This is a genomic window from Caulobacter sp. DWP3-1-3b2 (genome assembly GCF_049896325.1).
Classification (GTDB): domain Bacteria; phylum Pseudomonadota; class Alphaproteobacteria; order Caulobacterales; family Caulobacteraceae; genus Caulobacter.
On sequence record NZ_JAFCUB010000029.1, the window covers coordinates 1 to 52,329 of the forward strand.

The following is a 52,329-nucleotide window of genomic DNA, read 5'->3' on the forward strand; positions in this document are numbered from 1 at the left end:
CCAGGCGGCGGTCGCCAAACCGCCCCAGCAGCAGATCCATCGCCATCTCCCGTCAGATGAACCCAATGAATCAGAGCTCGTCCACTCGCTCAATCGAGATGTGTGAACCTGCTAGCCCACAGGGGGAGGACTTGAAACCCCCAGCAGCGCCGTGTCGCTCTCGTCCTTCAGCGCCACGCCCGTGAGGCCCAGGCGCAGCGCCTCACGGGCGTGCCAGGCCAGCTTGAACGCCGCCGCCTCGTAGCTCAGCCCCTCGCCCCGGATGTTGGAGACGCAGTTGCGCTCGGCGTCGGTGCGGCCAACGCGGGGTTCGAAGGTGATATAGGCCCCCAGGCTGTCGGGCGACGACAGGCCGGGCCGCTCGCCGACCAGCAGGATCACCAACCGCGCGCCCAGTAGCGCCCCGACCTCGTCGCCGAGCGCCACGCGGGCCTGGCGCGCAATCACCACGGGTCCGAGCCGCCAACCGGCCGCGCGTACGGCGGGCAGTAGGGTCTCGACCAGCGGCGCGGCATGGGCGTGGACGGCGGCGCAGGACAGGCCGTCGGCGACGACGATGGCCAGGTCGCAGGCGCCGCGCGCAGAGGCGACCAGGGCCGCCCGGCCGGCGTCCGACAGGGCCCGCCCCAGGTCCGGGCGGCGCAGATAGGTGGCGCGGTCCGGCGCGGCGCTATCGACGATCGTCGCGGGCATGCCCAGCGCCTCGATGGCCGCCGCCACGCCCTCGGCGTCGAACGCCGCGTGCACCGCGTCGCGAGCCTGGGCGTGGGCCAGGGCGAAGGCCAGCACCTCGGAGGTCGGCAGGCTGGAGCCTGAGCGGCCCAGGGCGATCCGCGCCGGGGTGTGACGACGCAGGGCCGTCCAGGGATCGGGAGTGACCGGCGTGCTCAAGTCCCCGCCCCCGCCGTCAGCAGAGGATGGCCCGCCGCACGCGGCGCCAGGCGGCCATCGCTCCCGACGATCCGCGACCGCTGTAGCCAGGCCTCGAACTCCGGCGCGCGGGTCTTGCCCAACAGCTCGCGGACATAGAGCGCGTCGTGGAAGGAGGTGGACTGATAGTTCAACATCACGTCGTCGGCGCCGGGCACCCCCATCACGAAGGTGACGCCCGCCGTGGCCAGCAGGGTCAGGAGGCTGTCCATGTCGTCCTGGTCGGCCTCGGCATGGTTGGTGTAGCAGACGTCCACCCCCAGCGGCGCGCCCAGCAGCTTGCCGCAGAAATGGTCTTCCAGCCCGGCCCGGATGATCTGCTTGCCGTCATAGAGATATTCGGGGCCGATGAAGCCGACCACGCTATTGACCAGCAGTGGCTCGAACGCCCGGGCCACGCCATAGGCGCGGGCCTCCAGGGTCTGCTGGTCCACCCCGTGATGCGCGCCGGCCGACAGGGCCGAGCCCTGGCCGGTCTCGAAATACATGACATTGTCGCCCACCGTCCCCCGGTTCAGCGACCGGCCGGCGTCCAGCCCCTCCTGCAGCAAGGCCAGCGTCACCCCGAAACTGGCGTTGGCGGCTTGGGTGCCCGCGATGGATTGGAACACAAGGTCGACCGGCGCGCCGCGCTCGATCAGTTGGAGCGCCGTGGTCACGTGGGTCAGCACGCAGGACTGGGTGGGGATCTCAAACCGCTGGATCAGGTCGTCCATCAGCCGGGTCAGGTCGCCCAGCACATTGAGGCTGTCGCTGGCCGGATTGACGCCGATCACCGCGTCGCCGCAGCCGTACAACAATCCATCCAGGATCGAGGCGGTGATCCCGGCCGGGTCGTCGGTCGGGTGGTTGGGCTGCAGGCGCACGGCCATGGTCCCGGGCAAGCCGATGGTGTTGCGGAACCTGGTGGTCACGCGGCACTTGGAGGCGGCCAGGATCAGGTCCTGGTTGCGCATCAGCTTGGACACCGCCGCCACCATCTCCGGCGTCAGGCCGGGCGCCAGTCTGGTCAGGGCGGCGGGGGTGGCGATCTCCGACAGTAGCCAGTCGCGAAATTCGCCCACCGTCAGAGACGCCACGGGCGCGAAGGCCGCCACGTCGTGAGTGTCGAGGATTAGCCGGGTGACCTCGTCGGTTTCATAGGGAACCACCGCCTCGTTCAGTAAGGTCTTCAGCGACACGTCGGCCAGGGCCATCTTGGCGGCGACCGTGTGCTGGGCGCTGGTGGCGGCGATCCCGGCCAAGGCGTCGCCCGAACGCGGCGGCGAGGCCTTGGCCAGCAGGTCGGCCAGGCTGTCGAAGGTCCAGGTCGTCGATCCGAGCGTTGCGCGGTAGGCCATGGTGCGAGGGTGGCGCAGATGGGGCCGGCTGGGAAGCGGCGCGCGGCGCGGTCGCGCTTTCAGGGCAGGCTTGCCCCTTCGGTGTGCACCGTAGGGGACAGGCCCATGGGCCTGTCCCCAATCGCATCAAGCCAGCGCCTTCGCCCGCGCCGTGGCCGCCTTCACCGCGTCGACGAAGGCGTCATGCACCGCGGTCGGCAGGTCATGACCCATGCCCTCAATGATCCGCAGCTCTGCGCCGGGGATCGTGGCCGCGGTGTCTCTGCCGCCTTCCACATTCACCAACGGGTCGGCGGCGCCGTGCAGCACCACGGTCGGGGCGGTGATGGTCTTCAGGGCTTCGCGGCGGTCGCCCGAGGCGATGACGGCGATCATCTGACGCAGAACCCCGGCCGGGTGGTTGGCGCGCTGTATGGCGGCTCGCAGCAGGGGTCGCTCGGTCTCAGGATCAACCGGCCAGGCCGGGCTCTGGATAGCGATCTGGGCCTTCAGCGCATGTTCGGTCAGGCTGTCCAGGTCGGTCGCCGTCGGGCGGGCGAACAGCGCCGTCTGCGCCTCGGGCGTGGCGGGCGGCACGGCCGGATTGCCGGTGGTCGACATCACCGAGACCAGCGACAGCACCTTGGACGGATGCCGCGCCGCCAGCATCTGACCGATCATCCCGCCCATCGACACGCCGGCCACGTGGGCGCGGGCGACGCCCAGGGCGTCGAGCAGGCCGGCCGCGTCGTCGGCCATGTCGCTCAGGAGATAGGGCGCGCCAGGATCCTGGCCCTGCATCAGGGCGGCGAACACCGCCGGCAGGTCGGGCGTCGGGGCGTGGTCGAACCCGCTCGACAGGCCGATGTCGCGATTGTCGTAGCGAATGACGCGGTAGCCCTCGGCCACCAGCTGATCGACCAGCGACATCGACCAGCGGGTCAGTTGCTGGCCCAGGCCCATGATCAACAGCAGCGCAGCTCCGCCTTCGGGTCCGAAAACCTCGTATTCGATCTCGATGCCGTTCGCGCGGACCTTGGGCATGGGGCTTCCTCTTTGTGATTTCGAAGAATTCTAACGCTTGTTTGAGTTCCGCCAAGCCCCGTCGAAAGGCTTGAACCGACAACGCTGTCAGTTAGGGTGCGCGTGACCCGGAAAAGGGCCGCGGAGGAAACATGCTCAAGACCCTGGCCGTCGCCCCCATCCTGGCAATGGCGCTCGTCGCCACCACCCCCGACCTCGCCCTCGCCCTCGCCCGGCCGCCCCTGAAGCTCGTCGAGGTTCCCAAGGCTGCTGGTCCCGCAGTGTCGCTGTTCAACGGCAAGGACCTGACCGACTGGAACGCCTGGCTCGGCTATCGCGACCCGGGCCTGACCTACAAGGATCCGCCTGTCGCTCCGATCGGCGCCACCGCCGAGAGCGCGGAAATCTTCAAGGTGGTTCAGGAGGACGGCCGGCCCGCCCTCTATGTCAATGGCAAGACCTGGGGCAGCCTGGTCCATAAGGGCGACTTCCGCGACTATCACCTGCGCCTGCAGTACAAATGGGGCAAGGGCCGCTGGGCGCCGCGCGAGACCCAGGCCCCCAACAACGGCCTGCTCTACCATTCGCACGGCGCGCCCGGCGCGGTGTTTGGCACCTGGAGCCGGTCGATGGAGTTCGAGATCATGCTCGGGTCAGTCGGCATGGTCGTGCGGGTCGGCGACCCGGTCAGCGCCACGGTCAAGGCGGTGGACGACCCCAGCCTGATCGAGCCCAAGCTGCGGTTCTCGCCCACCGGCCGCGACGTGGCCGTCGTTACGCCAAATTGGAACGTCGAGGCCGCCAGCGACGCCGAGAAGCCGCTCGGCCAGTGGAACACCCTGGACCTCTATGTGCTGGGCGACCGCGCCATCCACGTGGTCAATGGCGTCCCGGTGATGGAAGTCCGTGACATCCGCGCCGAGGGCCAGCCCCTGACCCACGGCGCGATCCAGCTACAGTCCGAAGGCGCCGAAACCTTCTTCCGCGACATCGCGCTGGAGCCGATCACGGCGCTGCCGAAGATCGTTGGGAACTAAGCAGGTCTTGAAAAGCAGGTGGTAGGCCTGGAGGGACTCGAACCCCCAACCAGACCGTTATGAGCGGTCGGCTCTAACCATTGAGCTACAGGCCCCCATAGGCAGGAGGACGGGTCGATTAGCATGAGCCGAACGGCGATTAAAGGTCCGGTTCAGGTTCAGACTGTCATCCGTTGCGCGCCGCCCTTCTCTGGCCACGCTTGTCGTGATCGTGGGATAGGACGTTAACGGTCGCGGCGCCCCGGCGTGCCCGCATGGAGAGAACCAAAATGACGACCCTGATGTCCCGCGCCGCGAGCCTCGCACCCGCCAGCGTCTTGGCCAGCGCCCTGGCCGGCGCCCTGCTCACCGCCGTCGCCCTGCCGGCCCATGCCGAGGACGCGGCGTTCCGCGCCACCACCTTCAGCCTGTCGGCCTTCGGCGAGACAAAGGTCGCGCCCGACATGGCGACCATTTCGCTGGGCGTCCAGACCGACGCGCCCACCGCCGCAGGGGCGCTCAGCGCCAACGCGACCCAGATGACCAAGGTGATCGCCGCCCTGAAGAAGGCCGGCATCGCCGAGCGCGACATCCAGACCTCGGGCCTCAACGTCAATCCGCAATATGTATACGAGCAGAATCTGCCGCCCAAGCTGACCGGCTACCAGGCCAGCAACCAAGTGACCGTGCAGGTGCGCGACCTGGCCAAGCTGGGATCGACGGTGGACGCCACGGTCGGCGCCGGGGCCACCACGGTGGGCGGCATCGGCTTTGGGCTGCAGAACCCCCAGGCCGCCGAGGACGCGGCGCGGGTCGACGCGGTCAAGGCCCTGCAGGCCAAGGCCGACCTCTATGCCCGGGCCACGGGCTACAAGATCATGCGCCTGGTCACACTGGGCGAAGGCGGCGGCTATACGCCCGCCCCGCCAATGCCGATATACGCCATGGCCAAGCGCGAAATGGCCGACAGCACCCCGGTCGCGGCCGGCGAGTTGAAGGTGCGGGTGGACGTGTCGGCGACGTATGAGCTGGCGAAGTAAGAGGTGATCCCTCTCCCCTTGCGGGAGAGGGTGGCCTCGCGGAGCGAGGTCGGGTGAGAGGTCGAAAGACCGTGCCGCCGCGATCAGCCGAAAGGCCGGTCGCGGCGGTTCTCGTTTGAGAGACCTCTCATCCGTCAGCTTCGCTGACACCTTCTCCCGCAAGGGGAGAAGGAAAAAGACTACAGCCCCGCCTTCTTGAAGGCGTGCTCCACACGGTCCTGGATCTCGACGCCCGGCAGGGCGCGGTCGCCTTCCATCATCGCTACATAGGTGAGGTGACGGTCCGGCTGGCCGGCGCCGGTCGGGACCGGGCCCATGGCCCAGCCGACGGTGGCGCCAGGGACGTCGCTGCCGCTCGGGCAGCTGGCGAAGTGGGCGGGCTTGCCCACGGCCGCCTTGAGGGCGGCGTCGGCCGTGGTGGTGGTTCCGTCACAGGCCGGCAGCGGACGTGCGCAGCCGATATAGCCGCCGCCGCGCCAGACCCGCTGGCCCTTGTCGTTCGCGATCTCGACGCAGGTGTTGGGTCCACCGATCGCTCGCCCCACGGCGAGGGTCAGATTGGCGTCATCGACGCCCTTCGGCAGCTTCGGCGCGCAGGCAGCCAAGGACAGGCTGCAGAGCGTCAGGCCCGCCAGGGCGACGGCGACGACGCCCCGCACGCTCAGGCGGCCTGCTTGATGTGGTTGCCGGCTTCCAGCAGCACGACGGTGGGGGCGTAGTTTCGGGCCTCTTCCGCCGGCATCTGGCAGTAGGTCACCACGATCACCGTGTCATTCTTCTGCACCAACCGGGCGGCGGCGCCATTGACGCCGATCACCTTGGAGCCGCGCGGCGCGGCGATAGCGTAAGTGGTGAAGCGGGCGCCGGTGGTGATGTTGAGCACATCGACCTGTTCGTTGGGCAGGATGCCGGCGGCCTCCAGCAGGTCGGTGTCGATGGCGATCGAGCCTTCGTAATCGAGGTCGGCCTGGGTGACGGTGGCGCGGTGAAGCTTGGCCTTCATCATCGTCAACAGCATGGCGAAATCACCCTATGGGTTTGAAACAGCTTTGGATTTTCCGGATCGCCACACACATGACCCGTGATCAGTCAGCCATATAGACACGAAGCCCGGCCCATTCAATCGCGGCCCGATATCGTCTCGCCTTCGCTTGGGCGGCGAACACAGGTTAACAGCCGCGCTTCGGCGCCCTATGGTTGGAAGAACGACGTGATGCGAGGGGGCTCTCATGCGACTTGTAACCGGTTTGGCGCTGGGAGCGATCCTGGCGGCGGGCGCGCTGAGCGGCGCGCTGAGCGGCGCGCTGTCTCAGACACGCGACGCTGCGGGCAGGCCGATCCCCGGCGCCGCCCCGACCACGGCGCCCACCGCGGCTGGAGCGGCCGCTCCAACCCGGGGGGCCACCCCCGAACAGATCGCCGCGCGCCGCGCGGCCGCCCTCGCCGCCCGTCAACAGCGCGGCGGTCAGGTGGACTGGCAGGCGGCGGTCGGCGGCCTGCGCCAGAGCACCGGCATCGCCGAGAAGCTGGCTCCCAACCTCAACCAGGCGGCCGTGGACGCCACCCGCGTGCCCATCCTGCTGCCTACCGACACCGACCTGACGGCCGGGGCGCGGATCTATTCGTTCGGCGACTACTACACCATCACCGCCGACGCGCCGGGCGTCGGGATATCGCTCAGCGGCACGACCACGGTGGTTCCGCTGCCGGCCGGCACGCCGCTGAAGATCACGCCGATGGGTCCCGAGGGCGCGACGGTGCAGCGCACGGTCGACGGCCAGTTGGTCAGCTTCGTGCGCTACGGCGTGCTCTACACCGTCGAGGTGCGCTGCGACGCCCCCACCGATCCGCGCTGCGCCGACGACAACTACGTGATGGGCCTGGCGGCCAAGACCACCGCCGTGGTGATGGGCGCCGCCGCCCGCGCCGCCGCCGGCCTGGGGGGTTAGGACCATGCCCAAGTCTTCCTTGTTGGCGCTCGCGCCCCTGGCCTTGATGGCCGCCCTGGCGCTGAGCGCTTGCGACGACAAGACCAAGCCCCCCGCGCCGTTGGCCGGCGAGGTCAAGACCCCGGCCTCGCCCGAGCCCAGCGCCCCGAAGCCCGAGGACGCGCCCAGCGACGGCGGCGCCGAGCAGACGCCCAGCGAGCCTATCCCGCCCGCGCCCGGTCCGCCAGTTCAGCCCGACACCCCCCCGTCCCCCTCGCCCGCCACCTTCGACCATGGCGCGCCGGGCGCGATCCCGGCTGGACAGGGCCACGGCTATCTGGACCGCACGGTCTGGGCGCCGGCCATGTGCTGGCCGCTGAAGGACGCAGCCTTCGCCAATTCCCAGGTCTACGGCCACGGCGGCGGCATGGGTCCGGGCGGCACCGCCCAATGCGACACGGTCAATTACAGCCTGCCGTGGCGCGACACCTTCTGCGAGGCCCGCTCGCGCGACAATCCGTTGTGCGCTGGCGGCGGCACGGGGCACCAGGGCCAGGACATCCGTCCGGGCTCCTGCAAGAAGAACCTGCACTGGGCCGTGGCCGCCGAGAAGGGCGTGGTCACCGATATCGGCAGCTACAGCGTCACATTGGTCTCCTCGGCCGCGCCGCACCGCACCTATCGCTACCTGCACATGCAGATGGCGGCCCTGGCGGTGAAGGAAGGCGACACCGTGGTGGCTGGCCAGAAGTTGGGCAGGGTGGCCAACGATTTTGGCGGCACGCCCACGACGATCCACCTGCATTTCGAGATGCGGGCGGGGGTGTCGGGCGTGACGACGGACGGCAAGGCCGTGGTGCTGCACACCTTCCTGCCGCCGTATATGAGCCTGGCCGAGGCCTATCAGCGGAAGCTGAATGGGGGGAGCTGTTCTTAAAATCTCCGCTCAACCCGGCGAAGGCCGGGATGAGCGGAATTAGAATCGAACCTGGAGTATCGCGCTCCAACGGTGAATCGCGGGGGATCCCCCGGGGGCGCGATGCTCTAGTTTTGGACGTCAGCCTTGGCCGGGCACACCGCGCCGGCTGGATCGGTCGTCAGCTTGACGCTCTGCAACGACACCGCCATGGCGCCCGCCGTCGACAGGGCGAACGGCGTGGTGACCTTGGTCACGTCGGTCCCCGCCGCCTGGAAGCACTTGAGCGAGATCTTCAGGCTCCTCCATTCGCCCAGCGGCGAAGCGGCCAGCACCGGCGTCACATCTAGCCTGCCCCCGCCGATCGACAGGCTGACCGGCGCGGTCGGCCTGGCGTCCAGGCGGTAATCCACCAGCAAGTCGATGTCGGCATTGGCCTGGAAGCTGAGGTCGAAGACTTGGTCGGCGGCCAGGGCTGCCGTGGCCGGCGCGCTGCCGGAGAAGGTCAGCTGGCGTCCGGCTTCCTGCACATTGCCGGCGTCGATCGGCCGGACTTGCACCGCCGTGGTCGGGGTCAGGCGGAACTCGAACGGGGCCGGCGTCTTGCCGCCAACGAAGTAGTTGCTGACGTTCTCGGTCGCGACGGTGAAGCCGGGCTTTTCCGACAAAGCGCCCAGTCGGACCTTGTCCTGGTAGGTCAGGCCATAGCCATAGGCGAACTGCGGATCATAGCCCTTGTCGCCACGGTTCAGCGTGAACTGGCCGGCGTTGCGCGGCCAGCTGAAGGCCAGCTTGCCGTGGAAGTCAGCGCGGGGCTTGCCGGCCTTGTCGCCGATCAGCACGTCAGCGATCCCGCCACCTTCAGAGCCCGGCAGCCAGGCCGCCACGAAAGCGTCCGATGCGTTGATCTCGGGATTGACCCACAGCGGGCGGCCGCTGAGGAACACCGCCACCACCGGCACGCCGGCGGCTTTCAGTTTCTTGAGCAGAGCCAGGTCAGTCTTGGCGCCCGGTTGATATTCCAGGGTCCTGATGTCGCCCACCCCCTCGGCATAGGGGGTCTCGCCGAACACCACGATGGCGACATCGGGTTTCTTGGCGAAGGCGCCATCGACGCTGAGGGTGGCCGAGCCGCCCGAGGCCTCGACCGTCTCCTTCAGACCAGCATAGATCGACTGAGCGTTGGGGAAGTCGGCCTTGGTGTTGCCCGTGCCCTGCCAGGACAGGGTCCAGCCGCCGGCCTGCTGACCGATATCGTCTGCGCCCGAGCCGGCCACCAGGATGTTGGCCGAGGCCTTGACCGGCAGCACGCCGTTGTTCTTCAGCAGCACCAGCGACTCGCGCACCGCCTGCCGGGCGATGGCCTTGTGCTCGGCCGAGGCCATCACAGCGTCCTTGCCCTCCAGCGGACGCGCCTGCTGGAACAGGCCCATCTTGGCCTTCACGCGCAGGATCCGACGCACGGCGTCGTCGATGCGCGCCATCGGGATCTCGCCCGACTTGGCCTGGGCGACGGTGTTGGCGAACAGCGCCTTCCAGCTATCGGGCGCCATGTACATGTCGAGCCCGGCATTGGCGGCCTGGGCACAGCTTTGGGGCGTGCAGCCGGCCACCTGGCCGTGGCCGTTCCAGTCGCCGACGATGAAGCCCTCGAAGCCCATCTTGCCTTTCAGCACGTCGGTCAGCAGGCTCTTGTTGCCGTGCATCTTCTCGCCGTTCCAGCTGTTGAACGACGCCATGATGGTTAGAGCCCCGGCGTTGATGGCCGGGATATAGCCCTGGGCGTGCAGGCGAATTAGCTCGGCTTCGGAGACCTGGGTGTCGCCCTGGTCCTTGCCGTTGTGGGTGCCGCCGTCGCCGAGGAAGTGCTTGGCGCTGGCCGCCACGTGGCCCTGTTGGATCACGCCGCCTTGAGAGACGGCGCCCTGAAGACCCAGGATCATCTGGCCGGCATAGGAGCGGACGATCTCGGGATCTTCCGAATAGCCCTCATAGGCCCGGCCCCAGCGATCGTCGCGCGGCACGGTCAGGGTTGGGCCGAACGCCCAGTCGAACCCGGCGGCGGCGGTTTCCCGCGCGGTGGCCGCGCCGATCTTGCGGATCAGCTCGGGGTCCCTGGTGGCGCCCAGCGCGCTGTTGTGCGGAAAAAGCGTTGCGCCGACCGCGTTGCCGTTGCCGTGCACAGAGTCGATGCCGAACATCAGCGGGATGTGCGTGCCGCCGTCACGGGCCTCGGCGGCGGCGCGGAAGGCTTTCACGGATTCGACCCACGGGCCGATCGGCGAGCGATCGGGCGCGCCCAGCGGCGGCGAGCTGCCGCCGGCCAGGATCGAGCCGAGAGGATAGGTCTTCAAGTCGTCCGGCTTTACCGAACCGATGTCGCCCTGGATCATCTGGCCGACCTTTTCCTCAAGGGTCAGCTTGGCCAACAGGGAATCAACGAAGGCCTCGGTCCGGGAATCGACCACGCCCTGGCTCTTGGCCGCCGGCCAAGACGCGGGGTGAGCGGTGCTCTTGGCCTCGGCGGCGGACGCGCCGTTCGCAAGGGGCGCCGTCAGAAGGGTGGTCGCCAGCAACGCAGCGCAGAAGGCCTTGGTGTTCATACACTCCCCACATTTTCTTATTGGATGCGACAACGTTGTCAGTCGCACGCCGAGGTCGGTCCGGCAATCTTGGTACCGGTATCTAATAGCTCGACGACGATGCATACACGGTCTAATTTGTGTGACAAATAAAATCCGGGGAGTGGAATAATGTGGGGTTTTCGGGCCTGGATTTTGGCCAGTGCGTGCAGACCTCGCCCGTCGTGCCGGGTCAGATCCATCCTCGCCCTGGCGGCGACCGCCGGTGTGCTGGCCCTCGCCCCGCCCGCCCTCTCCGCCTCGCCGGTCAGCACACCCTACGTCTGGCGCAGCGCGGAGATCCTTGGCGGCGGCTTCGTCAGTGGCGTCGTCTATCACCCCACCGAAAAGGGGCTGGTCTATGCTCGCACCGACATCGGCGGGGCCTATCGCTTTGACCGGGCGACCAACACCTGGGTCGCCCTGAATGACGCCCTCAAGCGAGCCGACAACCAGCTTGCCGGCGCGCTCAGCTTGGCGGTCGATCCACAAGACCCCAACCGCCTCTACATGGCGGCCGGCGAATATACCGGCCCCTATGCGCGGGCCGGCGCGGTGTTGGCCTCCGTCGATCGCGGCGCGACCTGGACCAAGGCCGAACTGCCGGTGAAGATCGGTGGCAACGAGGACGGCCGCAACACTGGCGAGCGGCTGATGGTCGATCCCCAGAACGGCGCGGTGCTGTTCCTGGGCGCCAAGGATGGCCTCTATCGCAGCGGGAACCACGGCGCGACCTGGGCGCGGGTCGAGGCCTTTCCCCGCTTGCATGTCACCCTGGTGGCCTTCGATCCGGCGTTGAAAACCAAGACCGGCGACACCGCGATCCTCTATGCCGGCGTGGCCAGCGAGCATGGCGGCGGCCTGCTGGTCAGCACCGACGGCGGCTCAACCTGGGGCCTCGTGACCGGCCAGCCCAAGGGCCTGGTCCCCCATCACCTGGCGATCGACACCAAGGGCGCGGCCTATGTGGCCTATGGCAATGGCCTGGGCCCCAACGGCGTGACCCACGGCGCGGTCTGGCGGCTGGACCCCGACACCGGCGCCTGGACCGACATCACCCCGCTCAAGCCCGAGGGCGGTGACGTCTTCGGCTATGGCGGCCTGAGTCTCGACCCGGCCCATCCTGGCGTGATCGTGGTCTCGACCCTCGACCGCTGGGCGGTCGGCGACGAGGTGTTCCGCAGCATCGACGACGGCAAGAGCTGGAAGGCCCTGCGCGCCAAGGCCCACCACGATGTCGGCCGCGCGACCTGGGTCGATCACCTGTCCAGCAAGCCGGGCCGGGAGTTTGGCCACTGGATCGGCGACATCGACATCGACCCGACCAACCCCGACGAGGCGATCTATGTCACCGGCTATGGCCTGTGGCGGACGAAGAACCTGACCGAGGCCGATCACAGTGGCCGCACCGACTGGCGGTTCGACGACGAGGGTCTGGAAGAGACCGTGCCGCTGGAGCTCGTCAGTCCGCCAGGTGGTGCGCCAGTGGTCAGCACGATCGGCGACATCGGCGGTTTCCGTCACGACGACCTGACCGCCGTTGCGGCCAGCCGCTATTTCGAGCCCAATGGCGGCACCAATCGCGGCCTCGACTACGCCGCCCTCTCGCCCGACGTGATGGTGCGAACCAGCGACCCGACCCCGACCGGCGGCTTCCGCTCGACCGACGGAGGCAAGAGCTGGAAGGCTTTCGCAAGCGCCCCGCCGCGCGACGCGAGCAAGGAGACCGGCCGCATCGCCCTGTCGGCCGACGGGACGCGGATGGTCTGGGCCATGCGCAAGGCCGGCCCCTACGTCTCCAGCGATCAGGGCAGGACCTGGCGGCCGGTCCAAGGCGTCACGGCCGGTGACCAGCCCAACTTCACCCCGGCCTCCGATCGCGTGAACCCTCTGCGGTTCTACGTCTATGACGCCGCCCAGGGCGCGGTGCTGGCCAGCACCGACGGCGGCGAGGCTTTCAAGGTCGTTTCCCGCGACCTGCCCGACGGCGCGCCGCTCAAGGCCGTTCCTGGCATCGAGGGCGAGGTCTGGTTGCCGACCCGCCAGGGCCTGATGCGCTCCACAAACGGCGGCGACAGCTTCAAGCGCCTCGCGGGCGTCGATGACGCCGGCCTGGTCGGCTTCGGCAAGGCCGCGCCGGGCCAGGCCCACCCGGCGGTGTTCATCTGGGGCAAGGTCGAGGGCGCCGAAGGGGTGTTCCGCTCCGATGACGTCGGAAAGACCTGGCTCAAGCTCAATGACGAGCGCTGGGGCTTCGCCGAGGTCCGGGCCCTGACCGGCGATCCGGCCCGGTTCGGCCGGGTCTATCTCGGCGTCCATGGCCGGGGCGTCGTCTATGGCGATCCGTCGCCGGCTTCACACTGAGGATCGCCATGACCGTCAACCGCCGCGACCTTTTGAACCTCGGCGCCGCCGGCCTGGCCGCCTCGGCCGGCCCCGCCCTCGCGGGCGCGAAGGGCGGCTTCCAACCCAGCTGGGAATCGCTGGCCGAGCGTTACGAGACCCCCGACTGGTTCCGCGACGCCAAGCTGGGCATCTGGTCGCACTGGGGTCCGCAATGCGTGCCGGAGTACGGCGACTGGTACGGCCGCCAGATGTATATCCAGGGCAATCCGTTCTACGAACACCACGTCAGGGCCTACGGTCACCCCACCAAATTCGGCTTCATGGAGTTGATCGGCCGCTGGAAGGCCGAGCGCTGGGATCCTGATGGCCTGATGAAGAAGTACCAGGCCGCCGGGGCCCGCTACTTCATGTCGATGGCCAACCATCACGACAATTTCGACATGTTCGCCAGCCGCCACCACGCCTGGAACGCCACCCGCGTGGGGCCGGGCCGCGACATCGTCGGGACCTGGGAGAAGGTCGCCCGCGCCCACGGCATGCGGTTCGGCGTCTCCAACCATTCGGCCCATGCCTGGCACTGGTGGCAGACCGCCTATGGCTATGACGCCGAGGGTCAGATGGAGGGCCAACGCTACGACGCCTTCCGCCTGACCAAGGCCGATGGCAAGGGCCAGTGGTGGCAGGGCCTCGACCCACAGGAGCTCTACACTGGCCGCAACATGCTGATCCCCGATGGGATGGACAGCATCAAGGCCGCCAACGCCTGGCATGACGCCCACGACGGCGAATGGATCGAGACCCCGCCGCCAAACAATCCCGGCTTTGTCCGGAACTGGCTGGCCCGGCAGAACGACCTGGTCGATCGCTATCGGCCCGACCTGGTCTATTTCGACAACTATACCCTGCCGCTGGGCTGGGCCGGGCTGTCGGCGACGGCCCATTATTACAATCAGGCTCGCGCCTGGCATGGTGCGAGCGACGTCGTGGTGACCGGCAAGAAGCTGAGCCCGCTGCAGCGCCGGGGCATCGTCGAGGACGTCGAGCGCGGCTTTTCCGACCGCCTTCGGCCCGAGCCATGGCAGACCGACACCTGTATCGGAAGTTGGCACTATGACCGCAGCCTCTACGATCGCGACGGCTACAAGAGCGCCCAGGACGTGATCCAGCGGCTGATCGACGTGGTCAGCAAGAACGGCTGCCTGATGGTCTCCATCCCCCAGCGCGGCGACGGCACGATCGACGACAAGGAAGAGAAGGTGCTGGAAGGCATGGCTAGCTGGATCGCCGTCAACGGCCCGGCCATCTACGCCTCGCGGCCCTGGCGAATCTTCGGCGAGGGCCCAACCAAGCTGGTCGAAGGCATGCAGAACGAAGGCGACGCCAAGCCGTTCGAGGCGGCCGACATCCGGTTCACGACCAGGGCCGGCGAGCTCTACGCGATGCCGATGGCCTGGCCGACGGGCGAGCTGGTGATCGAGAGCCTGGCGACGTCCGGTCCGACCAGCGCCGGCGAGGTGCGGCGGGTGGAGTTGCTGGGCGGCGGCGATCCGCTGCCGTTCGTGCGAGACGGCGAAGGTTTGTGGGTCACGCTGCCCAGCGCACGGCCGGCCTTCACGCCGGTGCTGAAGATCTCGGGGCCGGGATTGGCTTAACAGGTCCTCCCCCCGTGGGGGAGGACCTGTTAAGCCAGTGGCCATTGACGCCCTTTACGGCAGCCTTCCAGACTGCCGCAAAAAGGAAACGCCATGACCACCCTCGCCGGCCGCACGATCCTGATCACCGGCGCCTCGTCGGGCATCGGCGCCGACCTTGCCCGCGCCGCCGCCAGAGCCGGGGCCAGGGTCGCGGCCGCCGCCCGCCGCGTCGACAAGCTGGCCGAGCTGGTCGCCCAGATCACCGCCGACGGCGGGACCGCCCAGGCCTTCGCCATGGATGTCGAGGACGAGGCCGCAGTCATCGCCGGCTATGACGCGATAGAAGCCGCGTTCGGGCCGCCGGAATCGGTGATCGCCAACGCCGGCATCAGCCTCCATGGCTCGGCGCTCGACATCAGCATCGACGACTTCGACAGGGTCCAGGCCGTCAATACCCGCGGGGCCTTCCTGACCGCCCGCGAAGGCGCTCGGCGGATGATCAAGGCCGGCAGCCCCTCAAGCCAGCGCGGGCGCATCCTGCTGGTCGCCTCGATCGGCGCGCGCCATGTGCTGCCCGGCCTGACCGCCTATGTCACCTCCAAGGCGGCAGTCGCCCACATGGGCAAGAGCCTGGCCCGCGAGTGGGCTCGCAAGGGGATCAACGTCAATGTCCTATGTCCTGGCTACATCAGGACCGAGATCAACGCCGACTGGTTCGACAGCGAAGGCGGCCAGAAGCTGATGGCCGGGTTTCCGCGCCGGCGGTTGCTGGAGACCTCCGACCTGGAAGCCCTGGCGCTCTACCTTTGCTCCGACGCCGCGCGCGCGGTGACGGGATCGGAATTCACGGTGGACGACGGACAGTTCCTTTAGGCGTCCCAAGGCTGTAGACCAGCGCCTCATTCAAGGAGGCTTTCATGACCGACACGATCAAGCGCGGCGTCACCGTCGACCAAAAGCTGAAGGCCCACCGCTACCTGGCCAAGCTGACGCCCGCCCGCGCCGACGCCGTGGCCGAAGCCGCCAAGGACCGCCTGGCCAAGCATCCGACCAGTCGCGATGAAGCCATCGACGCCGCCTATGCCGACCTGAGCGCCCGTTAGGCTAGAGCGCGTGACCGACGTCGTCTTGAACCCCGGCGAGGTCGCCCTCGCCGAGTGGAAGGCCGTCTATCGCGGGGCCGCCGCGCGGCTGCATCCGGGCGCCGCGCCGGTGATCGCGCGGAGCGCCGCCGCCGTCGAGCGAATCCTGGCCAAGGGCGAGCCGGTCTACGGCGTCAATACCGGCTTTGGGAAGCTGGCCAGCGTGCGGATCGGCGACGCTGACCTCGAGACCCTGCAGCGCAACATCGTGCTGTCCCACGCCGCCGGCACGGGCGCGCCCTCTCCGGTTCCGGTGGTCCGCCTGATGATGGCCCTGAAGCTGGCTAATCTCGCGCAAGGCGCCTCGGGCGTGCGGCCCGCGACGACCGACCTGCTGGAAGCCATGCTGATCCAGGGCCTGACCCCCGTCGTGCCTTGCCAGGGTTCTGTCGGCGCCTCGGGTGACCTGGCGCCGCTGGCCCACATGGCCGCGGCCATGATCGGGGTCGGGGAGATCGTCGTGAGCGACCGCCGCCTGCCCGCCGCGCAGGCCCTGGCCCAAGCGGGGCTGACACCCCTGACCCTGGGTCCCAAGGAGGGCCTGGCCCTGCTGAACGGCACCCAGTTCTCGACCGCCAACGCCCTGGCCGCTCTTTTCGACGCCGAGCGTCTGTACCAATCCGCCCTGGTCACCGGCGCCCTGTCGACCGAAGCCGCCAAGGGTTCGGACACCCCCTTCGACCCGCGCATTCACGCCCTGCGCCGCCAACCCGGACAGATCGAGACCGCCGCCGCCCTGCGCGACCTAATGGCCGGCTCGGCGATCCGCGATTCGCACCGCGAGGGCGACACCCGCGTGCAGGACCCCTACTGCCTGCGCTGCCAGCCGCAAGTGATGGGGGCGGCTTTGGACATCCTTCGCCAGGCCGCCGTGACCCTGGCCACCGAGGCCAACGGCGTGTCAGACAATCCGCTGATCTTTCCCGACACCGACGAGGCGCTGTCGGGCGGCAATTTCCATGCCGAGCCCGTGGCCTTCGCCGCCGACATCATCGCCCTGGCCGTCTGCGAGATCGGCTCGATCGCCGAGCGGCGCATCGCCATGCTGGTCGACCCCGCCTGCTCGGGCCTGCCCGCCTTTCTGACGCCCAAACCGGGCCTCAACTCCGGCTTCATGATCCCGCAGGTCACGGCCGCCGCCCTGGTTTCGGAGAACAAGCAGAAGGCCTATCCGGCCAGCGTCGACTCGATCCCGACCTCGGCCAACCAGGAGGACCACGTCTCGATGGCCGCCCACGGCGCCCGGCGCGTGCTGGCCATGGTCGAGGCGGCCGAAGCCGTGATCGGCATCGAACTGCTGGCCGCCGTGCAGGGCTGCGACTTCCACGCGCCGCTGACCTCGAGCCCGGCGTTGGAAGCCGTCCGCGGTTTGTTGCGCGCCCAGGTGCCTTACCTGGACGACGATCGGCACTTCCACCCGGACATGGAGGCGGCCAACGCCCTGGTGCGGTCTGGAGCGCTGGTCGCGGCGGTGTCTGCGATCGGACTGCCGGGGGTAGGAGTCTAGAGCGCCAGATGTCTTCGGCGACTGGGTGTCATTCCCGACACTTCCGAAATCGAGACTGCAGTTTTTCTGAACCTGTCCGAGAATAACTCGCCCGCCCAATCGCGGATTGCCTAATATCCGGTAGGCTTACATAGCAAAGCTCGAGTAGATCGGACCAAGGACGCGACAAGCCGTCGCACTTGGTCGGCCACGTCTTCGCCTTATCTGGCCGTTAACCCCCGAGTGACCGACGCACCCCCGACTACACTGAGAGGCGATGAGATGCACGCAGCGACCGTGAAGACCCTTGCCCCCCTGGCGCGCGCCGCGTTGGGACTGGCCCTGGTCTTCGCGCCCATGGTCGTGGCGGCAATGGAAAATCCTCATGTCGCCCCGCGCGCTCAGGCTCCGGCGGTCGAGCGCCTGCTAGCCCAGTTGGCCGCCAAGCCCCCACTCCCTGTGCGCAAGGAACTGGTCTGGAGCGGGGCCGACATCGACGGTGACGGCGCGCCCGACTTCGCCAACCCGACCGGCGCGGCGCCCCGGGGGCACGACGAGTTCGGCGACGGCAATTTCGGAGCCCGCCGCGACGGCGGCTCGCGCGATCACGAGGGCGTCGACTATGTGGCGGTCGCGGGCCAGGCCGTGAAGGCGCCGATCTCGGGCTATGTCACCAAGATCGGCTATGCCTATGCCGGCTTCAGTGACCTGAAGTTCGTCGAGATCACTAATCCCGCCTTGGGCTATGTGGCCCGCGCCTTCTATGTGACGCCAGGCGTCGAGGTCGGCGAGACGGTGCGCCTGGGCCAGATCATCGGCCACGACCAGAGCCTGCAGAAGCATTATCCGGGGATCACCGACCATGTGCACCTGGAGGTCATGCAGCCGGGCGGCGAGCGGGTGAACGCCACGGCGCTGATCGTGCGCAAGCTGGTGACCGAGGCCTAAAGTCCTCCCCCCGTGGGGCCCCGTGGGGGAGGACTTGTTCTACTTCTTCCGAGTCACCATTACGGCCTGGCCGGCATAGGCGACCGTCGCGTCCACCGTGTCGAAGTCGACCGGCTTGGCGCCGCCGCCGCCGCCGATGAAGCGGACCTTGATCATGCGGTTGGCGAGCATGCCCTTGAACGTCCCCGCCCGCGCGCCGATCGTCAGGCGGCCCGACGCGTTGTCGTAGCGCATCGGGATGCGGCTAAAGGCCCCGCGCTCATAGCCGTTGCTGAGGCCGTCGTCCTCGTAGAGCTCATAGGTCCCGTCGGCGCCGGTATAGACCACCACGGTCAGCGGGGCGTCGGGCTGCTCGCCCACGTACTGTTGCACGACGGTGGTCGGCACGATCGAGCCGGCCTTCACGAACAGCGGCATGCGGTTGAGCGGCGCGTCGGCCTTGATCGTCTGGCCGCCCTTGAAGGCCTTGCCGGTCTCGAAGTCGAACCACGACGCGCCGGCCGGCAGGTAGACCTGGCGCGAACGGGCCTTGAACTCGGTGACCGGGGCGACCAGGAACGCCTTGCCGAACAGATACTCGTCATTGATGTCGCGCGCCGTCTTGTCGGCCGGGAAATCCATCACCAGGCCGCGCATCATGCTGCCATCGTGGTGGTAGGTGTCGGCCGCCAGGGTGTAGACATAGGGCATCAGCCGGTAGCGAAGCTCGTCGTACCAGGCCAGGCTCTTGTAGACGTCGGTGCCCTCGTCGGCGAGGTTGTAGATCTCGCGGAACGGGAATTCGCCGTGGCTGCGGAACAGCGGGCTGAAGGCCCCGAACTGGAACCAGCGCAGGTTCAGCTCCTGCCATTCGGCCCAGTGGGCGGGGTCCTTGTTGGTGTAGCGATCCTCGACCGAGAAGCCGCCGATGTCGGTGGTCCAGTTGGGGATGCCCGACATCGACAGGTTCACGCCCGCCGAAATCTGGTCTTTGAAGTCGTCCCAGCGGGCGACCACGTCGCCGCTCCACAGGGCCACGCCGTTGCGCTGGATGCCGCCGAAGCCCGAGCGCGACAGGATGAAGCTGCGCTTGTCGGGGTTCAGTTCATGCTCGCCCTCGAACACGCCGCTGGTGTGGATCAGCGGGAACGAGTTGAAGAACTCCGCCCCAGGACCCATGGCCGTCGGCCCCATGCGCAGGGTGCGCTCGGGAATGTCGAGATTGGAGTGCATGTCCGGCTCGTCGCTGTCCATCCACCAGGCGTCGACGCCATAGACCTTCAGGCTGTCCTTGACCTGACGCCAGTAGATGTCGCGCGCCTCCTTGGAATAGGGGTCGTAGAACGAGTTCAGATAGCCCGGTCCCACCCAGTCGAGCGCGCCTTGCTCGATGTTGCGCTTGTACATCAAGCCCTTGGCGTCGAACTCCTTATAGTGATCCGTGGTCGGATAGAATTTGGCCCAGATCGAGATCATGAAATGGGCGTTGAGGCCGTGGACCTCGTCGATCATCGCCTTGGGGTCGGGGAAGCGGGTCTCGTCGAACTTGTGGCTGCCCCAGCTGTCGTCCTTCCAGTAGCGCCAGTCCTCGACGATGTTGTCGAGCGGCAGCTTGCGGGCCCGGTACTCCTTGACCACGCCCAGCAGTTGGTCGGCGGTCTCGTAGCGCTGGCGGCTCTGCCACAGGCCATAGGCCCAGCGCGGCATCATCACCGCATCCCCGGTCAGGCCGCGATAGCCGCCGATCACCTGGTCCAGGTCGGTCCCGCCGACATAGTAGTAGTCGATGGCGTGGGCGACGTCAGAGGTGAAGGTCAGTGACTTCTGATCGGCGGCCGGGATCGGATTATTGTGCAGCAGGGCGATGTAGCCGTCGTTGGGCTCCCACTCGACGCGGATCTTGTGCTGGGTCCCGGGCGTCATGCTGGAGGTGAAGTTGTGGAACCAGGGGTTCCAGTTCTGGCGCCAGCGGTCGATCGTCAGCTTTCCGTCGACATAGACCTTGGCGTAGCTGCTGGAATAGAGCTTGAACTTCTGGACGCCAGCGACCGGGGCCTCGACCGAGCCTTCCCAGACCACCCGCGCTCCCTTCAGCGGCTTCTTGTCCGGACCGGTCAGTTCGGCCGGCCAGTTGGGCAGGTCCTTCAGATAGCGGTAGTTGATGTCGGCCTCCACGCGGGTGAACTTCAGCGCGTCGCCGACATAGTATTTGGCGGTGAAGCCGCCCGCCTTGCCGTCCGCGTCGAAGAGCTTCAAGTCGCGTGAGGCCAGGTCGTAGGGCGTCGGGTCGCCAAACCGGGTGATGCCGTTGTTTTCCCACAGCAGGCCGTAGTTGCGGGTCGACAGCACGAAGGGCACCGCGATGTCGCGGTTGTACTGGGCCAGTTCGACGTCCTGGCCGTTATAGTTCATCTGGCCGTTCTGGTGCTGGCCCAGGCCGTAGAAGGCCTCGTCCGTATCCGGATTGAACTGTTGGCTGACGCCGTAGAAGGTCTTGCCGTCGATGGTCTCGGACTTGAACGACCGGCGGCCGTTCTCGCTGAGCACCAGCTTGCCGGCCTCGTCGCGGAAGCTGACCGCCCCGTCGGCCAGCGACACCTCGGCGCTCGCCTTGCCGGCCTTGACAACGACCTTGCCGCCGGCCTCGCTGACCGTGAAAGCGCCGCCGGGCTTGGCGATGACCATCAGGCTGGCCGGCACATCCAGGCTGTCGGTGGGGGTGGCGGTGACGTGGATCACGCGCTCGCCCATCACCTGCAGCCGGACCTTCTTGGCGGGTCCCGAGGCGGGGGTGACGATCACGCCGTCAGCGGTCTTCTCGAAAGCCCCGTCCAGGGCGAAGGCGCTGGTCGAGGCCAGCAGGGCCAGGGTCAAGCCGGCGACGAGGCCGGTGGATCTCACATGCATGCGCATCGGGTTCTCTTCCCCATCATTGGGTGTTGTTATCGGCGCCAGCCCTATTTCCGTCTCCCCGGCGAAGGTCGGGGCCCAGGTGAAACCCGCAAGAGGCTTCGGATGAATCTGGGTCCCGGCTTTCGCCGGGAAAACGGGTTCGGGATGGATGAAGGTTCGATCTAGTACGTGGCCAGCTTAACCTTCAGCACCTGCGGCGTGGTGGTCAGGTTGAGGCCGTAGTCGGTCTGGTCGCCATTCCACAGGCGATCGAAGACCCACTGGCCGTCCTCGAAATGGCCTTCCTCGACCCGCGCCATCAGGAACCGTTCGCCCTTGACCGAACCGAAGCTGACGCGAGCGCGATAGCCGGTGATCAGAAATTCGTTGGGCGACAGCTGAGCGATCAGGGCGCCGCCGTCGGGCACCTCGCGACCGGGCTGCTTTTCGGCCTTGCCCATCCAAGGCTGGTCGATCGAGCCGAACTGCCATTCGCCGTAGGACAGCGTCGCCGTCCAGCGGTCACCCAGTTTCAGGGTCTCGGCCTTGCGGTCATCGGCCTCGCCAGCGCCCCAGACATTGCCCTCATAGGCCAGCCTGGCCCATTCGCGCGCCATAGGGGCCAACAGGCGGTAGTGGACCGCGAAATTCTCCAGCGCCTGGGCGTCCACCGTCTTGGCGCCCAGCGGGTAGTTGGAATAGCCGGTCTGATCCAGGCCAAATGGCGAGAAGCCGATCCCGTGGCGGCCCAGCACGTCATAGACGTGGCGCGCATAGCCCTTGTCGCTGCCGATCTCTGGGACGAACAGCGGATTGTCGGGGCGGTCGTACTGCTCCAGCGTTTTGCGAACATTGTCGCTCTCGCGCATGTAGATGTCCGGCGCAATGGCGTCGATCGACGGGGCCGCCGCCTTCCAGACCTCGAGCACATTCCAGGTCGGCCCGCCCGACGAGTAGGTGTAGGGGTCCTGATACTTGAATGGGTCGCGCAGGGCGGCGTTGACATACATCGGCAGCGGCAGCTCGCGCTTGCCGGCGGCGGCGATCTCATTGACGTAGCGGCCGATCGACCAGGCGTAGAAATATTCGTCGGCGTCCTTGCCGAACACCTGGCTCCAGGTTCCAGGCGTCTTGCCCATGGCCTTGACCAGCTGGGCCGGCACAGGACCCGCGAACAACTTTTGGGCGGTAGGGGAATAGTCGCGGACGGCGCTGTAGGCGCCGGTCTCGTTCTCTGGCTGGATCAGGATCACCGTGTGATCCGGATCGGCGGCCTTCAAATGGCGCATCAACTGCACGAAGGCCTTCTTGTCGGCCTCCAGCGTGGCGGGGAAGTGCGGCGACAGCGAGTTGCGGGTCTCGCCCTTGGCGGTGATCACCCGCGGAAAGCGGTTGTTGTCCAGCTTGACCCATTCGGGGGCGTAACTTGGACCATTATTCTTCCACGTCCCGAACCACAGCAGGACCAGCTTCACGTCGTTGTCGCGGGCCTGCCTGAGCAGCACGTCGACGAACGAGAAGTCGAACCGCCCCTCGACCGGCTCGATCTGCTCCCAGGCGATCGGCACTTCCAGGGTGTTGACATGCATCGCCTTGGCGGCCGGCCAGACCTTGGGCAACTGCGAAGGGTAGTTGCTGGAGTTGTTGACTTGCAGGCCCAGCATCAGGAACGGCGCGCCATCCACCAGCAGGGCGTGACGACCATCCTTGGCGACAAATTTGGGGATTGAGGCCTCGGCCGCAATCGCTGGAGCGGCGCTCGCGGCTGCCAGCGCGATAAGCGATACGAGGGCGTGCGAAAGGGCTCGACCGAACGGGATCTTGGCCTTGTTCGCGATGGTCCTGTGGGGTCGCATTCTGTCCCCTCCCCTATTGGCCGTCGTCGCACGAAGATCGCCGCGACAGCTCGTTACCGCTACCATATGTATAATACGACAAATAGCCGAGGCTGCCAGCTTTGCAAGGCGATATGCGCCTTCATCCAGTGCCGCTCTCATCGAGCTGATGAGGCCTCCGGGCGTCATCAAGCCTGGCAGTTGCGCGCGATGAAGTCCGACTGGCTTGGCATGGCGTCCACCGTCTGGCGGACCAAGCCTCGGATACGCTCGAAATGGCCGCGCAAGGCTCCCTCGTCGATCAGATCGACCATCGGATCGTGCGATCGAGGCTCGACCCCCAGCCCCAGATACATGGCGATCCAGCTGGGTTCGGAGAACGACTCCGGATCGTGGATCGACACGCGGCCGCTACTCCGGAACAGCTCGATCTGATGAGCCAGGCGATCAGGGATCGGCATGTCGCGGCAATAGCGCCAGAACTCGGAATCGTCGCGAGTGGTGGCCTTGTAGTGCAAGATGAGAAAGTCGCGGACGCTCTCGAATTGAGTGTCCATCCGGCGATTATATTCGTCAGCCAGGCTGGGGTCGAAGTCGCGGTCGGGGAACAGCTCGATCAGCCGACCCACGCCGTTTTCGATCAGCTGGATACTGGTTGATTCGAGCGGTTCCAGGAAGCCGCCGGCCAAGCCAAGGGCAATGCAGTTGCGGTTCCAGGCCCTGCGCCGGCGACCCGTGGTGAAGCGCAGCGGACGCGGGTCGTCCAGGGGCTTGCCGTCCAGATTGGCCATCAAAACGCGGGCGGCCTCGTCGCGCTCGATGAAGCCGTCGCAAAACACATGGCCGTTGCCGATCCGGTGCTGCAGCGGGATGCGCCATTGCCAGCCCGCCGAGCGGGCCGTCGAACGCGTATAAGGCGTCAATGGTGCGACGCTTTCGCAGGGCACGGCCCAAGCGCTGTTGCAGGGCAGCCAGCGCGACCAGTCCTCGTAGCCGGTCTTCAGCGCCTGCTCGATCAGCAGCCCGCGAAAGCCTGAACAGTCCAGGAAGAGATCGCCCTCGACCTCGGTCCCATTGGCCAGCACCAGGCGCTCAATGAAGCCGTCCTCCCCGCGCAGCTTCACATCGACGATCTTGCCCTCTGTGCGCTTTACCCCCCGCGTCTCGGCATAGTCGCGCAGGTAGCGGGCATAGAGCGAGGCGTCGAAGTGGAAGGCGTAGGAATAGGCGTTGAATACCGACGGCGCGTCTCCCACCGGCGGCGTGAACCGGTCGACGGCCGCCGCGCTGGCCGACACCGAGCAGGCGTCAATCGGCGTCATGTCGCCCAGGGCCCGCAGTCTTAGCCAGTGATGGTGTGGCGAACGGTTCTCGATCCGCGGACCGTAATCGCCAAAACCATGGAAGAACTTGGACCCCACGCGGCCCCAGTCGCGGAACTCGATGCCGAGCTTGAAGGTCGCCTGGGTCTTGCGAATGAAATCGACCCCGTCCAGCTCCAGGGCGCGATTGTAGAAGCGAATGGTGGGCAGGGTGGCCTCGCCGACCCCCACCGTGCCGATTTCCTCGGACTCGATTAATTCGATCTCGCACCGCCCGCCCAGCATCTTGGCGAGCGGAGCGGCGGCCATCCAGCCGGCGGTCCCGCCGCCGACGATGACGATCTTGCGGATGGCCTTGTCGGACACCTCTGTTCCCTCCCAGGACGCTCAGGTTCGGGCCGGCGCCACGACGCGCGCCTGACCCGGTCGCTAGAGCATTTTTCGAGCGAAGTGGTTCCGGTTCGCGTGAAGAAAAATGCCTCAAAACAAACGATTAGAGCTCACGGCCTGACGCAGTCAGGTCGGGAAATGCTCTAGACAGCACGAAACCCGCGCTCGGTGGAGCGCGGGTCCGTGTGGATCACGTCATTTCTAGAACGTCGCGCGGATCTGCGCGGTGTAGCGCGGGCCGCTGGCGAACCAGGCCCGGCCCATCGTGCCGACGTGCTGTTGCATCAGCTGCTTGTAAACCGAGTCCGTCAGGTTCTGAGCTTCCAGGCCGATCGTGACCTTCTCATTGATCTTGTAGAAGATCGAACCGTCCAGCTGACCGTAGTCGTCGGCCCAGGTCGGCAGGCCCCAGGCGATGCTCTGGCTCTGGCCGTTTGCGCCGCCATCTGTGCCTTGCGTGCCATTGACGTTGACAGCCTGCAGGTACTTGGACCGCCAATTGTAGGCCAGGCGCGCCGAGACCGGACCCTTGTCGTAGAGAAGCGCCAAGTTGTAGCTATTCTTCGACAGGTTGGCCAAGGGCAGGTTGCCGAAGGTCCGACCATCAGTGTCGCAGCCGTTGAGGTTCAGGTTGAGATTTGTCGCGCCGCCGCTGCTATCGGTGCACAGCGCCGAGTTGACTGGAGTGTAGAGGTGCTGACGGCTGTCGACATAGGTGTAGTTGGCCTGCACGCCGAAGCCCGAAAGCAAGCCCGGCAGGAAGTCGAAATACTGCTGGTAGGCCACCTCGAATCCGCGCGCTAGACCGCGCGCGCCGTTGACTGGCGACGTGGTGGTGAAGTTGTAGACTGTGCCCGTGGTGTCCTTGGCCTGGATCGTCGAAACCTGGTTGATCACCACGTCCGACAGATGCTTGTAGAACGCCGCGAAGGTCAGCGAACCGGCCGGCGCGAAGTACCATTCGGCCGACAGGTCATACTGATCCGACTTGGTCGGGGTCAGGTAGGGGTTGCCGCTGGCCGTGCCGGTGAGGCTGGTGCCGGTGATGACCGTTCCCGAGGTCACATAGGTCGGCGACAAGCTGGTGTAGGCCTGGAGCTGGCTGAAGTCGGGCCGGGCGATCGCCTTGGCCATGGCCAGGCGGACCTGGAACTCTGGCGTAACTTTCATCCGAAGGTTCAGGCTGGGCAGGTAGTCGGTGTAGTCGTTCTGGAAGGCCTGCTTTACCGTGCTGGCCGTGAAGACCGGAACCGGCGTCGGCGAGGTGTTCTGGCCGATGTTCGACGCCGCCAGGGCGATCACCCCGCGCGCGTGCAGCACCGTCTTGACCGCCCGGATACCGACATTGCCGTCGATCGGATACTTCAAGTCATCGAAACCGAACCGCAGCTGGCTGTAGACCGCATAGGACTTTTCGTCCTGGCTGTTGCGGTAGGCGTCGTTGCCAAAGGAACTGGGCGCCCAGACGTCGCATGAGCCCCAACCCTGGGCCGCCACCTGCTCGGCGCACAGGATGTCATGATACTTGTGAAGCGCCACGTAGCTTGCCGGGAAACCGAGAGCCAGCGAGGCGTCCGGGAAAATCACCGCGGCCGGCGTGTCAGCCTGGCCGTTGAAGAAGTTGCTGAAGCTGTGCAGCGTGGTCGCCGCCTGGAAGCGCGGATCGCTCAGCTTGGCCAGCCCCGAAATGTTCCACCCGACCTGCCAGGGCTGGCTGACGGCCGACCAGTTGTAGGGCGCCTGGTCGTTGAGGGAGTCCCGGTCGCTGAAGCGCGCGCCGACCCGTAGCGAACGGAAGATGCTGCTGTCGAAACGGTAGTCGGCGTCGGTTCGCCAGGCCCATTCGTGGGCCAGGCTCTTGTCCTGGTGGTCCATCGTGAACCCCCAGTAATAGTTGTTCTTGTCGGCCAGATAGGCGGCGTTGGCCGTCACCGTCGGGACCTTGCCCGTCAGGTCGATCTGTTCCGACGGCACGAGCAAGCCAGTCGCCACGGTGGAGTCAAAGCCGTCGGTCGTGGCGCGGACATATTGCAGGTCCGAGGTAATGGTCAGGCGGTCGGTGGCTTCCCACTTGATCTTGTAGGCCGTGTCGGCGGTCACCGACTTGCGGTTGGCGGCCCGGACGTCGTCGTTGAAATTAATGCCTTTGTCGGTCGGATCCGTGAGCGTCCCCGACTGCAGCACTCCTCTATCGTTGAACTTCAGGTTCGAGCCCTGGATGTTCCAGACATTGGCCTGCGAGAAGATCGCGTACTCGCTCCAGTCCATCTTGTACTGGCTGCGGAAGTAGGTGAGCGACATCTCGATTTTGTCGGTCGGCCGCCATTGCAGGGCGCCGTAGGCGCCGAAGCGCTTGCGATCGAACTCCAGCGTGCGCCAGTTGACGCCCTTCGGGATCCAGACCTTCTGCGCCGCCGCAAACTGGGTCGCGGTCGGGTTCACCAGCAGGGTCGTGCCATCATAGGCGCGCTGGTAGTAGGGCTCGACCTGGATGCCGTCGGTCCGCGTCTTGCTTTCTGAATAGGCCAGATCGACCAGGGCGCCGAATTCGCCGATATTGGTGTCCCAGCGGTCGCTGAGCAGGATCGAGCCCGACGGGGTCGCCTTGCCCTTGGTCAGTTCACCATAGCTGCCCTGGGCCGAGACCGAAGCCTTGAAACCCTTCTGGTCGAACGGCATCTGGGTGCGCAGGTTGACCAGGCCGCCGACGGCGCCTTCGATCTGCTCGGCCGAGGGGTTCTTGTAGATATCGACGCCGGCCATCAACTCGGGCGGGACGTCCTCGAAGCTCAGGCTACGGCCGCCGTTGGCGGTGAAGCTGTCGCGACCGTTCAGTTCTGAGCGCACATAGGTCAGGCCGCGAATGTTCACACCGCTGCCCTCGACCGAATAGTGCTCGGGATCGCCGCGCGACATCGTGTGGTCGATGGTGACGCCGACGACGCGTTGCAGCGCCTCGGTGACCGACCGGTCGGGCAGCTTGCCAATATCGTCGGCGACGATGGAATCGACCACCTCGTCGGCGTTCTGCTTCAGCTTCTGAGCCGATTGCAGGGCCGCCCGCTGGCCGGTGACGACGACTTCCTCGACCGTGTCGGTGGTCGCCGGGGCGGTTTGAGCGAACGCCACGACTGGCGCGGCGGCGCAGAGCACAAGCGCTGAGGCGCCCATGAGCATCAGATTGCGATGAGACAGATTGCGACGTGGCATTCCCGTTTCCTTCCCCCAGAGAGATCCGTCCTGGCGCTCTTAAGGCGCCAGTGACGTGCGTCGCGCTCGGCGATCACACGATCTGGAGCGGACCTTTAGTCATATAAGTGATACTTTCAAGCGGGAATTGATAGCGCTATCATTTTGCATTGAAAGGCGCGACTTTAGCGCCACGCCCGCCAAATCCCTCCTGAAACAGGGGAGTTTGCCACCATCGTTATTATACTATAAATGACGAGGATCGGGCGCTTATCGTTGCCCGGGGGCGTCAGGGAAGAACATGAGTCAAGGAAACGGAAGCGGTCGCTTCCGCAGCAGCGCCAGCTATGGAAAGCTGGATCGCGACGGTTTCATCCATCGCAGCTGGATGAAGAGCCAGGGCCTTCCGGACGATGTGTTCGACGGCCGGCCAGTGATCGGCATCTGCAATACCTGGTCCGAAATCACGCCTTGCAACGCGGGCCTGCGCGACATCGCCGAGCATGTGAAGCGTGGCGTCTGGGAGGCTGGCGGCCTGCCGCTGGAGTTTCCGGCCATGTCGCTGGGCGAGACCCAGATGCGGCCGACCGCCATGCTGTTTCGCAACCTGCTGGCCATGGATGTCGAGGAGTCGATCCGCGGCAATCCCATCGACGGCGTCGTGCTGCTGGGCGGCTGCGACAAGACCACGCCGGGCCAGATGATGGGCGCGGCCAGCGTCGATCTGCCGACCATCGTGATCAGCTCGGGTCCGATGCTGAACGGCAAGTTCCGCGGCAAGGACATCGGCTCGGGCACCGACGTCTGGAAGTTCTCCGAGGCCGTCCGGGCCGGCGAGATGACCCTGCCGGACTTCATGTCAGCCGAGAGCGGCATGAGCCGCTCGCCTGGCACCTGCATGACCATGGGCACAGCCTCGACCATGGCCTCGATCGTCGAGGCCATGGGCATGAGCCTGCCGTACAACGCGACCATTCCGGCCGTCGACGCCCGCCGCGCGGCGATGTCGCACGAGACCGGCCGGGCCATCGTCCGCATGGTGCATGACGGGCGGACCATGTCTCAGGTCTGCACGCGCGCCGCGTTCGAGAACGCTCTGCGCGTCCACGCGGCGATCGGCGGCTCGACCAATGCGGTCATCCATCTGCTGGCCCTGGCGGGTCGGTTGGGTGTCGAACTGAGCCTGGAGGACTTCGATCATCTGTCGCGCGACGTGCCGCTGCTGGTCGACCTGCAGCCCTCGGGCCGCTTCCTGATGGAAGACCTGCACTATGCCGGCGGGGTGCCGGCGGTGATGAAGCAACTCCAACCGCTCCTGGACCCCACCGCCCTGACCGTGACCGGCGCGCCGATCGGCGCTCAGTACGAAAAGGCCGAGGTCTATAATGGCGAGGTCATTCGCGGCGTCGAGAACCCGGTGAAGCCCGACAGCGGCATCTGGGTGCTGCGCGGCAACCTGGCCCCCGGCGGGGCGGTGATGAAGCCCAGCGCGGCCAGCCCCGAACTGCTCACCCATCGCGGCAAGGCCGTGGTGTTCGAGACCATCGAGGACTTCAAGGCCCGCATCGACGATCCGGCCCTGGATGTCGACGCCAGCTCGATCCTGGTGCTCAAGGGCTGCGGGCCCAAGGGCTATCCGGGCATGCCCGAAGTGGGCAACATGCCGCTGCCGACCAAGCTGCTGGAACAGGGCGTAAAGGACATGGTGCGCATCAGCGACGCCCGGATGAGCGGCACGGCCTTTGGCACCGTCATTCTGCATGTCTCGCCCGAGGCCGAGGCCGGCGGCCCGCTGGCGGTCGTCCGGACTGGGGACGAGATCCAGCTGGATGGCCCCGCTCGGTCACTGAACCTGCTGATCTCCGACGAGGATATGGCCGCGCGCCTGGTGGTGTGGCGCGCCAATCCGCCACCACCCAAGGCGACGCGCGGCTACGCCAAGCTGTACATCGACCACGTGCTAGGCGCCGACAAAGGCGCGGATCTCGACTTCCTCGTGGGATCTAGTGGGTCGGTCGTCACCCGCGAGTCGCATTGACATGAACCCCATGGACAGCTCGGTCACGATCTTTGGCGACTGGGGCACCTCGCGCCTGCGGCTCTTCCTGCGGCAGGGCAAGATGGTGCTCGATCGGCGAGATGGGCCGGGCATCGGGTCCCTGTCCAAGTCGCCGTGCGAGACTTTCCTCGAGCTGGTGGGCGACTGGCGCGAAGCCGGCCCCTCCCAGGCCCTGCTGTGCGGCATGGTCGGCTCGCGCAACGGCTGGGTCGAGGCGCCCTACGCCGCCTGCCCGGCCAGCGCCGCAGACATCCGCGATCGCCTGATCCAGATCGACGCGGACGGCCTGCCGGTCGCCATCGTGCCAGGCCTGTCGTGCCGCAACGCCCTGGGCGGACCGGATGTGATGCGCGGCGAGGAGACCCAGATCCTCGGCGCCCTGGCCCTTAACGCCGACCTCGCCAAGGGTCGTCACCTGCTGGCCCTGCCCGGCACCCACACCAAATGGGTCGTGGTCGACGACGGGGCGATCACATCGTTCCTCACGGCGCCAGTCGGCGAGATTTACGCCTTGCTACGGGAACACTCGATCCTGGCCAAGGCGGCGCCTGGCGACGCCGAATCGGCCGAGGGCCTGGCCGCCGGTTTCACGCGAGGCGTGGCCCGGATCGTCGAACACGGTCCTGGCGCCCTGCCCCATCTGATTTTCGAGACCCGCAGCCGACAACTTCTCGACGGCCTGGCCAAGGACGAGGCCATGGGCTTCCTGTCGGGCCTGTTGATAGGCGCTGATACCGCAACCACCTCAAGCTGGTTTGGGAAATTGGGCCAAGTGTCGTTGATCGGAGACCCGGCCCTGAGCGTCCTCTATGCCGAAGCCATCACCGCCCATGGCGGCGCCAGCGTATCCGTGGATGGCGACTCGGCTGTCCTGGCCGGATTGACAACGTTGTCGTCAGCCCAGAACAGTGGAGTTCATGTCCTTGCCTAGCTCGCCCGACGCCAAGACCCCGCCGATCGTCGCGATCCTTCGCGGCGTCAAGCCCGAGGAGATTCTCGACGTCGCCGCCGCCCTGGTCGAGGCCGGGATCGGCGCGATCGAAGTGCCGATGAACTCGCCCGATCCGCTGGTCAGCATCGGCAAGCTATGCGCCGCCTTCGGCGACCAGGCGCTGTGCGGCGCGGGCACCGTGCTGTCGCCTGACGTCGTCGATCAGGTGGCCGGCGTCGGTGGCAAGCTGATTGTCACGCCCAACACCGACCCTGCCGTCATCCGCCACGCCGTCGGCCTGGGCCTGACCGTGATGCCCGGCTTCGCCACGCCCAGCGAAGCCTTCGCCGCCGTCGAGGCCGGCGCGCGCTCGCTGAAACTGTTCCCGGCCGGCACCTTCGGCCCGGGCCACATCAAGGCGGTGCGCGACGTGCTGCCCAAGGACGTCAGCGTCTACGCCGTCGGCGGCGTCGGCGCGGCCAATCTGAAACCCTGGATCGAGGCTGGCGTGTCGGGCATCGGCGTCGGCGGCGAACTCTATCGACCGGGCTACTCGGCCCAGGACGTCAGCCAGAGGGCCAAGGCCCTGGTCGCCGCCTGGACCGCCGAGTTCCCGAGCTAAGCGCAACACCAAAACGAGAATACGGCCCTAGGGGGGACCTCAGTGAAAACCATCGATTTCGTCATCCTGGCGATCTACGCCGTCGCCATCTTCGGCCTGGCCCAGTGGGTTTCCCGCGACAAGGGCGGCCACAAGAAGGACTCCACCGACTACTTCCTGGCGGGCAAGGCCTTGCCTTGGTGGGCCATCGGCGCGTCGCTGATCGCCGCCAACATCTCGGCCGAGCAGATCATCGGGATGAGCGGCTCGGGCTACGCCCTGGGCCTGGCCATCGCCTCCTACGAGTGGATGGCGGCCCTGACCCTGCTGATCGTCGGCAAATTCTTTCTGCCGATCTTCCTGAAGAACAACATCAGCACCATGCCGCAGTTCCTGGAACAGCGGTACGGACCCAGCGTCCGCAACGTGATGGCGGTGTTCTGGCTTATCCTCTACGTCTTCGTGAACCTGACCTCGATCCTGTGGCTGGGCTCAATCGCCATCCACACCGTGGCCGGCATCGACCAGATGCTCGCCTTGGTGATCATCGGCGTCTTCGCACTGGCCTATCAGCTGTGGGGCGGCCTGAAGGCCGTGGCCCTGACCGATATCGTCCAGGTGGCCCTGCTGATCACCGGCGGCCTGATCATCGTCTACCTGTCGCTCGACAAGATCGGCGCGGGCCAGGGCGTCGTCGCCGGCTTCAACCACCTGACGACCCAATTCCCTGAAAAGTTCGACATGATCCTTTCGAAGGACAACCCGCACTACAAGGATCTGCCGGGCCTCAGCGTGCTGTTCGGCGGCCTGTGGGTGATGAACGTCTCGTATTGGGGCTTCAACCAATACATCATCCAGCGCGCCCTCGGCGCCAAGAACATCGCCGAGGCTCAGAAGGGCATCGCCCTGGCGGCCTATCTCAAGCTGTTGATGCCGGTGATCGTCGTGCTGCCGGGCATCGCGGCCTTGATCCTGGTGCCCGGCCTGGCCAAGCCCGACCAAGCCTATCCCGAAATGATGAAGCTGCTGCCGCCCGGCGTGCTGGGCCTGGTGTTCGCCGCCCTCGTGGCCGCGATCGTCGCGTCGCTGGCCGCCAAGATCAACTCGATCGCCACCATCTTCACCTTGGACATCTACGCCAAGGTCAAGACCGGCTCAAGCGAAGGCCACCTCGTCACCGTCGGCCGCATCACCGCCGTCATCGCTGTGATCATCGGCATCATCATGGCCAAGCCGCTGCTGGGCAAGGCCGAGCAGGCCTTCCAGTTCATCCAGGATTTCACCGGCTTCTTCACCCCGGGCATCGTGGTGATCTTCATGCTGGGCCTGTTCTGGAAGCGCGCCACCACCGCTTCGGCCCTGGTGGCCGCAATCGGCGGTGCGGCCCTGTCAGGCGCCTTCTTCGTCGCCGACAAGATGGGCGTGTTCGTGATCCCGTTCATGAACCGCGTCGGCCTGGTGTTCCTGTTGACCCTGGCCGCGGCGATCGTCGTCTCACTGGTCGCGCCACAAAAAAAGGCCGTCAATATCGTGAGCCTGGAGGGGGTCAGCTACAAGACCACCACCGGCTTCAACATCGCCGGCCTCGGCGTGATCCTGATCCTGATCGCGCTCTACGCCATCTGGTGGTGATCATGCGGACGTCGCTGTAGCAATGATCGCTCAAGCCTGAACCTCAAACCCCGTCACGGTTCGCCGTGACGGGGCGTCGTCAGATATGGTTGTTCCGGGCGCCGACGAAGCACGCTACACAAGGTCAGACCTTTCGAAGATTCGTGCTTCGAGAGGGGTTTGAGGGGAAAGTGAACTTGGCGATCCGTACGCAGCCGGGCCTGAGCCTGACCTATGGCCTCGTCGAAGCGCTGGGCCAATCGATCGTCACCGGCGAATATGTCGAGATCGGCTTCCCGACCGAGGGCGAGTTGTCCAAGCAGTTCGGAGCCAGCCGCACGGTTACCCGCGAGGCGGTCAAGATGCTGACCGCCAAGGGCCTGCTCAGCGCCCGCCCTCGCCACGGCACGGTGGTCGAGCCAGAGAACGAGTGGAACCTGCTGGATCCCGACGTCCTGCGCTGGCTGCTGGAACGCAAGTTCAGCCTTCGCCTGCTGGCCGAGTTCACCGAGATGCGGCTGGGCATCGAGCCCGCCGCCGCCGCCTTGGCCGCCCGCAACGCCGACAAGGCGGGGCTGGATGGTATCCGCAAGGCGCTGGAACGGATGAAGGCCGCCGCCGAGGGCGAGGACGATCCGCTGTCGGCCGACATCGCCTTTCACGTGGCAATCCTCAACGCCACCAAGAACCCGTTCTATCGCGACCTTTATGAGCTGGTGAACACCGCCCTGCGGATCTCGATCCGCTTCACCAACCGCATCAAGGGCCGCACCGCTTCGATCCCGTCGCACGAGGATGTGGCCACCGCGATCATCGCCCGCGACGCGGTCGCCGCCCAGAGCGCCATGCAGATCATCATCGTCGACGTGCTGGAACTGATCCGCGCCGCCTCGCCCGGCACTGAATCCGAAGCCGCCCGCCGCGACGCCTGAACGGGCGGTTGCGCACCGACCCATTTGGGTGAATAGTGACAGCGTTGTCATAAAGAGCCCGCCTTCAAGCGCGGGCCCGCGAGGAAACGCCATGCTCTCCGTTTTGAAGACCTTGACCGCCTGCGCCCTGTTATCGGCCCTGGCCGTCGTGCCGGCGGCCGCCGGCGAAATCACGCCGCGCGATCAGGTCAAGGCCATGACCCGCGGTGTCAACGTGCTGGGCTATGACCCGCTATGGAAGGACCCGGCCACGGCCCGCTTCCAGGTCGATCGCCATTTCAAGGTCATCAAGAACGGCGGCTTCGATGCGGTGCGCATTAACCTGCATGCCTTCTCGCACATGGACGCCGACAACCAGCTTGACCCGGCCTGGCTGAAGACCCTCGACGCCGTGGTCGCGGCCGCGCTGGACCAGAAGCTGACGGTGATCCTCGACGAGCACAATTTCGGCGATTGCGGCGACGACCCCGCCACCTGCAGACCCAAGCTGTCGGCCTTCTGGAGGCAGATCGGCGAGCGTTACAAGGACGCGCCCGACGGTGTGGTTTTCGAGTTGCTGAACGAGCCCAACAAGGGCCTGACCGACGACCTGTGGAACAGCTGGATCGCCGAGCTTCTGCCCATTGTGCGCGCCACCAATCCAACCCGCAACGTCATCGTGGGTCCGGCTTTCTGGAACAATATCAGCCATCTGGACAAACTGTCCCTGCCGGCCGCCGATCGCCACCTGATCGTCACCGTCCATTATTACCTGCCGATGGAATTCACCCACCAGGGCGCGTCGTGGAATCCCGACACGCCCAAGACCGGGGTGACCTGGGGCACGAAGGCCGAACGCCAGCGGATGAAGACCGACTTCGACGGCGTCCAGGCCTGGTCCAGGGCCAATGACCGACCGATCCTGCTGGGTGAGTTCGGGGCCTATGACAAGGGCGGCATGACCTTCCGCGCCGCCTACACCGCCGCGGCCGCCCGCCAGGCCGAGAAACGCGGCTGGGCCTGGGCCTACTGGCAGTTCGACAGCGACTTCGTAGTCTATGACATCAAGAAGGATGCGTGGGTGGCGCCGATCCATCGGGCGCTGGTTCCGTAGTCTCCTTCCCGTCTCCCCGGCGAAGGCCGGGGCCCAGGTGAAACCCACGAGCCGCGCTGGATGAATCTGGGTCCCGGCATTCGCCGGGAAAACGGCGGTGGGTTTCGTTCTGGATGACACTGCAGAGAATTCGCGCCATTCCATCCCGACCCTGAGTCCCCCACAGGAACCGTCCCGTGCAGAAGCCCTACGTCGCCGCCGGCACCCGCTATGACGCCATGCCCTACCGCCGGACCGGCCGCAGCGGCCTGGACCTGCCGGCGATCTCTTTGGGGCTGTGGCAGAACTTCGGCGGCGCCGACGTCTTCGAAACTGGCCGCGCCATCCTGCGCCGGGCCTTCGACCTGGGCGTCACCCATTTCGACCTGGCCAACAATTACGGCCCACCCTACGGCTCGGCCGAGGAGAATTTCGGCAAGGTCATGGCCAGCGACTTCGCCGCCCACCGCGACGAACTGATCCTTTCCACCAAGGCCGGCTGGGACATGTGGCCAGGTCCCTACGGCAAGGTTGGCGGTTCGCGGAAGTACCTGATCGCCAGCTGTGACCAGAGCCTCAAGCGCATGGGCGTCGACTATGTCGACATTTTCTATTCGCACCGCGTCGATCCCACGACGCCGCTGGAGGAGACCATGGGCGCCCTGGCCCATCTGCATCGCCAGGGCAAGGCGCTGTACGTGGGCATCTCGTCCTATTCGCCCGAGTTGACCCGCCAGGCGGCGGCCATCCTCAAGGCCGAGGGCGTGCCGTTGCTGATCCACCAGCCGTCCTACTCCATGCTCAACCGCTGGATCGAGGACGGCCTGCTGGACACCCTGGACGATCTCGGCGTCGGCTGCATCGCCTTCTCGCCGCTCGCCCAAGGCATGCTGACCAACAAATACCTCGGCGGCGTGCCGCAGGACTCGCGCGCGGCCAAGGCGGGCTCGCTGGGCGGTCATCTGCTGAGCGCCGACAATCTGGCCCGCATTCAGGCGCTCAACGAGATCGCCAGCGCGCGCGGCCAGAGCCTGGCCCAGATGGCCCTGGCCTGGGTGCTGCGCGATCCGCGCATCACCTCGGCCCTGATCGGCGCCCGTACGGTGGCCCAGATGGAAGACTCCCTGGCGGCGCTCAACACCCTGTCCTTCACCGCCGAAGAGCTGGCCCAGATCGATCGCCACGCCACCGAGGGCGCGATCGACCTCTGGAAGATCTCGTCGAACCTGTCGGCGTCGGACCTCCCCAAAGGCTGAGCCGACCCTTCCAGGCGGGGCGCATCGACGCGCGGATTGCGTCCGCGATGTCACAGAAAGCTCAAATCCGACGAGGCCATGCCCCGACATCCAAGCCTTACGATCATTTAATCCGGCGAACGCCGTTTCTCGGCTAGAAGGCGATTGGCTGTTCAAACCACCGGAGCTGAGGTTCGTCGTGCATCAACGGATTAATAAACGCGGCCTGCGTTCGACTGCGTTGCCGTTGGTGCTTTGCATCGGCGCACTGAGCCTGACAGCCTGCGACCAAGGCAAGGACAAGGCCAAGACCGACACCGCCAAGAAGCCGGGCGTGACCGCTAGCCTGACGGTCAGCGTCGTGCCAGTCACCATCCAGTCCCTGCCCCGGCTGATCAGCGCCTCGGGCACCGTCACGCCATGGGAAGAGGTGCCTGTCGGCGCCGAGACCGGAGGCCTGACCGCCGTCTCGGTCAATGCCGAGGAAGGCCAGACCGTTCGCCAGGGCCAGATCCTGGTCTCGCTAAACGACACCATGCTGCGCGCCCAGCTTCGCCAGCAGGAAGCCTCGGTGGCCAGCGCCAAGGCCACCCTGGCCGAAGCTACCGCCGCGCTGGGCCGTTCGCGCGAACTGCAGGCCAAGGGCTATCTGTCGCAAGCCTCGCTCGACACCGCCACCGCCCGCCAGCAGACCGCCCTGGCCCAACTCGCCTCCGCCGACGCCTCGCGCAACGAGACCTTCGCCCGCCTTGGCCAGGCCGCGATCCGCGCCCCGGTCTCGGGTCTGATCAGCCGCCGCAGCGTGACCAAGGGCCAGATCGTCTCGGCCGGAACCGAGCTGTTCCGCATCGTCCGCGATGGCCGGCTGGAGCTTGACGCCGAGATTCCCGAGACCAACCTGCTGGCGGTCCAGGCCGGCATGCCCGCCACCGTGACCTCCGACCAGGTCGGCCAGACCACCGGCACGGTTCGCATCGTCACGTCCGAGGTCAACGCCCAAACCCGTGTCGGCCTGGCGCGCATCAGCCTGGCCCCCGGCAGCGGCTTCCGCTCGGGCATGTTCGCCCGCGCCCAGATCTCGGCGGGCGTCCGCCCCGCCCCGACAATCCCGACCGCCGCCATTCTATACAGGCAAAACCAGTCGGGCGTGTTCGTGGTCGACGCCAACAACCACGCCCGGTTCAGGCGCATCGACATCCTGTCGCGCAACGCCAACCAGACCGCCGCCGAGGGCCTGTTGGCCGGCGAGCGCGTCGTGGTCGAGGGCGCGGGCTTCCTGGGTGATAACGACGCCGTGCGCGTCGTCGCGGCCAAGCGCTAGGGGATCGCGATGGAAAATCCGAACCCCAACCAAAACAACATCTCGCGCTGGGCGATCAGGAACCCGATCCCCGTCATCCTGCTGTTCCTGCTGCTGACCATCGCCGGCGTCTCTGGCTTCACCAGCATGCGGATCAACGACAATCCCGACGTCGACCTGCCGCTGGTCATCGTCAACGCCTCGCGCCCCGGCGCCGCGCCGACCGAGCTGGAGACCCAGGTCACCCGGCTGATCGAGGACTCGATCGCCGGCCTTGGCCAGGTGCGCCACATCAGCTCGACGGTCGGCGACGGCTATTCCTCGACCTTTATCGAATTCGAACTGGGCGTCGATCACGAGCGGGTCACCAACGATGTCCGCAACGCCATGGCCAATCTGCAGAGCGCCCTGCCGCAGGACATGCAGATCCCCAATGTCACGCGCATCGACATCTCAGGTAATCCGCTGATCACCTACGTCGTCCAGGCCCCAAACCTGACCCCTGAACAGCGCAGTTGGTTCGTCGACAACGACGTTAGCCGCGCGTTGCTGTCCATCAAGGGAATTGGCCAAGTGAACCGCCGGGGCGGCGTCAATCGCGAGATTCAGGTCGCCCTCGACCCCGATCGCCTGTCGGCCCGGGGCGTCACCGCGGCCGAAGTCAGCCGCGCCCTGCAATCGGCCAATGCCGACCTGCCCGGCGGCCGGGTCACCGTCTCCGGCTCCGAGCGCGCCATCCGCACCCTCGGCGCGGCCAACACCGTAGATCAACTGCGCGAGACCCGCGTCCAGCTGAACAACGGCGAGACCGTGCGCCTGGGCGACCTGGGCGAGGTCACCGACCACTGGGCCGAACCGCGCGACCAGGCGCGGTTCAACAACCAGGAAGTCGTGACCTTCAACATGGTCCGCTCGCGCGGCGCCTCCGAGGTCAAGGTCGCCGAGAAGGTCCGCAAGGAGGTTGAGAAGCTCGACAAGGAACACCCCGAGCTTCAGATCGTCGAGCTGACCTCGAACGTGAAATATATCGAGCAGAGCTACTATGCTTCGCTGGAGGCGCTCGGCCTGGGCGCCCTGCTGGCGGTGCTGGTGGTGCTTCTGTTCCTGCGCGACTGGCGCGCCACCTTCCTGGCGGCCGTTGCCATTCCCCTGTCGCTATTCCCGACTTTCGCGATCATGGCCCCGCTCGGCCAGTCGTTGAACGGCGTGACCCTGCTGGCGCTGTCCCTCACCGTCGGCATTCTGGTCGATGACGCCATCGTCGAGATCGAGAACATCGTCCGGCACATGAGAGGCGGGAAATCGCCCTATCACGCGGCCATGGAGGCGGCCGACGAGATCGGCCTGGCGGTCGTCGCCACCACCTTCACCATCGTAGCGGTGTTCGCGCCGGTCGGCTTCATGCCCGGAATCATCGGCCAGTTCTTCAAGGCCTTCGCCCTGGCCGCCTGCGTCTCGGTGCTGTTCTCGCTGCTGGTCGCCCGCATGCTGACTCCGCTGATGGGGGCCTATATGCTCAAGGCCCACAACAAGCCGGACAAGGATCCGGCGTGGATGGGGCCCTATCTCAAGAGCCTGAACTGGGCGCTGGGCCACAAGATCATCGTGGCCCTGCTGGCCATACCGATGCTGGTCGGCACCGTCTTCCTGGCCACCCATCTGCCCTTCGAGTTCCAGCCGGCCGCCGACCGCGGGCGGGCGCCGTTCAGCCTCGAGCTGCCGCCGGGGGCGACGCTCAACGAGACCGACGCCATCGCCCAGCGCATGACCCGCGAACTTCGGGCTCGTCCGGAAGTGACCGGGGTCTACGCCTCGGTCGGCAACGACGGGGTCAACAAGGCCGAGCTGACCGCCGATCTGGTCGGCAAGGGCCAGCGGATGAGCCAGCGCGACTTCAGCCGCCAGATGGTCGATCAGTTCAAGGCGATCCCCGGCGCGCGGATCGGGGCCGGCAGCAACAACGGCGGTGGTCCCAGCGACGGCTCCAGCTACACGCTACGCCTGGTGGGCGACAACGGTCCGCAACTGGAAGCCGCCGCCCGCTCGGTCGAGGCCCAGATGCGCAACGTCCCGGGCCTGGCCAATGTGGTCAACACCGCCGCCATCGCCCGGCCCGAGATCATCGTCTCGCCCAAGCCCGACCAGGCCGCGCGGGCCGGGGTAACCGCTGGCGCGATCTCGCAAGCCGTGCGCGTCGCCACCATCGGCGACATCGACCAGTCGCTGCCCAAATATAATCTGGGCGACCGCCAGGTGCCGATTCGCCTGCGCCTGACCGACGACGCCCGCCAAGACATGTCGGTGCTGGAAACCTTGAAGGTGCCGTCCAGCCACGGCGGCTCGGTGCCCCTGAACGCCGTGGCCGACGTCCGCTACGGCGCCGGCCCGTCGCAGATTTCGCGGCAGGACCGGGCCCGGGTGGCCGAGATCACCGCCGAGCTCGACGGCATCGTGGTCGGCGAGGCCAGCAAGCGCGTTCACGCCCTGTCGTCGGTCAAGACTCTGCCGACCGGCGTCAAGGAAGTGGCGGCTGGCGACGCCGAGTTCATTCAGGAGATGGTCACCGGCTTCATGGCCGCCCTGATCACCGGCATCCTGCTGATGTACGTGGTGCTGGTGCTGCTGTTTCGCAGCTTCGCCCATCCGGTGACCATCATGGCTGCTCTGCCCCTGGCCATCGGCGGCGCCTTCCTGCTGCTGGTGCTGGCCAAGAGCAGCTTCTCGATGTCGACCCTGATCGGCATCCTGATGCTGATGGGCATCGCGGCCAAGAACTCGATCCTGCTGGTCGAGTACGCGATCATGGCCATGAAGGGCGGCATGAGCCGCCACGAGGCCCTGCTCGACGCGGCCCACAAGCGGGCTCGGCCGATCATCATGACCACGGTCGCGATGGCCGCAGGCATGGCGCCGGTGGCGTTCGGCTTTGGCGCCGACGTCGAGTTCCGCGCGCCCATGGCCATCGCGGTGATCGGCGGGCTGATCACCTCGACCTTCCTGTCGCTGCTCTACATCCCGGTGGTGTTCGTGTTCATGGACAAGCTGAAGAACTGGTCCAGCAAGATCACCGACAAGATGTTCAAGCACCAACACGCCACGCCCACCCACGTCCAGGCGCCGCCTTCGGAGCCGGTCTTCGGCGGCGGCGGCCGGGAGCTTTAACCCTCGGTCTGCGCCGTCAGACGGCAATCGAGCCCCCTCGCCCGACGACGAGGGGGCTTTTTTACTTGTCCCGGCGCCCGCCATCGGGTCTCGATCCCTTCGTGACCGGTGCGACTCGCCGGCCCCGGGGCCCGCGCATGCATTCCGATCTCGACACCGACACCGCCGCCGCCCGTGCGCTGTTCCAGTCACTGGAAGGCATGGAGGGCCTCTCCCGGCCCGAGGCGAGCGCGCCAACGGCGAAGGTGGGCTTCCCCGGCCAGGCGGCGCTGATCAAACTCTATCCCGGCGTGCTGGTGGCGGTGACCATCGCCCTGGCCGCCTCGTGGCTGTCGCAGCACTACGGCGCGCCGGTCATGCTGTTCGCCCTGCTGTTTGGCATGACCTTCCACTTCCTGCACCAGGAAGGCCGCTGCATTCCCGGCATCGAGTTCTCGTCCAAGGCCATCCTGCGGTTCGGCGTCGCCCTGCTCGGCGCGCGGATCACCGCCAGCCAGATCCTGGGCCTGGGCCTGACGCCGATCGTCACCGTGGTCATCGCCATCGGCTCCACGATCCTGCTGGGCGCGGTGCTGTCCAAGCGCCTGGGCCTGCGCTCCAGCTTCGGCGTCCTGTCCGGCGGCGCGGTCGGCATCTGCGGCGCCTCGGCGGCCCTGGCCATCGCCTCGGTGCTGCCCCGCACCAAGGACAGCGAGCGCGACACCATCCTGGCCGTGGTCACGGTCACGGCCCTGTCGACCATCGCCATGATCACCTATCCGCTGCTGACGGCGGCCCTGCACCTGGATCATACTCGGGCGGGGATCTTCCTGGGCGGCACCATCCACGACGTCGCCCAGGTGGTGGGGGCAGGCTACATGATCTCGCCGCACACCGGCGACGTGGCCACCTATGTGAAGCTGCTGCGGGTGACCATGCTGCTGCCGGTGGTCTTCGGCATCGCCTTCGTCGTGGCGCGCATGGGTCCCGGCGCGAGCGGCGGCGCGAAGCCGACCGTGCCGCTGTTCCTGGTCGGTTTCGCGGCGCTCGTGGTCATCAACAGCCTCGGCTGGCTGGCCAAGCCGGTCACCGACGCGGCCAGCGAAGTCTCGCGCTGGTGCCTGGTCACCGCCATCGCCGGCCTCGGCATGAAGACCTCGTTCAAGGACCTGATCACCGCCGGCTGGCGTCCTGTCGCGCTGATGGTGATCGAAACCGCGTGGATCGCGGGGGTGGTGCTGGTGGCGGTGGAGGTCTTCACCTAGTCGTCTAACCATTCTCACCTAAAAGCCTTGTCATCCCGGACGAGCGCGCAGCGCGAAGATCCGGGATGACAGTTTTACGGGCGAAAGGTGTTGCGACGGGTTGGCGACACCAGGACTCACGTCGTCCGCGCCGTCCGTAGCGCCTGGGCCACCAGCGGCGCCAGCTTCTGGCCAATGAGCCTGGCGCCCGCCGCATTGGGATGGATGCCGTCGCCCTGCATCAGTTGCCGCGAACCGCCCACTCCGGCCAGCAGGTTAGGATAGAGCGGCGCCGCGAACTCCTTCGCCAAGGCTGGATAGATCGCGTTGAAATCGCGGGCGTACGACCCGCCGATCAGTGGCGGCGCCGCGATGCCGACCAAGACGGCGCGGATGCGCCGGTTTCTCAGGCTTTGCATTATGGAGCGCAGATTGGCCTTGGTCACTCGGGGCTCGACGCCCTGCAACAGGTCGTTGCCGCCCAGCGCCACCACGCACAGGGCGGTGTCGGGCGCGATGCTGAAATTGACCCGCGCCAGCCCGCCGCCGCTGGTGTCGCCCGACACTCCCGCCGCGCGTACCTTGGCGAATACGTTCATGCGCTGCAGGGCGACCTGCAATTGCGCCGGCATCGCGTCGCGGGCCGGCAGGCCCAGGCCGGCGGTGATCGAGTCGCCCAGCACGGTGACCACGGGCGACTTGGGCGGGATCACCGGCGTGGCGGCGACCTGTGAGGCGGCGATCAGACCGAGGGCGATCTGGCGACGGCTGAGAAAACGCGGTGCGGTCAGGCTCATGTCTTCCTATGTAGGTTGGCGCTCGTCCCAACAATGGGTGGGGATTCAGGAAGTTTCATGTCCAACGCCACTTCGCCGTCTCTGCCCGCTTCCACGCCTGTCCTCGCCCTTGAAGCCGTCACCCTGACCCTGCCTTCGGCGGCCGGACCCGTGCACATTCTGCGGGGCGTCGATCTGACGGTGAATCCCGGCGAGCGCGTGGCGGTGATCGGTCCCTCGGGCTCGGGCAAGTCGTCGCTGATCGCGGTCGGCGCCGGGTTGGAGCAGCCGACCTCGGGGGTCGTGCGGTTGTTCAACCAAGATCTCGCCAAGCTCGATGAAGACGGCCGGGCCAAGCTGCGGCGCGGCCGCGCGGCCCTGGTTTTCCAAGCGTTCCACCTGCTGCCCAACATGACCGCCGAGGAGAATGTCGCGACGCCGCTGGAGATCGCCGGCGCCAGGGACGCCCTGCCCACCGCGCGACAATGGCTGGACCGCGTGGGCCTGCCCCACCGCCTCACCCACTATCCGCACCAGCTGTCGGGCGGCGAGCAACAGCGGGTGGCCCTGGCCCGGGCCCTGGCCGCGCGGCCGGCCTTGCTGTTCGCGGACGAGCCCACCGGCAATCTCGACGCCAAGACCGCCACCACCGTCGCCGACCTGATGTTCGCTCTGGTGGCCGAGGTCGGCTCCGCCCTGGTCATGGTCACCCACGACCCTGTGCTGGCCGAGCGCGCCGATCGCATCGTACGGATGGCTGACGGCCAAATCGTTGGCAAGATCGAAGCCTGATGGCCGCTCTCTCGCTGAAACTGGCCGCCCGCGAGCTGCGTTCGGGCGTTCGCGGCTTTCGCATCTTCCTGGCCTGCCTGGCCCTGGGCGTGGCGGCCATCGCCGCCGCTGGCTCGACAGCCGAGGCTTTTCGCCACGGCCTGGCCAGCCAGGCGCGCGAGATCCTCGGCGGCGACCTGTCGTTCTCGATCGAGAACCGCGACTTCACCCCCGCCGAACGCGCCGCCTTCGACCGGCTGGGCGTCACCACCTACACCGCCGGCGCGCGGGCCATGGCCGAAGCCCCTAATGGGGAACGCCGGCTGGTCAGCCTGCGCGGCGTCGACGGCCGCTTCCCGCTGGCCGGCACGGTAAAACTCGATGGCGCCCCCAGCGTCGTCGCCGCCTTGGCCGACCGCGACGGTGTCCCCGGCGCGGCGGTCGAGCCGGCGTTGCTGGACCGCCTGCACCTGAAACTCGGCGACCGGTTCGAGGCCGGGCCGGTCACTCTCATAGCCCGCGCCGTGCTGGTGAGCGAGCCTGACGGGCTTTCCCGAGGTTTCTCGCTGGGGCCGCGCGTCATGGTGCGCGACGACGTGCTGCAACGTACGGGTCTGCTGGCGACGGGTGGTCTGTCGGCTCGCACCGTGCGCATCGCCCTGCCCCCTGGCCAGGACCCCCGCGCCCTGGGCAAGGCCACGGTCGCCAAGTTCCCCGACGCCGGCCTGCAAGCCCGCGACCGCCTCGACGCCGCGCCCGGCGCGAGGCGGTTGATCGACCAGCTCGAATATTTCCTCGGCTTCATCGGACTGGCTTCACTTGTGGCCGGCGGCCTGGGCGTGGCTGGCGCCGTCAGCGCCTATCTGGCCACTCGCGAGCCGTCGATCGCCGTGCTCAAAGCTGTCGGTGCGGATGGGGCCTTGATCCGCAACCTCTACCTGATCCAGATCGGCGTGCTGGCCGCCTCGGGCGTCGCCATCGGCTTGGCGATCGGCGCCGTCGCCCCGCTGATCCTGGGACAGCTGGCCGGCTCGTCCCTGCCGATCCCCGCCTTGTTCGCGGTCTATCCGTGGCCCCTCGCCAAGGCCGGCTTGTTCGGCCTGCTGGCGGCGGCGGCCTTCTCGCTGATTCCCCTGGCCCGGGCCCGGCGAACGCCGCCTTCGGCCCTGTTCCGCCGCAGCCTGGGCGGTCGCATTCCGCTGAGCCTGGAAACGGTGGGCGCGGTTCTGGCCGGCGCGGGCCTGGCCGCCCTGGCCGTCGTCACCGCTCCGACCCCCGTGGCGGCGGGGATCATGATAGCCGGCGTCATCGTGTCGTTCGCGATCCTCTGGGCGCTGGGTCGGGCCGCCGCCTGGGGCGCGGGCAAGGTCCGGCGACTGGCCAGCGGCCCCGCCAAGCTCGGCTTGGCCAACCTGGCCGGACCGCGCTCGGCGGCCCGCACCGCCAGCCCGGCCATCGGCCTGGGCGTGGCTTTGCTGGCCTGCGTGGTGCTGATCCAGTCGGCCCTATTGGCCCAGATCACCACCACCGCGCCGCGCACCGCCCCAGCCATGGTCTTCACCGAGATCCCCGGCGACCAGGCCGCCGCCTTCGACGCCGAGGTCGCCAAGGCGATCGGCCCGCTGACGCCCAAGACCTATCTGCGCATGCCGTTCGCCACCGGCCGCATTAGCGGCCTGAAGGGCAAGCCCGTCGATCTGCAGACCATCAAACCCGGCCAACGCTGGGCGTTCGACAACGACATCGGCCTGTCGCTTCTGGCCGGCGAACCCACCGACCCCGGCACGGTCGGCGGTCATTGGTGGAAGCCCGGCTATGCCGGCCCGCCCCTGCTGGCCCTCAACACCGAGATCGCCGACGCCGCCGGGCTGAAGCTCGGCGATATCGTCACCCTCAGCATCCTGGGCCGCGACATCGACGCCAGGGTCGCTGTGTTGCGCAAGATCGAGTTCGGCGGCTTTGGCCCCAACTTCAACCTGATCCTCAACACCAAGGCCCTGGAAGGCGCTGACCTGCGGAATGTCGCCATCGCCCGGTTGGGTAAGGACCGCGAGGCCGCCTTGACCCGCCGTCTGGGGATCAGCTTTCCGAGCGTCAACGTCATCAGCGTCCGCGAGCAGCTTGATGCGGCGGCCGCCCTGTTCGACCGCCTGGCCCTCGCCGTTCGCGGCGCGGCGGCGGTGGCGGGGCTGGCGGGCCTGCTGGTGCTGGCCGGGGCCATCGCCGCAGGAGCGCGAGCCCGGGCCCGCGAGGCCGCCACGCTCAAGGTGCTTGGCGCGACGCGCGGCCAGATCTTGCTGGCCTACGCCATCGAATATGGCGCGGTCGGGCTGATCGCCGGCACGGCGGGCGTGGCGTTGGGTTTCGCCGCCGCCTGGCCCGTGGTGGTCAAGGTGTTCGAGGCCAGCTGGAGCGTCGACTGGGGCGGGGTCATGATCCTGCTGGCCGGCGCGGCGGGGGTTTCGACGGCGGGCGGGCTTTTGGCGGCGGCGCTGGCGCTGGCGCAACGACCGGCGCCGGTGCTGCGGGCGGATTGAGCAGGGGGTCTGTCGCGCTGCCCGACCCGGCCTGCGGCAGGCTGTTGATCGGCACGCCGGGCAGCATCGGCTCGCCCGTCCACTCCCAGTGCCAGGGCTCGTAGACATAGTTGACGAAGCCGAAGCGACCGGCGTTGGCGACCAGCCAGCGATAGAGGTCCGACCGGGTCATGATCAGCCGGTTGGCGTCGTTGCTGCTATCGGGGCCAAAGCCCAGGGCGGCGGCGATATAGACGTCCATCGCCAGGCCGGTTCGGTGGGCCGAGCAGATGGTGCGGACCATGCCCTGGCAATTGTTGTCGCGGGCGCAGCGGGCGGCGTCGGCCGCCGGGTCGCGGAAGCCGGAATAGATGGTCAGGGCCTCAGGGCGGGTGAGCACGCCGGCGGCCTTGGCCTCGGCGTACATCCGGCGATAGGCCTCCAATGCGCCGGGGCGCAGCTGAATGATCTTGCCGCCAAAGCTTTCCTGCGGCCGCGCGGTGGCCAGGCTCGAGACCGCCGGCGCATTGGGGCAGACGCCCTCTCCATTGACCCGCACGAACGGCCGCGCCCGGTGCCAGCGCACAAGCATCACCTTGAAGGTGTCCGGATCGAAAGTGCCTGTCGCCTTCAGACCGTGGCCGCCCTGCCAGCGCGCCAGGGCGTCGGCGAAGCGCGGCGTTCCCGGCGCGCAGGCGGTGGCGATCTCGTTGGCGACACGCGGGGCGTAGATCTCCCAGCCGGTCTCGCCCCTGCCGAACGGCGCCCAGGCCATCGTGCCCAGCGAAGCGGCGTTGACCGGCGCGGCGCTGACCGAGGGACCGCCCGGCTGGCAGTCCTCGGGCGGTCCGCCGGCGATCGGCGCGGAAGCGACATTCGGCGCCGACGGCGGATCGTTCGATGGCAAATAGCTCGGCGGCTCATACTCGACCGGCGGACGCGGCGCCGAGACCGACGGCGGCGGCACGGAAGGCGCGGGCCTGTTGGGCCAGTTCACCCAAGCGAAGAACGCCGCGACGAGCACGGCCAGCGCTCCGAACACCCAGATCAGCCGACGCAGGATCTTCAATAGGGGCTCCCCCGCCACTTTGGAACTTAGCCATGGCTGAAGGCTTCAGAGTGGCTAGGCGTTCCCTCGGAGTTATTTCATGCCCTCGATCCTGCGTCCCGTCGTTCTGCTGTTCGGCTGCATGGTGGCCACCGCCGCCTGTTCTGACCCTGCGGCGCAGACCAATCCGCCGGCCTCGCGCAAGCCCGCAGCCGCCGCCCCGCAGACGCCCGCGCCCCTCCCTGTCGTTCCCGCCGCAGCCGCGCCAGCTCCGGCCGCGCCGTCGCCGATGGCCCAGGCCGTGAACGGCGCCGTCTTTGACACCGCGGCGACCACGCCCGAGGCCAAGAAGGCCTATCTGACCCGCGCCCAGGTGCTGCTCGACCGCGCCCACTTCTCGCCCGGCGTCATCGACGGCCAGGAAGGCTCGAACCTGACCAACGCCATCAGCGCCTTCCAGGAGGCCCACCGCTTGACCGTCGACGGCAAGCTGACTCCCGCCGTCTGGGACGCCCTGGTCGCCGACGCCGGCCCGGCCGTCACCGACTACGTCATCACCGCCGAGGACGCCGCCGGCCCGTTCCAGCCCGACATTCCCAAGGACGACTACGAGGCGATGGCCAAGCTGCCGGCCCTGTCCTACGGCACGCCGCTCGAAGCCCTGGCCGAGAAGTTCCACATGGACGAGCCGCTGCTGCAGGCCCTGAACCCCGGCGTCGACTTCAGCAAAGCCGGGACCACGATCATCGTCGCGGCGGTTGGCGCCGAAGGCCTGGACGGCAAGGTCACCCGCATCGAGATCGACAACGCCAAGGGCGTTCTCAAGGCCTATGCCGACGACGACAAGCTGCTGGCGGTCTATCCGGCCACGGTCGGCAGCACCGAGCGTCCGGCCCCGGTGGGCGAATGGGCGGTCAACACCGTCGCCCCGCGACCGACCTACACCTACGATCCCTCGCGACTGACCTTCGGCAAGGTGAAGGGCAAGCTGACCATCAAGGCCGGCCCGAACAATCCGGTGGGCTCCACCTGGATCGACCTGACCAAGGACACCTACGGCATCCACGGCACGCCCGATCCCAGGCTGGTCAACAAGCGCGCCTCGCACGGCTGCGTGCGCCTAGCGAACTGGGACGCGGCAGAACTGGGCAAGGCGGTGGTGAAGGGGGCGAAGGTGGTGTTCCACGGCAAGCCGGTGCGGTGATGCATTCGCGGCTGGGGACAGGCACATGTGCCTGTCCCCTTCAGCAGCCTACAGCGCCACCCTCAGCCCCAAGCGCACCATGCGCGGGGCGGCGAAGCCCGCCACGCCGCCCGCCGTCCGTGAGGTCTGGATGTTGGCGTCCAACAGGTTGTCGCCCGACACATAGGCTGTCACCAACGGCCGCACGCGCCATTCCAGGCGGGCGTCCAGCCGGTAGGCCGGATCGAGCACCCGACTGTTGAGGTCATCCTCGAACCGCTTGCCTTCGTAGGTCAGGTCGCTGGCCAAGGTCAGCTTGTCGGTCAGGACCGCCGACAGACCGGCCGTGGCGCTCCAGATCGGAGCCTGGGCCGGACGCTTGCCGGTCAGTTGCGGAGCGTCAGAGCCGCCGTCGAGGCGGGCGTCCGTGACCGACAGGGCCGAGGTCAGGGTCACGGAGCCGACCGTGCGCTCGGCCCTAGCCTCCAGGCCATAGGCGTCGATGGTCCCGGCGTTCTGGCGCTGGCGTAGCGTCCCGCCGCCCGGAATGAAGCCACCGACCGGGAAGGTCCCCGGCCCGACGCCGAGGGTGACATTGACGATCGGATCGTCGACCCGGTTCCAGAACACCGTGGCCTCGATCAGCCCCTGGCCGCCCTTGCGAGACAGGCCGGTTTCCAGCCCCATCAGTCGCTCGGGCTTCAGGCCGGCATTGGCCTCGGTCACGTCGTTGGCCACCCGGAATGGACGGTAGAGCTCGTTGAGATTAGCGGGCCGAAAGCCCGTGTAGGCCGCCAGGCGGGCCACGGTCTCGTCGCCGATCTGGCGCGTCACGCCCAGGCGACCGCTGACCACCTCGCCATCGCGGTCGGCGGGATGCTGGTCGAGCAGCACGGCGCCGGTCAGGCTGTTGCGCTCGATCCGGAAGCCGTCGGTGGTCTCCCAATGGTCCAGCCGCAGCCCGCCCGCCACCAGCCAGGGACCGCTCGACCACGAGCCGTCGCCATAGGTCCCGACCACCGAGGTCTTGCCACCGGTCACGCGATTGCGGGTATAGGCGCCGTTGGAGAAGCTATAGCGCTCGCGCTCCTCGCCGTCGTTCAGGCGTCCGTCGGCGCCGAGCTCCCATTCCAGTCCGCCGACCTTGCGACGCAGCGCGCCGTTCAGGCCCCAGCCGGTGGCCGGGGTCTTATCCTGGCTGTTGGCCGGCGTGGTGGTCGCCCGATTGGCCGCCACGGCGATCGAGGTGTTGAACAGGTCGCTGGTGCGCCGCCAGGCCTGCAGCCGCCAGCCCAGGGCTTGGCCGCGCGGGGCCTTGGCCAGGGTGGCGCTGAGCACATTGCCCGAGGCGTTGGCCCGCGCGCCCGCCAGGCCCGCCCCGCGATCCTCCTCGAAGAACCCGCCGCGCAGCGACAGAATGCCCAGGACGGTGGCCATGTCGACACGGCCGGCGATGCTCTTGGCCTCCAGGTCGGTGCGTGTGTCGGCTGCCCCCTGGGCCTTGCCGCGCACCGGGACGTAGCCGTCCGACTTGTCATAGGAAGCCCCGCCAAAGAATTCGAACCGCCCCAGGGTCGAGACCCCCGCCGCCGAGGCGCGCTGGCTGCCCAGGTTTCCCACCGAGACGTCGCCGGCGATCCCGCTGTCGCGTTCGCGCAGCGCGATGACGCCGGTCAAGGCGCCGGCTCCGTAAGGTCCCGCCCCGGCCCCGCGCACGATGTCGATCCCGGCCAGCGACTCCGGCGCCAGCTGCGACCAGATTACCCAGCCACCGAACGGGTCATTCAGCGGCACGCCGTCCAGGGTGACCAGGGTCCGCCCCGCGCCCGACGGCGCGATGGCCCGCAGGCTGACGCCCTGAGTGGTCGGATTGGCCGACAGGCTGGATGTGCGCCGGAACAGCGAGACGCCTGGTGTATGGCTGACCGCCTCATCGACCCGCTGGCTCTTGGCCAGATCGGCTTCGCCGAGGTGAACGATTGAGAACGCGGCGTCGGCGGCGGATGGCGGCAGGCGGGCCGCCGTGACGACGACTTGCTCGACGGCGGGTGGCGTATCGACCGGCATATCACTCTCACACGATGAACAGCGTGTACCCGCTAAACCACTTTGCGTGGAGAAAGAACGGCGTCGGTCATCTCTTGTGCGCTTTCCGTCGCTTGCACAGCAAGACTGACCTTTATAGGCTGCAACCAAGGCGCGACACGACGCTCGGAGGCCAGGAACCCACCATGAAAGTCGACCGCCAGCCCCCGGTGCGCACGTCGCTGCAGCAAACCAACCACCCCTACATGACCGGCGCCTGGACGCCGCTGCACGAGGAGGTCGATGCGGTCGAGCTGGAGGTTCTGGAGGGCGCGATCCCGACCGACCTGGACGGCGTCTACCTGCGCAACACCGAAAACCCCGTGCACCAGCCGCTGGGCCGTTACCACCCGTTCGACGGCGACGGCATGGTTCACCAGATCGAGTTCCAGAACGGCCAGGCACGCTATCGCAACCGCTTCATCCGCACCCGCGGCTTCGAGGCCGAGCAGGAAGCCGGCGAGAGTCTCTGGGGCGGGCTGGCCGATGGACCTGGCACGTCGAAGCGCCCTGGTTTTGGCGCCCACGGCGGCCTGAAGGACACCGCCAGCACCGACATCGTCGTGCACGCGGGCGAGGCCATCGCCACCTTCTACCAGTGCGGCGAGGCCTATCGCCTGGACCCCCTGACCCTGGAGAATCTGGGCGTCGCCGGCTGGGCCCCGCTGGACGGCGTCTCGGCCCATGCCAAGGTCGACGAGGCGACAGGCGAGCTATTGTTCTTCAACTATTCCAAGCACCCGCCCTACATGCATTACGGGGTGGTCGACGCAAACGGCAAGCGCACCGTCTACCAGCCCATTGACCTGCCCGGTCCGCGCCTGCCGCACGACATGGCGTTTACGGCGAACTATTCGATCCTCAACGACCTGCCGGTGTTCTGGGACGCCAATCTGCTGGAGCGCGACATCCACGCGGTGCGCCTGCACAAGGGCCTGCCGTCACGGTTCGGCATCGTACCCCGTCACGGCGGCGCGGTTCGCTGGTTCGAGGCAGCCCCGACCTATGTGCTGCACTGGCTGAACGCCTATGAGGACGGCGACGAGATCGTGCTCGACGGCTATTTCCAGGAGAACCCGACACCGCGCCCGCTGGAGGACGCGCCGGAGGGTCATGGCCACCTGATGGCCTATCTCGACGAGCACAGCTTCCGACCCAAGCTGCACCGCTGGCGCTTCAATCTGGCCACCGGCGAGACCACCGAAGGTCACCTGGACGAGCGGATCCTGGAGTTTGGGATGTTTAATCAGGCCTATGCCGGCCGGCCCTATCGCTACGCCTATTCCACGACCGCCAAGCCGGGCTGGTTCCTGTTCAACGGCTTCGTCAAGCACGACCTGGAGACGGGCGAGAGCTGGTCACTGGCGCTGGACCCCGGCCGCTACGCCAGCGAGGCCCCGTTCGCGCCGCGCGTCGGGGCGACGAGCGAGGATGACGGCTATCTGGTCAGCTTCATCATCGACGAGAATCGGGGGGCTTCGGAGTGCCTGATCGTCGACGCCAAGACGATGACGCCCGCGTGCCGCATCGCCTTGCCGCACAAGATCAGCAGCGGCACGCACGCGGTCTGGGCGGGGCGCGCTAGCCTGAACACTCTCCCAAAGGGAGAGGCACGGGCCAGTCGCGCAGCGATGGGAGGGTGAGGGGTTACGCCCTTCCCCGTATTCTGACCGAAGCCCTGCCGGCACGCCGTCCGGCATCTAAACCCCTCACGCTCCCAAGCTTCGCTTAGGCCCCTCCCTCTCCCTTTGGGCTAGCAGGTTCACACATCTCGATTGAGCGAGTGGACGAGCTCTGATTCATTGGGTTCATCTGACGGGAGATGGCGATGGATCTGCTGCTGGGGCGGTTTGGCGACCGCCGCCTGG

37 protein-coding genes and 1 tRNA gene are annotated in these 52,329 nt (G+C 67.3%); 24 read left to right on the forward strand and 14 right to left on the reverse strand.

Going from position 1 to position 52,329, the window contains the following annotated elements:
• Positions 1 to 111: 111 nt before the first annotated feature.
• From eutC to ACP7AG_RS16155, 3 genes are all read right to left on the reverse strand, one after another.
• Positions 112 to 891 carry an ethanolamine ammonia-lyase subunit EutC gene (gene eutC, locus ACP7AG_RS16145; RefSeq protein WP_426032033.1) on the reverse strand — a complete coding sequence of 260 codons (780 nt, stop codon included), beginning with the start codon at positions 889 to 891 and terminating at the stop codon, positions 112 to 114.
• Positions 888 to 2,270 carry an ethanolamine ammonia-lyase subunit EutB gene (locus ACP7AG_RS16150; protein WP_426032035.1) on the reverse strand — a complete coding sequence of 461 codons (1,383 nt, stop codon included), beginning with the start codon at positions 2,268 to 2,270 and terminating at the stop codon, positions 888 to 890. Before ACP7AG_RS16150 ends, eutC begins: the two co-directional genes overlap by 4 nt.
• Before the next feature lie 126 nt (positions 2,271 to 2,396).
• A complete protein-coding gene (locus ACP7AG_RS16155) occupies positions 2,397 to 3,293 on the reverse strand; it encodes an alpha/beta hydrolase (RefSeq protein ID WP_426032037.1) in 897 nt (298 codons plus the stop codon).
• Positions 3,294 to 3,424: 131 nt separating this feature from the next.
• On the opposite strand from ACP7AG_RS16155, the gene ACP7AG_RS16160 reads away from it, so the two are divergent.
• Complete coding sequence (locus ACP7AG_RS16160; protein ID WP_426032039.1) at positions 3,425 to 4,309, forward strand: 3-keto-disaccharide hydrolase; 885 nt, start codon at positions 3,425 to 3,427, stop codon at positions 4,307 to 4,309.
• Positions 4,310 to 4,328: 19 nt separating this feature from the next.
• Here ACP7AG_RS16160 and ACP7AG_RS16165 read toward each other — a convergent pair.
• Positions 4,329 to 4,404, reverse strand: a tRNA-Ile gene (locus tag ACP7AG_RS16165).
• 186 nt (positions 4,405 to 4,590) lie between these two features.
• Here ACP7AG_RS16165 and ACP7AG_RS16170 point away from each other — a divergent pair.
• Positions 4,591 to 5,328, forward strand: a complete 738-nt coding sequence (locus ACP7AG_RS16170) for an SIMPL domain-containing protein (RefSeq protein WP_426032084.1) — start codon at positions 4,591 to 4,593, stop codon at positions 5,326 to 5,328.
• 179 nt (positions 5,329 to 5,507) lie between these two features.
• On the opposite strand, the gene ACP7AG_RS16175 is transcribed toward ACP7AG_RS16170, so the two are convergent.
• Both ACP7AG_RS16175 and panD read right to left on the reverse strand, forming a co-directional pair.
• Entirely contained in the window at positions 5,508 to 5,987 is a 480-nt protein-coding gene (locus ACP7AG_RS16175; RefSeq protein ID WP_426032041.1) for a hypothetical protein, read from the reverse strand.
• Between the two features lie 2 nt (positions 5,988 to 5,989).
• Positions 5,990 to 6,346: an aspartate 1-decarboxylase gene (gene panD / locus ACP7AG_RS16180; protein WP_426014078.1), complete on the reverse strand. Its 357-nt coding sequence runs from the start codon at positions 6,344 to 6,346 to the stop codon at positions 5,990 to 5,992.
• 211 nt (positions 6,347 to 6,557) lie between these two features.
• On the opposite strand from panD, the gene ACP7AG_RS16185 reads away from it, so the two are divergent.
• Positions 6,558 to 7,277 carry a hypothetical protein gene (locus tag ACP7AG_RS16185; RefSeq protein WP_426032043.1) on the forward strand — a complete coding sequence of 240 codons (720 nt, stop codon included), beginning with the start codon at positions 6,558 to 6,560 and terminating at the stop codon, positions 7,275 to 7,277.
• Positions 7,278 to 7,281: 4 nt separating this feature from the next.
• Complete coding sequence (locus ACP7AG_RS16190) at positions 7,282 to 8,193, forward strand: M23 family metallopeptidase (protein ID WP_426032045.1); 912 nt, start codon at positions 7,282 to 7,284, stop codon at positions 8,191 to 8,193.
• A 107-nt stretch (positions 8,194 to 8,300) separates the two neighbouring features.
• Here ACP7AG_RS16190 and ACP7AG_RS16195 read toward each other — a convergent pair whose 3' ends face one another.
• A complete protein-coding gene (locus ACP7AG_RS16195) occupies positions 8,301 to 10,775 on the reverse strand; it encodes a glycoside hydrolase family 3 N-terminal domain-containing protein (protein ID WP_426032047.1) in 2,475 nt (824 codons plus the stop codon).
• Positions 10,776 to 10,925: 150 nt separating this feature from the next.
• Here ACP7AG_RS16195 and ACP7AG_RS16200 point away from each other — a divergent pair, with 150 nt between their 5' ends.
• The 6 genes from ACP7AG_RS16200 to ACP7AG_RS16225 all read left to right on the forward strand — a co-directional run bounded on the left by ACP7AG_RS16200 (position 10,926) and on the right by ACP7AG_RS16225 (position 18,349).
• Positions 10,926 to 13,157 (forward strand): exo-alpha-sialidase, encoded by a 2,232-nt coding sequence (locus tag ACP7AG_RS16200; RefSeq protein WP_426032049.1) that lies wholly within the window; start codon positions 10,926 to 10,928, stop codon positions 13,155 to 13,157.
• 8 nt (positions 13,158 to 13,165) lie between these two features.
• Positions 13,166 to 14,791: an alpha-L-fucosidase gene (locus tag ACP7AG_RS16205; protein ID WP_426032051.1), complete on the forward strand. Its 1,626-nt coding sequence runs from the start codon at positions 13,166 to 13,168 to the stop codon at positions 14,789 to 14,791.
• A 93-nt stretch (positions 14,792 to 14,884) separates the two neighbouring features.
• Positions 14,885 to 15,646, forward strand: a complete 762-nt coding sequence (locus ACP7AG_RS16210) for an SDR family NAD(P)-dependent oxidoreductase (RefSeq protein ID WP_426014090.1) — start codon at positions 14,885 to 14,887, stop codon at positions 15,644 to 15,646.
• 44 nt (positions 15,647 to 15,690) lie between these two features.
• Positions 15,691 to 15,876, forward strand: a complete 186-nt coding sequence (locus tag ACP7AG_RS16215; RefSeq protein ID WP_426032053.1) for a hypothetical protein — start codon at positions 15,691 to 15,693, stop codon at positions 15,874 to 15,876.
• A 10-nt stretch (positions 15,877 to 15,886) separates the two neighbouring features.
• Complete coding sequence (hutH, locus tag ACP7AG_RS16220; RefSeq protein WP_426032055.1) at positions 15,887 to 17,422, forward strand: histidine ammonia-lyase; 1,536 nt, start codon at positions 15,887 to 15,889, stop codon at positions 17,420 to 17,422.
• Positions 17,423 to 17,683: 261 nt separating this feature from the next.
• A complete protein-coding gene (locus tag ACP7AG_RS16225; protein ID WP_426014095.1) occupies positions 17,684 to 18,349 on the forward strand; it encodes a M23 family metallopeptidase in 666 nt (221 codons plus the stop codon).
• A gap of 39 nt (positions 18,350 to 18,388) precedes the next feature.
• On the opposite strand, the gene ACP7AG_RS16230 is transcribed toward ACP7AG_RS16225, so the two are convergent.
• The 4 genes from ACP7AG_RS16230 to ACP7AG_RS16245 all read right to left on the reverse strand — a co-directional run bounded on the left by ACP7AG_RS16230 (position 18,389) and on the right by ACP7AG_RS16245 (position 27,977).
• On the reverse strand, positions 18,389 to 21,235 hold the full coding sequence (locus ACP7AG_RS16230) for a TIM-barrel domain-containing protein (RefSeq protein WP_426032057.1): 2,847 nt from the start codon (positions 21,233 to 21,235) through the stop codon (positions 18,389 to 18,391).
• 167 nt (positions 21,236 to 21,402) lie between these two features.
• Positions 21,403 to 23,076, reverse strand: coding sequence for a DUF5597 domain-containing protein (locus tag ACP7AG_RS16235; protein WP_426032059.1), 1,674 nt, complete (start codon positions 23,074 to 23,076; stop codon positions 21,403 to 21,405).
• Between the two features lie 167 nt (positions 23,077 to 23,243).
• Positions 23,244 to 24,743: a tryptophan halogenase family protein gene (locus ACP7AG_RS16240; protein WP_426014101.1), complete on the reverse strand. Its 1,500-nt coding sequence runs from the start codon at positions 24,741 to 24,743 to the stop codon at positions 23,244 to 23,246.
• Between the two features lie 225 nt (positions 24,744 to 24,968).
• Positions 24,969 to 27,977: a TonB-dependent receptor gene (locus tag ACP7AG_RS16245; RefSeq protein ID WP_426014103.1), complete on the reverse strand. Its 3,009-nt coding sequence runs from the start codon at positions 27,975 to 27,977 to the stop codon at positions 24,969 to 24,971.
• Between the two features lie 280 nt (positions 27,978 to 28,257).
• On the opposite strand from ACP7AG_RS16245, the gene ACP7AG_RS16250 reads away from it, so the two are divergent.
• The 10 genes from ACP7AG_RS16250 to ACP7AG_RS16295 all read left to right on the forward strand — a co-directional run bounded on the left by ACP7AG_RS16250 (position 28,258) and on the right by ACP7AG_RS16295 (position 42,103).
• Entirely contained in the window at positions 28,258 to 29,994 is a 1,737-nt protein-coding gene (locus ACP7AG_RS16250) for an IlvD/Edd family dehydratase (protein WP_426032061.1), read from the forward strand.
• A 10-nt stretch (positions 29,995 to 30,004) separates the two neighbouring features.
• Positions 30,005 to 30,946 (forward strand): 2-dehydro-3-deoxygalactonokinase, encoded by a 942-nt coding sequence (locus tag ACP7AG_RS16255; protein WP_426032063.1) that lies wholly within the window; start codon positions 30,005 to 30,007, stop codon positions 30,944 to 30,946.
• Positions 30,933 to 31,568, forward strand: a complete 636-nt coding sequence (locus ACP7AG_RS16260; protein WP_426032065.1) for a 2-dehydro-3-deoxy-6-phosphogalactonate aldolase — start codon at positions 30,933 to 30,935, stop codon at positions 31,566 to 31,568. The genes ACP7AG_RS16255 and ACP7AG_RS16260 overlap by 14 nt, the downstream gene beginning before the upstream one ends.
• Positions 31,569 to 31,610: 42 nt before the next feature.
• Complete coding sequence (locus ACP7AG_RS16265; RefSeq protein WP_426014110.1) at positions 31,611 to 33,179, forward strand: sodium/sugar symporter; 1,569 nt, start codon at positions 31,611 to 31,613, stop codon at positions 33,177 to 33,179.
• 182 nt (positions 33,180 to 33,361) lie between these two features.
• The gene (locus ACP7AG_RS16270) at positions 33,362 to 34,090 is read left to right on the forward strand and encodes a FadR/GntR family transcriptional regulator (RefSeq protein WP_426014240.1); all 729 of its coding nucleotides are present in this window, start codon (positions 33,362 to 33,364) and stop codon (positions 34,088 to 34,090) included.
• Positions 34,091 to 34,181: 91 nt separating this feature from the next.
• On the forward strand, positions 34,182 to 35,183 hold the full coding sequence (locus tag ACP7AG_RS16275) for a glycoside hydrolase family 5 protein (protein WP_426032067.1): 1,002 nt from the start codon (positions 34,182 to 34,184) through the stop codon (positions 35,181 to 35,183).
• A gap of 218 nt (positions 35,184 to 35,401) precedes the next feature.
• On the forward strand, positions 35,402 to 36,418 hold the full coding sequence (gene mgrA, locus ACP7AG_RS16280; RefSeq protein WP_426032086.1) for an L-glyceraldehyde 3-phosphate reductase: 1,017 nt from the start codon (positions 35,402 to 35,404) through the stop codon (positions 36,416 to 36,418).
• Positions 36,419 to 36,596: 178 nt separating this feature from the next.
• Entirely contained in the window at positions 36,597 to 37,718 is a 1,122-nt protein-coding gene (locus ACP7AG_RS16285) for an efflux RND transporter periplasmic adaptor subunit (protein WP_426032069.1), read from the forward strand.
• Positions 37,719 to 37,727: 9 nt separating this feature from the next.
• Positions 37,728 to 40,859, forward strand: a complete 3,132-nt coding sequence (locus ACP7AG_RS16290) for an efflux RND transporter permease subunit (protein WP_426032071.1) — start codon at positions 37,728 to 37,730, stop codon at positions 40,857 to 40,859.
• Between the two features lie 137 nt (positions 40,860 to 40,996).
• A complete protein-coding gene (locus ACP7AG_RS16295; RefSeq protein ID WP_426014115.1) occupies positions 40,997 to 42,103 on the forward strand; it encodes a YeiH family protein in 1,107 nt (368 codons plus the stop codon).
• A 116-nt stretch (positions 42,104 to 42,219) separates the two neighbouring features.
• On the opposite strand, the gene ACP7AG_RS16300 is transcribed toward ACP7AG_RS16295, so the two are convergent.
• A complete protein-coding gene (locus ACP7AG_RS16300; RefSeq protein WP_426032073.1) occupies positions 42,220 to 42,879 on the reverse strand; it encodes an arylesterase in 660 nt (219 codons plus the stop codon).
• 57 nt (positions 42,880 to 42,936) lie between these two features.
• Between ACP7AG_RS16300 and ACP7AG_RS16305 the strand changes: the two genes are divergently transcribed.
• Both ACP7AG_RS16305 and ACP7AG_RS16310 read left to right on the forward strand, forming a co-directional pair.
• Positions 42,937 to 43,650, forward strand: a complete 714-nt coding sequence (locus tag ACP7AG_RS16305) for an ABC transporter ATP-binding protein (protein ID WP_426014120.1) — start codon at positions 42,937 to 42,939, stop codon at positions 43,648 to 43,650.
• Positions 43,650 to 46,166: an ABC transporter permease gene (locus tag ACP7AG_RS16310; RefSeq protein ID WP_426032075.1), complete on the forward strand. Its 2,517-nt coding sequence runs from the start codon at positions 43,650 to 43,652 to the stop codon at positions 46,164 to 46,166. Before ACP7AG_RS16305 ends, ACP7AG_RS16310 begins: the two co-directional genes overlap by 1 nt.
• Here the strand turns inward: ACP7AG_RS16310 and ACP7AG_RS16315 are convergent.
• Positions 46,060 to 47,214 carry a D-alanyl-D-alanine carboxypeptidase family protein gene (locus ACP7AG_RS16315; protein ID WP_426014123.1) on the reverse strand — a complete coding sequence of 385 codons (1,155 nt, stop codon included), beginning with the start codon at positions 47,212 to 47,214 and terminating at the stop codon, positions 46,060 to 46,062. The two genes, ACP7AG_RS16310 and ACP7AG_RS16315, sit on opposite strands and share 107 nt — an antisense overlap.
• 79 nt (positions 47,215 to 47,293) lie before the next feature.
• Between ACP7AG_RS16315 and ACP7AG_RS16320 the strand changes: the two genes are divergently transcribed.
• Positions 47,294 to 48,397, forward strand: coding sequence for a L,D-transpeptidase family protein (locus ACP7AG_RS16320; RefSeq protein WP_426032077.1), 1,104 nt, complete (start codon positions 47,294 to 47,296; stop codon positions 48,395 to 48,397).
• 48 nt (positions 48,398 to 48,445) lie between these two features.
• Here the strand turns inward: ACP7AG_RS16320 and ACP7AG_RS16325 are convergent, their stop codons facing one another.
• On the reverse strand, positions 48,446 to 50,443 hold the full coding sequence (locus ACP7AG_RS16325) for a TonB-dependent receptor (protein ID WP_426032079.1): 1,998 nt from the start codon (positions 50,441 to 50,443) through the stop codon (positions 48,446 to 48,448).
• A 164-nt stretch (positions 50,444 to 50,607) separates the two neighbouring features.
• Here ACP7AG_RS16325 and ACP7AG_RS16330 point away from each other — a divergent pair, with 164 nt between their 5' ends.
• A complete protein-coding gene (locus ACP7AG_RS16330) occupies positions 50,608 to 52,104 on the forward strand; it encodes a carotenoid oxygenase family protein (RefSeq protein ID WP_426032082.1) in 1,497 nt (498 codons plus the stop codon).
• Positions 52,105 to 52,329: the final 225 nt, after the last annotated feature.

What these genes read in the sequence shown, in the direction of transcription:
- ACP7AG_RS16325 (WP_426032079.1), bottom strand. Translation starts at nt 50,443, where the DNA reads ATGCCGGTCGATACGCCACCCGCCGTCGAGCAAGTCGTCGTCACGGCG.
- panD (WP_426014078.1), bottom strand. Translation starts at nt 6,346, where the DNA reads ATGCTGTTGACGATGATGAAGGCCAAGCTTCACCGCGCCACCGTCACC.
- ACP7AG_RS16200 (WP_426032049.1), top strand. Translation starts at nt 10,926, where the DNA reads ATGTGGGGTTTTCGGGCCTGGATTTTGGCCAGTGCGTGCAGACCTCGC.
- ACP7AG_RS16160 (WP_426032039.1), top strand. Translation starts at nt 3,425, where the DNA reads ATGCTCAAGACCCTGGCCGTCGCCCCCATCCTGGCAATGGCGCTCGTC.
- ACP7AG_RS16255 (WP_426032063.1), top strand. Translation starts at nt 30,005, where the DNA reads ATGGACAGCTCGGTCACGATCTTTGGCGACTGGGGCACCTCGCGCCTG.
- ACP7AG_RS16305 (WP_426014120.1), top strand. Translation starts at nt 42,937, where the DNA reads ATGTCCAACGCCACTTCGCCGTCTCTGCCCGCTTCCACGCCTGTCCTC.
- ACP7AG_RS16235 (WP_426032059.1), bottom strand. Translation starts at nt 23,076, where the DNA reads ATGCGACCCCACAGGACCATCGCGAACAAGGCCAAGATCCCGTTCGGT.
- ACP7AG_RS16185 (WP_426032043.1), top strand. Translation starts at nt 6,558, where the DNA reads ATGCGACTTGTAACCGGTTTGGCGCTGGGAGCGATCCTGGCGGCGGGC.
- ACP7AG_RS16205 (WP_426032051.1), top strand. Translation starts at nt 13,166, where the DNA reads ATGACCGTCAACCGCCGCGACCTTTTGAACCTCGGCGCCGCCGGCCTG.
- ACP7AG_RS16190 (WP_426032045.1), top strand. Translation starts at nt 7,282, where the DNA reads ATGCCCAAGTCTTCCTTGTTGGCGCTCGCGCCCCTGGCCTTGATGGCC.
- ACP7AG_RS16320 (WP_426032077.1), top strand. Translation starts at nt 47,294, where the DNA reads ATGCCCTCGATCCTGCGTCCCGTCGTTCTGCTGTTCGGCTGCATGGTG.
- ACP7AG_RS16295 (WP_426014115.1), top strand. Translation starts at nt 40,997, where the DNA reads ATGCATTCCGATCTCGACACCGACACCGCCGCCGCCCGTGCGCTGTTC.
- ACP7AG_RS16300 (WP_426032073.1), bottom strand. Translation starts at nt 42,879, where the DNA reads ATGAGCCTGACCGCACCGCGTTTTCTCAGCCGTCGCCAGATCGCCCTC.
- ACP7AG_RS16250 (WP_426032061.1), top strand. Translation starts at nt 28,258, where the DNA reads ATGAGTCAAGGAAACGGAAGCGGTCGCTTCCGCAGCAGCGCCAGCTAT.
- ACP7AG_RS16310 (WP_426032075.1), top strand. Translation starts at nt 43,650, where the DNA reads ATGGCCGCTCTCTCGCTGAAACTGGCCGCCCGCGAGCTGCGTTCGGGC.
- ACP7AG_RS16150 (WP_426032035.1), bottom strand. Translation starts at nt 2,270, where the DNA reads ATGGCCTACCGCGCAACGCTCGGATCGACGACCTGGACCTTCGACAGC.
- ACP7AG_RS16215 (WP_426032053.1), top strand. Translation starts at nt 15,691, where the DNA reads ATGACCGACACGATCAAGCGCGGCGTCACCGTCGACCAAAAGCTGAAG.
- ACP7AG_RS16230 (WP_426032057.1), bottom strand. Translation starts at nt 21,235, where the DNA reads ATGCATGTGAGATCCACCGGCCTCGTCGCCGGCTTGACCCTGGCCCTG.
- ACP7AG_RS16275 (WP_426032067.1), top strand. Translation starts at nt 34,182, where the DNA reads ATGCTCTCCGTTTTGAAGACCTTGACCGCCTGCGCCCTGTTATCGGCC.
- ACP7AG_RS16245 (WP_426014103.1), bottom strand. Translation starts at nt 27,977, where the DNA reads ATGCCACGTCGCAATCTGTCTCATCGCAATCTGATGCTCATGGGCGCC.
- mgrA (WP_426032086.1), top strand. Translation starts at nt 35,402, where the DNA reads ATGCCCTACCGCCGGACCGGCCGCAGCGGCCTGGACCTGCCGGCGATC.
- ACP7AG_RS16290 (WP_426032071.1), top strand. Translation starts at nt 37,728, where the DNA reads ATGGAAAATCCGAACCCCAACCAAAACAACATCTCGCGCTGGGCGATC.
- ACP7AG_RS16225 (WP_426014095.1), top strand. Translation starts at nt 17,684, where the DNA reads ATGCACGCAGCGACCGTGAAGACCCTTGCCCCCCTGGCGCGCGCCGCG.
- ACP7AG_RS16170 (WP_426032084.1), top strand. Translation starts at nt 4,591, where the DNA reads ATGTCCCGCGCCGCGAGCCTCGCACCCGCCAGCGTCTTGGCCAGCGCC.
- ACP7AG_RS16330 (WP_426032082.1), top strand. Translation starts at nt 50,608, where the DNA reads ATGAAAGTCGACCGCCAGCCCCCGGTGCGCACGTCGCTGCAGCAAACC.
- ACP7AG_RS16195 (WP_426032047.1), bottom strand. Translation starts at nt 10,775, where the DNA reads ATGAACACCAAGGCCTTCTGCGCTGCGTTGCTGGCGACCACCCTTCTG.
- ACP7AG_RS16155 (WP_426032037.1), bottom strand. Translation starts at nt 3,293, where the DNA reads ATGCCCAAGGTCCGCGCGAACGGCATCGAGATCGAATACGAGGTTTTC.
- ACP7AG_RS16260 (WP_426032065.1), top strand. Translation starts at nt 30,933, where the DNA reads ATGTCCTTGCCTAGCTCGCCCGACGCCAAGACCCCGCCGATCGTCGCG.
- ACP7AG_RS16210 (WP_426014090.1), top strand. Translation starts at nt 14,885, where the DNA reads ATGACCACCCTCGCCGGCCGCACGATCCTGATCACCGGCGCCTCGTCG.